Here is a 44,332-nt window from a genome sequence, read left to right on the forward strand (position 1 = left end):
AGAGGAGATACATCGATATGGACCTATATTGGACGTGGAAAAAAGAGAAGAAGAAAGCCGAACCCAAGTCATAAGTCCGGCAGATCATATCTAAAGGGAATTTACACATAAAAAAGGACTTGACCTTAAGCATAAGGATTTTATACGATAAAACAAACAAACAACCGCAATTGCAATGATCGGAATGCTACTTTGTACGAAATAACGTATAAGTTTACCGTTCCATCAATTGATCTTGAACATGACCTAGTACTTATCACTTTATCACATGCTACACCGGTTTTAACCCCCTGATTTTCACATTAATTGTCCTGTACCAACATTTAAAAAAGTTGGCAGGTAAATGTGTTCATTTCCAGCCAACTTTTTTTTGTTTTTGTTCTCCTGAGAAGCTAGTAAGTCTAATACCTACATCTGCTATTTGCAGCAGATTATCAGCTAAAACAACTGCCAGCTCTAATCGTCTAGTAATCCATCCTGTAACGATTTCCACACTAATTGCGCAAATTGACTGTTTGACCATGCAAACCAATCGCGCGTGTAATGAGCAGGATCATCCTTGTGGAATCCTTCATGCATAAATCCTGTATCGGCATCGGTAGCTTCCATCGTAGCGATTACTTGTTTGATCTCGACTGGATCAATTGCCGTTAATCCTTGCATCGAAAATGATAAGTGCCATATAAAATCTGGAGGCGTATGCGGGCTACCTAGTCCACTATACTTGTCTCCTTCATAGTAATACGGATTGTCTTTGCTAAAAATAAACTGTCTCGTGTTCAAATAAATCGGATCATCGGCTGTTGTATATCCAATATATGGAATAGACAATAAGCTTGGCGTTCCTGCATCGTCCATTAACATATGATTGCCGTAACCATCTGTTTCATAAGCGTACATTTTGCCATACTTCGGATGGTTTACGATGCCATATAGTTGAATACCATGTTCCACTTCTTCTGCCAACTGACTAATTTCTGCAACGAGCGCCATATCTCGATAGACATATTGGGCAATTTCTTTCATTTGCTTCAACGTTACAACGGCAAACATGTTCGAGGCAATATTATAGTGGAAATCGCAAGTATCATCACTTGGCCTAAATCCAGACCAGATCATTCCCGTATAATTCACTGGCATTCCGAGCCCAGCACGTCTTAAAGTATCGATCATAATCCCGTTATTTCTTTCGAATCTATACTCGGATAGTTCCTCGTGTTGCTGCTCAATTCGCCATACTTTTAACGTCGTTAACAATGCTTGTTTAAATTGCTCATCAAATATCGTTGATTTTCCAGTTGTCCGCCAATAATGGTAAGCTAATCGAAAGGAAAAGCATAACGAATCTAGCTCGAATTTACGCTCCCACACCCAAGGTGAATTGTCCGTCACATCGTCAGCATTCCAGTGCCAATCATTCGCTGTCTCATTGAATGCATTAGCATAAGGATCAATCTGAATGTAAAACATATGGCGTTTAATAACACCTTCCAAAATGCGTTGCAGCTGCTCATCATCTTTGGCAAAAGGAACATACTGAATCACTTGCTCTACAGAATCTCGTAACCACATCGCTGGAATATCGCCTGTTAATACAAAGGTAGACTCATCATCTAATAGTTTCGTCGTCGTTTCCAATGTATTGGGAAAACAGTTCAAAAATTGCTGCTGCAATTTAGGACGATGACCAAGTCGTTGTTCCGCCTCTTGCAATACTGCTTGAATAGAAGTAGGCAGATCAAATTTGGGGATATCGATAGTAGGCATTTGGTACTGTTTCATCGTTTACATCCTCTCCTGATACTGCAAGTAGAGCATATGTTTATATGCCCCACTTGCGTACTTTTTTAGTTATATTTATATAACATCGTAATTAACTTCCTTCTTTTACACGCCATGCTACTACGCCTTTGTTTTGTGCAAGGCAGTTATCCAAGGCTACTTGCGGATCTTTGTACTGCTCGCCCCAATTTACAAAATAACGGAATTCATAGAAACCACCTAACGTTGCTCGGAAGTTTGTTTCCCAATAATTACTCATCGTCCATGCGTATAGGTGAGCTGGCTCTTCGCTTACTCCCGGATCGTTATGCAGCTTACGGAATTCATAATTAAGTGAACCTAACTGAATCATCGGAGTATCTGGCAACGCTATCGCCACCCCACGTTTTCCATCGGTATATGCAATTCCTTCATCTATACAGTAGTAGTCTATTAAACTACCAGGTAATTGATCGATCCGTGGGCGAAGTGGTGCTGCTACTTTATCAACCCAAGGCTCTTGTACTCCTTCATCTACTGCCCCACCAAATGGAAGAGAAATATATAGATTTTCTGGGTCCCAAATACTGTCTTTATGAATACGAGCTGCCACATCGATACGTGGTGTTTGGGCATAACCCGTTAATAGTAACGAATAATGCGAACAACCATTCACTTCATAAGTAAGTCTTACTTCTGCATGAACATCGCCAGCTTTTAACGGCTCTACATTAACCAAAACTCCTTGCGATACTTTCGCATGTCCGCCTTTGCGATTTCGTCCCATTCTGCGGCGTACTCCACCCATATCTTGTACGTGCTCCGCTTTGGTTACATCATAAACCGGTGTAAATGCATCATGCTGTCTATCCGAACGAAGTAACTCTTCGCCTGTTTGTTTGTCTATCCAAGATACGATTCCTTCTCCTAACTTCCACTTTACAATCGCAAATGGTGTTTCAAGTGCATCATAGCTTACTCGAACAGCTGGTATATTTTCAATCGGTGCAATATCGATAATACCATCAGAGCATAACAGATCAGCACCGTACGCTGTAGATTGAGAGTGGTCAGGCTGCACCGGACGAATACGCAATGTCCGCTCTTCTTTCGGCTGTAGCGTAATTGGTACAGTGACGATTACTCCTCGTGATGCCGTCCGTAGTTGTGCCGGAAATTTTTCACCTGTTTGGTCATCTACCACTTCAAAACCATCTTTAATTTCATTGTGATGCCAAAATTCCATAATAAATTGCGCATAGTCTTCTTGTACAATCCACAACGGATTCGTTACTTTATAAAGCAATGGACGATTCGGAGCTAACAAAGCATCGCCTTTTGCTTCCAATATATCGTACAAAGCAGTATGAGCAAGTGTACTTGCATTTGCTGCAAAAGCATCTTTCCTTACACCTAATTCCTGCACAAACGGGTTCCAAGGCTCACCGATAGACGAATGATAACCCCATGTATGTTCTGCGAATAAGACTAGCTCATCCTCCATCTTAACAATCGTTTCTTGTGCAATAATTTGCTGATTAGGATCTAATAATTTCACTTTTTCATATACCCGTTGTGCTTCCCGGAACACTTGCACATGCATTGGTGTTGAGATCGTACCGTCTGTCCACCAATCTGGCCAATCACCGCGATACACTGGAATTTCTTCATCTGAAGCACGTAACTCAGCAAAGAAATCATCTAATGTCGCTGCTTGTATCCGAATTTCATCGCCATGCTTCTCATTCCACTTATTAATAAACTGCATCATCTCCACGTTCGGCGAACCATTATCCGTCGGCAAGCCAGATAACATAACCGGAACGAAACGATATGGATGACCATCTTGCTCCAAACGATTCAAGTAACGTGGAATACGAATTTCTGCTTCTTCGAATGAAACGCCATTTGTTAACGCTAATTCATCTTTAATCGTATATTTCCCACCAAGACCAGGCTGAATACCAAGGTCATTACCGAATACGTAATGCTCTCCGCTCCATACTAACAATTGATCGCCATTTGGTGTTTCCCACCAGAATGGTGTTTGTTTTTTGCGCAACGGAAACATAGAATGATGGGTATGAATACATGTGATAACATTTTTCACTCCCATATCAGCCAACACTTGACTATAGCCCCAACCAAAACCGGTAATATCTGCTGTCATAGCTGATTCTAAAGGCACATTTATAGATTGCGCATACTGTTGAATACGCGTTAATGTCGATGTTAACAATTCTTTTCCTACTAGCTCACTCATGTTTAAGTACGTAGCAGATAGTCCAATCACACCTTGCTGCACTGCTTCAGCAAAATCTTGTTTCTCTTCCTCTGTCGCTTTACTTAAAAATGCCTCGATGGGCCAATACGTTTCACAAACCCATTTGTATCCGACCCATTCCGGCTTATTACCTGATCTAATTTCGCGATAAATCTGAACAGCTTGTCTAATAAAATCAACATGATACTGTTTAATCTTTTCTTGTCTCTCCGTATACCCAACATCTGTATGAGAATGTTGAATAGCATAAATGGTCCAAGGTTTCTTCATCTATCCCCACTCCTAATCCGATTACATTTTTTATTTATAAATAACTACTCTTTCACACTTCCCATTACAAGCCCTTTTACAAAATACTTCTGTAAAAATGGATAAATAACTAGTATAGGAAGCGAGCCGACAATAATTTGGGCAGCTTTTGTTGTTCTATCCGATATTTCTGTCAAATGCTTTGCTTGCAGCATACTGATTTTGGACATGTCTGGTTGAATAATAATCGTTTGCAAATACGTCGTTAATGGATACTTGGCTGGGGAGTTCATCAGCATCAATCCATCAAACCAAGCGTTCCATTGACCTACAAAAGAGAATAACGTAATCGTTGCTAGTGATGGTAAGGAAATCGGTAAATAAATTCTCCATAATGTTGACCAATGCGATCCGCCATCAATAAACGACGATTCTTCTAATTCCTTGGGCAACCCTCTAAAAAAGTTAAGCATCAGCACCACATTAAAGACTTGTACCGCACTTGGTAACACCAATGCCCAGATCGTATCGATTAGTCCAAACATACGAATGGTCAAATACCACGGAATCAGACCACCGCTGAACAACATTGTAAAAACGAAAATCCAAGCGTATATCGTTCGAAAACGGAAATCTTTCACTTCTTTAGACAGCGGGTAGGCAAGTGTAATCGTTAGAAATAAACTTAAACTTACACCTAGTAATACACGTTGAATCGATACTAGAAAAGATGATATAAATTGTTTGCTCTCCAAAATAAATTGATATGAAGATAGCGTGAAATCTATCGGTAACAGCTTCACCAGTCCAGCAGTAGCTGCACTACTCGTACTTAATGAAAGTGCTAGAACGTGAACCATAGGAGCAAGACATAATAGTGCTAAAAATATTAAAAATAGATGATTAGCAATTGAAAATATACGATAGCTTACGGAAGTTTTTATATGCATCGTTCGTTCGCCCCTTTCTTAAAATATCCGGTAGCCGGCAAAGCGATATGCCAAGAAATAAGATACGGATATAAATATTAGCGACACGACCGATTTGAACAATCCAACAGCCGTAGCGACACTATATTGTGCATCAATAACGCCAATTCTATAAACGAGCGTGTCTAATATATCACCTGTTTCATAAACGGTTGAGTTATATAACGTAAATACTTGCTCGAACCCTGCATTAAGCACATTGCCTAAAGCTAAAGTTGTCATTAGTACAACAATCGGCACAATTCCCGGTAACGTAATGTGAATCGTTTGTTTCCAACGACCTGCTCCATCAATCGTCGACGCTTCATAGAGCATCGGATTAATGTTAGTCAAAGCAGCTAAATAAACAATGGTACTAAATCCAAACTCTTTCCATACGTCAGAGAATACAAGAACATATCTAAACCAGCGATTATCTGCTAAGAAAAAGATTGGTTCTATTCCAACCATTTGTAACAACTGATTAATAATTCCGGTACTCGGTGATAAAATATCAATCAGAATACCACCTAATATAATCCATGATAAAAAGTGTGGTAAATAAATTAATGTTTGAATGCCGCGTTTCACTAAAGAATGTCTAATTTCATTCAGTAACAAAGCAATTGTAATTGGGACAATTAGTCCGGCGACAATTTTCATCGAAGCGATAATGACCGTATTCCAAATGACCTGCATCGTACCCGGTAGCTGGAACACATAGATAAAGTTTTCAAAACCAATCCAATTGGAGCCGAAAAAACCTTTTGTTGCGGAATATTTTTGAAAAGCGATGACAATGCCCATCATTGGAATGTAGCTGAACATTACGACAAGTATAAGACTTGGCAGTACCAATAAGTGCAGTGGCATCTCTCTCTTCGTCTTATTACTAAATCCAAGACGCATTAGAACGCACCTTCTTCCTACTGTTTCTAGATGATGTTTGCCAAGAGAGGAAAGTAACGAATTACTTACCTCTCTCTATCTTATTTACTGTTCTGCATACCAATCATTGACTTCTTTTGTCATATCATCGCCACCAAGTTTATGCCAGTCCGCTACAAACTTATCAAACTCGTCAATCGATGCTGATCCCATAATAATTTTCGTAAATACTTCTTTTTCAATCTTATCGAGTGTTCCTTTTTTCGTTACCATTGATGGTGTGTTAGCACCGATAAATTCTGTCGTTTTCGCAATATCTTTGTACATTGTTAACGCTTCGAACGCAGAATCTTTCGGTCCAGATTGTCTGTCCACAGCCCAATGCGTGTCATCTCCACCCAAATAAGATGCAATTTTATCGTAATTATCTTTTTGCTCCTGATTTAAATTGGAAGCATCTTTCGTTTCGAATGCTTTTTTAATAGCTTCAAAATTATCGGGTATATTTTTATTTGGTGGAAACACTTGGAATACTGGGTACTGGAATATTTCTGTTCCATCTTCTGCTGTAGAATATTTCTTCCAATCAGCAGTTTCCCCGTAGAAGCGTTCGTGCTGTAAGTTCAACATCTTTACAATAACTTCTGGATTTTTGAACTGTTTTGCCGCAACATAAAACTCATATATTCCAAATGCTAACCCTGGACGTGCTGGCTGATCATCAATCGAAACGATTGGATATGGTTTCCAATCCATTCCTGGATTTTGTTTACGAGCATCATTCAACGGATAATAGGAATTCCAGTTTGCTCCGTATTGAATACCGACTTTATTTTGAGAAATAGACTCGATAACTTTACTGCCATCTTTTACAGCAAACTCTCGATCCAACAAGCCGGCTTTGTACATCTCTTGCAATTTGGCAAGTGCATTCTTCATTTCAGGTTGCACGTTACCGTAAGCTAGTTTACCTTCTGCATCTTTAATCCAAATGTTAGGATAAGCATGGTAGCCATTGAAAAAGCCAGTTAAGTTGGAAACTCCGCCATACAAATCTTTTGTAATCGCAATTCCAAATGTATCATCTTTACTATTTCCGTCTGGATCTTGCGTCTTAAACGCTTCTGCTATTTTGAAAACATCATCCATTGTCGTTGGCGGATCTAATTTTAATTTCTCCAACCAATCTGTTCGAATCCAAATAACGTCTGCTGCTTCAATATTGCCGGCAAATTTAGGAATAGCCATTAGCTTTCCGTCAAATGTTGCTGCTTTCAAAGCTAATCCACCATCTTGCATCCCTAGCTCTTTCAAATCTTCTGAAGCATATGTTTCATATACTGATGTTAAATCCTGAATTTGCTCGGACTCCACCAGCTGGCTTAATTGTTTAATACTAACGCCGAACACGTCTGGTAGATCATTCGATCCGATAGCAACGTTCAGCTTTTTATTAAACGCACTTTCATCTCCACCATTCGGATCAGCTAACCAATCATATACTAACTTAATACCTAATTCCTGCTCGTACTCTTGTGTCCATACGTTATTTTCCATCGTCTCTCCATTACGGAAACGATCATCCGGCAAGCTGCCACGTACAGAATGAATTTCAATTGGTGGGTCATATTTTGTAAATGGACCGTCATCTGGTTTATTAGCATCTGGTGTCTGTGATCCACTATTTCCTGTTGGCGAAGTTGCAGGGTCTTTCCCTTGCCCTCCCGAACAAGCGGTAAGTGCTAACATCAATACCATCAATACAAGGAAATACACATGAACTGTTTTCTTTTTACCCATACTAGAACACCCTCTATCGCTTTTTTTTAGTTTTACAACTTCATTATAAAAGCGCTTTAATGTAAAATATATTATCCGATATTGACTTACGACTAACAATTGTTTACTTCTGCATTTTCTCTCGAAATTCTTGTGGTGTTAATTGCGTCGCTTTGCGAAAAAATCGGTAGAAGGATTGTTCCGACAAAAAACCAACAGCTTTAGCAATTTCGCTTGTCTTCAACCTATTCTCCTGTAATAATTCCTTTATTTTATTGATCTTTATTTCAGAAATATGTTCCGATATAGAATTACCAGTAACGTTCTTGTACAAACGAGATAGATACGATGGATTATGACCTACTACTTCTGCAATTCGGTTTAAACTAACATCGCCAGCTATATTTTTTTGCACATAATGTTGCACCTGCGTAATTACATCTTGTTCTTGTGATCCTTGATTCGTTTCTCGTTCTGCAAATAGGAGCGTTGCCAGCTGATAAAAGTAATCTGTAACTTCCTGCCAATTGTTCGTGTAATCCAACATCGTAATTCGAGCCAGTGGAAACTGTTCCGCCAGCTGCTCTGTTGATTGCCAACGATTCAAATAAGACAAAAAGATCGATACCCAAGTAAAATATATTTCAGAGCGTACCCGTTCTTTATGCCCTGACACTGATCCGGCTAGATGCATTAGTTCTTCGTATGCTCCAAAAAACACAGCTTGCTGCCCATTTTCCAGCATTTCTTGCATAAATGGCATTTGCTTAATCGCTTTTCGCAACAAGTGGTGATCCACATCATAAGCCAATGACCAATCCGGCTGCTCCAAAAGTAACAATTCTTCTCCTAATCCTAAACCTCGTCCTAACATCAAATTAAGTAGCTCCGCTTGTTCCGGCAATTCACTCCACGGGCGAGATACGGTAGCAATGGCAAAAGAAATTTTAATATTTAACAACTTTTTCACTGCCATCTGAATCGTTTCTACTGCACCTTTAATAAAGGTTAACACTCTTTTCCAATCCGTTGTTTCTTCCACTCTATTGGTTTGCATATATTTATCTATTGGCTGCAATAGCCAAGCAATTTTACTTTTATCTGAAAAATCAAACGATTCGAAATGGGTATGCGTTTGAAAATAGTCACGAGCTATATTTTGAATAGCAAACAAAAATAATGACTTATCAAATGAATTGGTACTTTCCCGCCATTGATCAATTCTGCCAATGACCGTAATAACATGTTTACTAGCGTCAAGTGGAATATGAAGATCGGCAAACTGTTGCCCTAGTCCACTAGGCTTACTGTTATTACTTTGCATAAGTCCCCACAATAATTCCTTGCGCATAAACGGCTCTATTTGCAATGTTTGTTCTCGAGATCTCGCAATTAACTGCTCCACTTCAATCGCATTGTTCAAGTCTGCTATCGCTTTCTCTATTGCTTGGACAATGACTTCGTTTCCTTCCATTTTAAGCAAATAATCAACCGTACCATTACGAACTGCAGATTGAATATAAGAAAAATCATCATAGCCTGTTAAAAAAATAACACGGCACCACGGCCAAGAAGCAATAATTTGTTTGTGTAATTCTAACCCATTCATACCCGGCATTTGAATATCAGTTAAGACAATATCAATTTTCATTTCATCTAAAACTTGTAATGCAGCTGATGAAGAGAACACACCATATACTTCTAAATCCAGTGATTTTTTTTCAAATAAATCAAGCAAGCTTTCCACGATAATTGGCTCGTCATCTACGATGAGTAATCTATACATCTGTTTGAACCTCCATGGCTATACTTAGAATCACTTTTAATCCACCTAATGATGATTTTTGAATAAACACACCATGCTGATCTCCATATTTGATTTGTAATCTACGATGTACATTATATAGCCCTGTTCTTTCTTGTACTTTATCTTCACGTTGCAGCAATTGGTTCATTTCCCACAGCCTAGACTCATCCACAGACTCACCATTATCTTCAACGATGATCCACAATGTTTTTTCATCATACTGTTCTACACTAACGTGTAGCCTGCCATCTTCCACTTTAGCTTCAACACCATGTTCATAAGCATTTTCTATCATCGGCTGCACAATTAGTCTTGGAACAATCACTTGCTGCCACTGCTCAGGAATATCTGGCCACACTACTGCAATTCGATTAAAAAATCGCATATTTTGAATATCAGCATACGCTTTCGCATGGGCAAATTCTTGCGCTAAGGTCACTTCTCCACTACTCGTTTTCGTAATAAACATAAAATATTGACCTAAATGTGATAATAGTTTTTCCGCAGAATAGTGATCTTCCATCTGAACTAACCCTTTGGCAATATACAAACTGTTGTACAAAAAGTGAGGATTAATTTGCGATTGCAGTTGTTTCAATTCTGATTGCTGCACTTGAATTCGTTCCTCGTAAACTTCTTGAATCAACAATTGTAGCTTACTCACCATCGCATTAAACTGCAAATACAAATATTGAAACTCGTCTCTTTGTTTGCGCTCGATCGATACATTCAAATCACCTTTTTCAACCTTACGAAAGGCAACGACAAGCCCTTTTAGCGGTTGATGTAGTAAACGATATATCCAGCCTGCGAACAAAATCATTACAACAATCGCTATTCCCGTGAGAAACCATAAAAAATTACGATATTTGCTGAGCGGCCCTAATAGTTTTTCTTCTGGTACATATACTGCCAAATAACTATGAAGCGTTGGCGAATATTCGTAAGACAACAAGTAAGGTTGCTGCTGAATGTCAACTACAGTTTGTCCCGAATGTAAGCCACTTTCACTAGTTAGTTTGGCTAGCGTAGCTTTCACTTCTGGCATTATCCATTCGCTCTGTTCATCATTGTTAGCAAAATGCCACTTTTGATCTGCATGAATAATAGTTGCTCCAGCACCTTCCATGTCACTTAATTGTTCTAATGATAAACGTAATTGTGACCATGACATTTCTACTCCCAGTGCCAGAGTTGGCTTCACTTTTTCATTTGGCGCAGGATACACTTCACTAAGCAACAATTGCCCATTCCAATACGTTAAAGAACTTTCGTAGAATCTAGCTGACAATTCAATTGCTTCTAATTCTTCCCTTGGTATATGATTATCAAAACTATTAGCGAATATCCCCCGATCTAAGGAAGGTATATATACTTTCACATTTTCCACATAAGGGCTGGATGTTTTGAGCAAATCCAATTTTGTTTTTACCGCTAATATCGTCTGAGCACGAGTGAAGTCATCCATCGCATGTGCGATAGTCATGAGCTTTTGGAAATCGCTATCAAACATTAATTCTTGATTTAATCTAGTCAATCGATTGACTTCCGTTTCCAAAGAGCTAACATAAAATTGTAACTTGGATGCTACCGATCGAGACAACTGTTCACGCAAATTTTGTTCGGCAGATTGATTCATAAATAAACCAACGCCATAAATCGGTGTGACAACTAACAACATCGCAAAGATTATTTTCGGTAACGTATTGAACCTAATTTGATCGCGCATCGCTTTCATGCCTATTCCCCCTGCCGCCGGCTTGCAGTGTATAGATGTAGATTATATATAGCATGTCTGCGCTAAACACACAATAAATAATATTCTACCATGTATACCAAATTCTATAGCAGAGGCGCGTAACCGCTGACAATATGCACCATACAGCAGTAAAAGGAGCTTACAAAAACTTCGGATTCCCCGTCCAAGTTCTGTAAGCTCACCCGGGCATAATTGATGTCTATCTAAAATGTAATGAGTAATATAAACTTATCCTTGTTGATTCCAACGATCATATGCATCTTGATAGATAGCAACTAATCGCTCGCTTCCCATTTTTTTCAGTTGCTCCAAATATTTTTCCCAATTGCTTAATGGTTCTTGACCAGTAATAAATTTTGCTTCCATTTGCTCTACATACTTATCTAGATCAGATAGGATTTGCGATATTTCTTGTTGCTCTTCTTGTGTCAAAAACAGAATTGGATAAGGCACTTTAGCTATTGGTAAAATTTTCTCATTTACTTCTTGTTCTACCCACTCTTCTGTTTCATCTTTAAAACCAAGATCAACTTCTGGGATAGTAATTCCTGGTGAAGTGATACCATAATGCGGTGTTAAAGTTGCTCGATACTCTTCATGATCTGGACTAGTTGGTTCAATACCAGTTGGCGTTGTAATCATTTTTTTTATGAAATTTTCTTTGTCCGTATACTCCCAAATTTCTCCTTCTGGTCCTTTTTCAAACAACAAGGAACCGTCATAAGTAAAGAGATGATTAATCCAACGTATTGTCGCTTCTGGAGCTGGATTAGAACTACCTATCGCAAATGCACCTGTCGATAGACCAGGATGTTTGCCATAAACAGGAGTACCAGGGATTTCACTGCTCACTGGTTTCATCATTGGATGTTCTGTGCTCATCTCTCCACCTAACGTAAAGTGTGGACGATAGTCCGAGAACAAGCCAACTCTATTGTCTGCTCCTTTAGCTTTTTTCTGCTCATCTGTTTGTGAAAATACTTCATCATCCATCAATCCTTCTGTATACAAACGATTTAAAAAAGTCAAGTAACCAAGATAACCTTCATTTGCTGGTGCATAATGGACTTTGTCTTCCGCATCAACATAATGCTTTTCATTATACATTCCCCATGAGCCAAACAAAAACATTCGGATATCATCCAGTTTAACAGATGATAGTGGAATTTCATCAGGCTTACCGTTGCCATTTGGATCTTCTTCTTTCACTCGTTTTAAATATTCATATAATTCCTCTGTAGTTTCTGGCACTTTTTCAATACCTAGCGCTTGCAAAAACTTACCATTGTACACATAGGACCACGATATAAGATAGAGTTTATATCCATTCTTGGAATAGAGTAAATATGACCATCTGGTGTAGTAATGGATTTACGTATATCCGGATACTCGTCCAACACTTTCTTAATATCAGGTGCATACTCTTCAATCAAATCTTCCAGCGGTAATAACATTCCTTGCCCACCGTAGTTCACTTCGTCTGCCAAAGTAAGCGCCGCAGCATAGAAAATATGAGGCAAGTCTCCACTAGCAAACACTAAGTTTTTCTTTGTATCAAAACCATCTAATGGAGCATTACGAAATTCCAATTTAATATTGGTCAATTTCTCCATTTCTTCGAAGACAACCATACTTTCCCATGGTGCCATTCCCGCATCTGGTCCCATCATTGTTAACGTTATTGGTTCTTTGACAATCGGAAATCCTTCTTTGTTTACATTAGCCGCACTTTTACTTTCTTCTTTGTTTGCTGCACTACTATTGTTGCTGTTAGTTTTTGCGGCTGGTGAACCACAAGCTGCTAACAACGAAATGATAACAACAACAGATAGGGCAACAAACCATTGTTTGTGCAATTTCTTCATTTCCATCCCCCTCAAATAAAGTTTTTTGTTGCTATATAATAAATCAAAAGCGTAACGCTTTTGTTTATTATCCTTTGACCGAACCAATCATCACCCCTTGTACAAAGTAACGTTGTAGAAATGGGTATACTGCAATAATGGGTAAAGTAGAGACAATAATGACGGCGTATTTCATCAAAGAAGCAACCTCTGCTTTATTATTCATAGCGGCGGCGACGGAAGCATTGACAACCGCTCCTTTTCCTCCTGCTGCAGAAACTTCTTGCAACACTAGAATTTGCCGCAATATCATTTGTAATGGATACTTTGCTGCATCGTTCAAATAAATCATTGCCCCGAAGTAACTATTCCAATGGCCTACTCCATAGAACAAAGCCATAACTGCAATGATCGGTGCTGACAATGGAATTACAATTTTGATAAATAATTTCATATTGGTACAACCGTCGATCTGAGCGGCTTCTTGTAGTTCTGTCGGAATTGTCGAATGAAAGAAAGTGCGAGACACAATAATGTTATAGACAGAAGCGGCACCAGGCAGTATTAATGCCCACATCGTATTGACCATACCAAGCTCTTTTACTACTAAAAATGTAGGTACCAGCCCACCACCGATAAACATTGTAACCATGAACATGGCCATAAAAAAATTGCGACCAATAAAGTCTCGTCGACTTAAGGCATACGCTGCTGGTAATGTAACTAACAAGTTAATAATAGTTCCAACAACCGTGTAGATAATTGTATTTTTGTATCCCGTCCAAATGGAGTCGTTTGCAAACACTTTTTGATAACCTTCAAAAGTAATACCTTTAGGAAGCAACCACATATCTCCAGAATTGACCAGTTTAGGATCACTAATTGAAGCACTAACAATGTAGATTAACGGGTATGCTACGACAATAAGCGCTAATATTAAGAAAATAGAGTTGCCAATAACAAATATTCGGTCTCTTTTTGAATCTTTAATTCCAGTAACTGCTGCCATTATATGGTTCTCTCCTTTCTACCATAAGCTGTTTTCGCTAGTACGACGGGCAATTTGGTTGACCGTAATAAGTAATATTGCATTAATTACTGAGTTGAACAAACCGACAGCTGTAGAGAAACTATACTGCCCATCAACAAGACCAGCCCGATAGACGAACGTAGATATAACATCGGACGAATCCATATTTAGTGCGTTTTGCAATAGTAATATCTTCTCAAAACCAACTCCTAAAATACTTCCCATATTCAAAATTAATAAAATAGTAATCACTGGGATAATAGTTGGTATGTTAATATTCCATATTCTTTGCCAGCGTGTAGCTCCATCCGTAATCGCCGCTTCATGCAACTGAGGATCTACACCTGATAAAGCAGCTAAATAAATAATGGTCCCCCAACCGGTTCCTTGCCATACTCCTGACACAACGTACATCGTTTTAAACCAACGTGGGTCTGTTAGAAACTGTGGTGCATTAAAACCTAATCCTTCAATAATGTTAATAATGATTCCACTAGAAGGAGACAAAAACGTAATAATAATTCCTGCCATAACTACGACAGAAATAAAGTGTGGAGCGTAAGTAACCGTCTGCACTACTCTTTTGAATATTCCATCTTTTGCTTCATTAAAGGCTAATGCCAAAATAATGGGCAATGGAAACCCTAACGCTAACTCGTACAAACTAATGCCTAGCGTATTAAACAATAGATCCCAAAAATAATGGGAATTAAAAAAACGTTCGAAATGGTCAAATCCTACCCACGGACTGTTAAAGAAACCTAATGCAGGAACAAAGTTTTTAAACGCAATCTGTATACCGTACATAGGAAAATAATGAAAGATTAAAAAGTACAAAAATGCTGGAGCAATAAATAAGTATAACTCCCAAGTTTGCAACATTCTACGCAACAGAGATCTTCGCTTTTTTCTTGTTACGGGAACGTTTGCATCTAATGAATGTTTCATGTTGGATTGCATAACTTCGAATTCCCCCTTTCTCATGTTGGACAACTTCTTAATTTGATAACGCTTGCAATATAAGTCTATCCCTTGCCTTTAAACTTCGTAAATATGTGGTTTATTAGTGCAAATTCCACACTATATTTATAATGTCAGTATGTATTTTTTTTAATACAGTATGTCATTCTTTACTTATAAACTATCAAGTAACAAAAAACAGTCTGTTCGATATATCGAACAGACTGTTTCCTATGTAACACTTTTTAACTATTAACTATACATTTTGCGATATTGTCCTGGAGTATACCCGAGTTCTTTCTTAAATTTGCGAATAAAATTTGGTACATCCATATAGCCCACACGGTTAATAATATCTTTTAAAGGGTCATTACTACTAAGCAACTGTCGCTTTACTTCTTCCATTCTTAAATTCCACATTTGCTGTGAAAATGTTACACCTGTATTTTCTTTTATCGTCCTACTAAGATAAGAAACTGACACACGATATTTCTCCGCTAATCCCTCCAAACTCAGTCCATAATTACAAAAATTTTCATTAATATAAGCAACAACTTCATCTGTTAGAGATTGCATTTCTGTTTCTTCTTGATCTTCCACTTGACTACATATATAGATGGATAAAGAGCATAGCTTCACTTCTAATTGTTCTAACGTATCAAATTCAGAAGCAGTAGATATTTGTTGTATCGCATCGACTAATTTTAATTCTGAAGCAGTTTTCAAAATTATATTCAGCACGTCATAACACATACAACGCAACAGTGGTATACTAATATCTTTGCCATACAAATCTGCAAAAATAGCTTCTATTGTATCAACAGCTACAACAGCATTGCCTTGTTTCAAACTTTGACCAAGTTTAATTAACATATCTTTGGTGATCCAATAGTCTTCTTCTTGTTCTTGCGACAAACTGGAGAAATAGGTAATACTGCCTTGCCCATTAACCATCCGTGTCTCCAGTGCCGATACAGCTTCAATGTATGATTGGTTCAATTGCTCTGGTCGCTCATATATGCCACCAACCCCCATCGTTGGCAACATATTAAATCTTGTTTCTATTAAAGCATATAGATGTTCGACGATGAACTCGACCTGTTCTTTTGGCTCTTCTCGTTTTTTCATTCCAATAATTAAAGCAAGTTTATTAATGCTCGTTAATTCTACACCATAAACTGTAGCTTCTCCTTCTGGCAAACCAAGTTCCGTCAAATAATTACTCAATTCTTCCCATTGATAGATCGAATGCTCACTAGAAGCTTTGTATTCCCATGCTGTCAAAATGACAAACAGTTGTCTATCATATAAGTAAATACCAAATTGTTCCAACATACTTTGAACTTCCACTCGATCTGGCACACCATGTTTCAAAATAGTAAATAAGTATTGGTTACGTGCATATGGCTCTTGTACATCTACTTGTGTTTGATAGGATAACAGCGTTTCTCTAATTTGATCTAATTCCGTGTGCCCGTATCTTTGTCTAGATTGCTCTTTGCTCGTTGTTTTGTTTACTTTAGCAAACTCTAATAAATCTTTAATCGGATAATATTGCTTACGAGCTAGCAAGACAGCGAATATCGATCCGATAACTGTAGTCACTGCAAAAATCAAAATAATAATGGCTTTAACTTGCACAATTCGACTAAAAAATTGCTCCGAAGGCAATGCCGTTACATAATTCCAGCCGTTATAATCTGATTGTACAGATACAATTGACTGCTCTACATTGTCAAAATGCAACTTAGTTATGCCAAGTTCTATATTCGAAAGTAGCTTTTCATTTTCTGGACTAATTTCTTGGCCATGACTAGCTTTGGCAAGTACATTTCCATCGTGATCAAAAATATAGGAGTTACCTTTGAAATTACTTAATATAGACTCCATCATACTTTTTAACGTATTTTCTTCTATTACAAACATTAAAGTAGCATATTTCGTACTTTGACCTACAGGAAGCGGCTCTAAATAAGCGAAGACACGATTTTCTCGTGTTCGCTTCATGACGATAGATTCTGTAGGGCGGAGCGAGCTTACTTTAAGATTGCTCATATCATAAATAAATGAGTCTTTGTCCCATTCCGGAAACTTATAAGTATAGTCAAGCATTACTTCTACTGCCATTTTTCCTCTTGAAGAATAGAGTACATCTTGGTTATGAAAGTAAAGAAACACTTCATCAATAATGCCGCTATTGACGACATATTTATTAAGCGATTCAATCGCTTCTTTCCCGTAATAAGGATGATTTGTCATATAAGGCGTTAATGTGTTGTCTAAACTTATTTGAATGGCAATTTGCTCTAATTCTTTCATTCTACTATCAATGTTTTGCTTCGCTTGATCTAACTGATTAATACTTGATTGCTCTACTTCGAATTGCAGACTATGAATAGCATTGTAATATATAATGACTGTTACTGTAATTAAAGGAATCAAAAATATTAACAAGTAGGACAAAATGTATCTCACGAGTAGTTTTGACTTAAAGCGATTCCAACCCATTGTACGACCCCCTGAACACAAATGAAACAACACCACTTTTTCCCAAATATCTGTAAGCGCTTTTATTATTGTACCATATATTTACTTGATATGACAATTTAACACATGCTTGTTGAAATATCTTCATAAAGCGTGCCGACAAAAAGAAGTATACGGAAACGACCAGTATACTTCTCAGCGTAATATATAGTGTGAAGTGAACAGCAGATAAACTTTAGCAGCGTACATGTTTTCGTTTAAAGCCAATCTGCCCACGTGCTAATGCTTTATCAATATTTTCTTTGGCATTCAAAAATTTGCTTTTTCCTTTTGGCTGAGGTATTTCTAATGGACTTATTTTTACTGCTGTATTCGTCGCTTCCTCATGGAGAGGTACGTAAGAAACAGCGGTTGTAAATACAAAATTACTCATCGAATATTTCGTTCTCTCTGGAGCAGTAGCAATTTCTCGTTCCACTACTTGCAGCATACGCGCTAATTTTTCTGTTTTAAACTGATCATCCGCACGATTACCAAGCAACCAACAATAACAGCTCCAACCAGCAGACATTTTCAACTCATCACCACTAGCAATCCAACCATCTGCTACTTCTTGCGCAATATCCGATTCAGAAAGAGTAACTGCAACAACAAAATCAGAAATCATATAAAAATAAGCGGCATCAATCCAACGCTCATAATCATCCTTTGTCATCGCATTCGGATCAGCAATGACACCGGCAAAATACATCGCATCATAATTCCCTGTCGCATATAGCTGTTCAGCAAGTGGTTGATTGATTTTAATTTGCCGTCTCATCGGTTTCATTTCCCCAGTTGTCACACCAAAAAGCGGCTCTTGCGCCCCATTACTCATATATATCTTTTTCATCCGCTCTTTGCTCAACTGCTCCAATTGCTGCATGACTTCTTCAAATGTTAACATAGCAATCCCCTTCTCTGCTTGATACAAACATTTTACTATCCGCTCATCTATTCTACTATACTACAATAGTATCGTGAGGAATAATGGAGTAACAAGTGTTATTTTTTTCAAGCTCCCTGTACTACCTATCGCTGCCAAGTTACCTTTTGTCCCGTATCCCCATCGCTTAGTAGCATTTTATCCCATTATATTCCAAGTATTCTACTGAGTAAAGGGTATACGCTACACCTTTCCCCTCCAACGGGTTAACCGTTTCTCGAGAAGAACAATAAGCCCATAGACGACCATACTTAAACAAACAATGATCACTATGCCGATAAATACTCGATCCGCTCGAAAAGCTGATTTAGCGATAATCATGTAAGCACCGATACCGATATTGGAGCCTAGCCACTCTGCAATAAATGCAGCCATCACACTATATACAGCAGAAATTTTTAAGCCAGAAAATAAAAAAGGAACTGCATGGGGCAATTCTAATTTCCAAAACAACTGTTTTTTGTTAGCTCCCGACATTAACATATAGTTGTACAGCGTCGTATCTGTTTGGGCAAATCCATTTAAAGTCGATAACGTAATTGGAAAAAAACAAACGATGATGATCATAATCATTTTAGGTAATAAACCAAAACCAAACCATAACATCAACAATGGAGCGAGCGCAATGATCGGTACATTTTGACTAATAATTAGAAACGGGTACAGTGTTATTTTTACTAGTGGAAAAAAGTGTAGCAGTACCGCCAACATAATACCTACTGTCACGCCTGCTGCAAAACCAACAATGGTCGTTCGCACAGTCTCTACCGTATGACCCCATAGACGAGGAAAGCTATCATATGCTTCTGTAGCAATTTCGACAGGGCTTGGTAGCATCCATTTAGGGATGTGAAATATTAAGGTGGCTAATTGCCACAACACTAAAAATAGAATTGCCGCCCCTATGGGCAGCAACCAGTTTTTCCAGCTCCTAGCATTCGAATTCGATGCCATCGCTACATATACCTTTCCGTTAATCCGGCGATCGAAATACCTTTTGGATCGTAATGAATTTTAATTTGTGAAGAAATACTTACTCCAGCTCCTATCGTTCCTAATTCAATATTCACTTGTTTCACAATGTCCAGAAGCTGTGCTAAGTCCCCTTCCATCGTTGTATCCAATGGTCCTACGACATACTTAACGCCTGAACGTTCAATAATACCGACGACCCGATCAATGTAAGCTGATGAATCTTCCGTCCGAAATATCGTTTCCAAACTCATAATCGCATTAGACATTAGCAATGTTCTCCTCATCTCTAGCAAATAATGAAACGATCTATTATCGTTGCTTTGCTAACTTTTCAATCGTTAACCAGATTAATAATTAATTAGCTTTAGGTAAAAAGGCATTCGTAAACGCCGCCGCTGCATCAAATGTTCCATCTAGTAAATCATATTCTTGCAACCATTTCGCATAGTTTTCCCATACTTCTAATTTCTGAACACCCCACTGCTGCGCGTCATCTTGATAACGAGGGCTTAACCACTTTTGACTAGCCATAACTAATTCCTCATCTAGTTCGGGAACAGCATCTAGCAAAATACGAGCAGACTCATCGGGATGTGCAATAGCGTACTCATAACCTGCTGTTGTTGCTGCCATAAATGCTTTTACCAGTTCGGGCTTCTGTTCTATCGTCTGTTCATTAGAAATAATAACCGGTGTATAATAATCCAATTTGTGTGAATAATCTTTCAAAAAGATGGTGTCAATCTCTATCCCACGAAGCTCCGCTTCAATGCCTGCCCAACCATAATATATCCAAGAAAAATCAATATCTCGTTGTACCGAAGTGAAAAAATCTGCTTCGCCTACATTTAATATTTTCACATCGCTAGCATCTGCTACACCATCTGCCACCATCAATGCTTCAATGATTGCTGGTTCAGCAGCAGCACCGAATCCTCCGAAGGTTTTACCTGCAAAATCTTTTGGCGCTTTAATGTTTTTTTCTACAGGTGCTGCAAATACAGCCGTATTATGTTGAATGACAGCCGCTATCGAAACGACAGGTACTTCTTGCAATCTAGCATCTGTCACTCCTTCTTGAAAACTAACACCAAACTGCGCTTGCCCCGATCCAACAACTGCATTCGGACCACTTGAGCCTGGCAAAATGATATCAACATTTAAACCTTGCTCCGCATAAAAACCTTTATCCCGCGCCACATACAAACCAGTATGATTCGTATTAGGCGACCAGTTAAGTACAAGCGTAACATCCGTTAACTTCTCTTGTTTATTTCCATTTCCCGCTTGTTGCGCTTGATTGTTTCCCTTGTTTGCTTGATTTCCACCAGCACATGCGCTTAATACAACCATCATCGCCAACAACATCACGATCCACTTAGTTGAAACTTTGTTCATCATCTGTCTCCCCCTAGATTGTCTGAAAGTTTTTTTCACCAAAAAAATATACCAAAAAACGCCCCCAGATCTGCGAATGATCCAAGGACGTTGATAACTAAAGATTGTTAAGTGCATTACAAAAAAATGCAGTACAATACTACCAATAGCATGTCCCTCCGCTGGCATTATCCAGATCAGGTAAATGGGTCAGTGTCTTCTGTGGGACACAATCTCAGCCGGCCATATCCAGCACCCCTAGCTCTATTCAATTACGCCTATCATTATAGCCCAAGTGATTACTTTTTGTCTACTTGCAACTTTGCTGCTTTTTACATACACTTTGCATCAGATACTTTTTTAATAGAATAGGAGATTGATCAAACATGTTAGAGCAAACAGTCGTTGAGCAAATTAGAACCACTTCTCTAGAGCAAGAAGCAAGTCGGATATTTGATCCATTCGCACTAGACATCATTCTGGAACAACAGTGGTTCAAACTATTCGTTCCCAAAGCACTCGGCGGTAGCCAAACACCACTCCCAGAAGCTTTGAAACTATATGAATATACATCTTGGGTCGATGGCAGCTTCGGCTGGGCAACTACGATCGGATCTGGTGGTGGATATTTTGCTGGATACATGAAACCTGATGCGGCAAATCAAATATTCTCCCCTGCTAATGCGGTTATCGCTGGTAGCGGTTCTTCGATTGGAACAGCCATTCCTGTTGATGGTGGATACATCGTCAATGGATCGTGGCCCTATTGCAGTGGTTCCACCTATGCCACCACCTTTACCGCTAACTGTACGCTAACAAAAGAAAACCAAGACGATGCGCCATCACCCATTTTCACCATTACTTTAAAACCAGACCAAGTAGAAATTATACCAACATGGGCAGCTTTTGGTCTAAAAACAACGAATAGTCACACGATTGTTGCCCGTGATCAATTTGTACCAGTAGAGCGGACATTCCAGCTAGAAACACAAACGTTATTTTTGGATGACCCATTTTTCAGCTATCCTTTTGTTCCATTCGCTCAAGCTAGTTTTGCAGCAGTTGGTATCGGCATTGCCAAACATCTACTAGACGAAGCATCACAATTTGTGCTGGATCGTCAAGCAGCATGGGAAGCAGCTCATCCGGGTAGATTCTCCTTTGTTACGAGCCGAATAGAACAAGCAAAAATGACGCTGCATGATGCTGTATCTACCTTTTACGCAGTAACTACCGCTTCATGGGAAGCGCATGTTAACGGGGAAACGTTAAGTGAACAGTCGCTACAGCAAGTAACAGAAGTATGCCAACGAGCAGCTCGTATCGCACTCCATTGTGGACAACAGCTAATGCCTTACTTAGGCATGTCCGCAATTATGGAAAACAACGCGATTAATCAAATTTGGCGAGATTTGCAAACCGCTTGTCAACACAACATGTTGATTGCTTTTGAATAATAGTTAATTAACATTGGATGGAGGTATACCACATGCGATTTCTCATTGCACCCGACTCCTTCAAAGGCAGCTTAACAGCAAAGCAAGTAGCTACAACGATAAAACGAGCAATTGAAGATGTCTGGCCAGCAGCTTCCACTGTTCTAATGCCGATGGCTGACGGTGGCGAAGGTACAGTGGAAGCCATTGTAGACGCTATAGATGGACAATATATCTCCACTCAGGTGACAGGACCACTAGGGACGAAAGCGACGGCGACCTGGGGAATTATTGCCGAGCAGCAACCAACTGCTATCATCGAAGTAGCAAATATTTGTGGATTAACGATGGTACCACTAGAGGAACGAAACCCACTGCACACTACCTCTTATGGCGTAGGCGAAATCATTCTCGCAGCATTCGATCAAGGTATTCGTTCCTTCATTATTGGGCTTGGCGGCAGTGCAACTAACGATGGTGGTATCGGAATGCTGACTGCTTTGGGAGTCCAATTTTACGACAACAACAATAACTTGCTGCCCGGTTTTGGCCGAGATTTAGCACACATAGCAAAAGTCGATTATCGCCATCTCGATACTCGACTTCAGCATTGCCACTTTATCGCTGCCACCGATGTACAGAACACATTGCTTGGCAGCCAAGGAGCTACAACTATATTCGCTCCCCAAAAAGGAGCAACTCCAGCGGTAGTCCAAATGATGGAACTACAGATGAATAACTACGCTAATCTCGTCGAACAACATCTCGGACAACCGTACAAACAGTTGCCCGGTAGTGGCGCTGCCGGTGGGATAGCATTTGCCCTATTAACGATAGGCGCAACCATTTCCGCTGGAGCAAACGTAGTAGCCGAAACGATGAAACTCGACGAGCAATTTCCATTAGTCGATTGGGTCATTACAGGCGAAGGATTGAGCGACGAGCAAACACTGTACGGAAAACTTCCTATCTATATCGCCACAAAAGCGAAACAACATCACAAAAAATGTCTCCTCATCTCGGGAAGTTTGGGTAACAATACGGAGGCACTATCCGAACATTTTGCCGCTTGCTTTGCAACTATATCACGTCCAGTCGATCTAATTACATGCTTACAAGAAGCAGAACATAACCTCTGGCAAACAACGAAACAAATTATCCAATTGATAAAAAATGTGCACGCCGAGTAACAGTACAATAGAACAAGTAAACTATGTATCTCTCTGCTTATAGTAAAAGCTACAATTGGTAAATTCTAGCGAAAAGCGGATAGAAGAATTTCACTTGATCTAACTGCGATTCCGACAGTTTTTTCACCTCTTTTAGAGGTTTATACAATAACTTGATCAGCAATGCCGGGGTTACTAAGAAGAAGTGCAGAAAGTTATTACGGTTAGCTAAAACCGATAAACCGCGCATTTCAAACTAATTTTTTTCAGGAGGGCAAATCATTAATTCCAATCGTTCCAACCATTATAATATCCACTTAAAGCGCTCTTGTTGTAAAGCTTTTCCGCCATTTCAACTGCCTCGGCTCTATTTTTCGCTGGGGCAGATATAATAATGCCGTTTTCATAATCGATGAGACCTTCGCTGCTAACGACTATCATTAATTCTTTCAAATATGCATCACTGTGAATGACTCCTAAACGCTTCGACTCTGTCAAATTTGCCGTAAAGTACTGTATTGAACCACCTTGTGGAATTAAAAATATATCCGTGTAGTACTTTTCATCAAAAGTAAAATCATAGCCCTCCACCGAAAATTCCCCCCAAAAAGAATCCACTTTGTTCCCAAACAAAAATTGCTCATATGTCCCCTTGATGGTGATCTCCTTTTCTTCAAAATATCCGCTGGGGTCGTTGTTTCTGAACTGTATTCCCGTAGTGGTAATATCGATCTTTTTCACAAACGGATTATAATAAAAGTACCATCCAACGATTGCGGCGATAATTATTAAAATAATTATTATTTTTATAATATTTTTCCTTATAGTCATATATAGCCTCAGTTCATCCAATGATCAATTCCATCCGGCCCAATCTTTCCAAAGTCCATTTAAAGCACTCTTGTTGAAAAGATTCTCTGCTATTTCCACTGCTTCGGCTCTATTTTTCGCTGGGGCAGATATAACAAAGCCATTAGCGTAATTGTTGTAATTGTTGGGTTCTTCACTTCTAATGGCTATCATAATTTCTTTCAAATATACATCACTGTGAATGTATCCTAAAAGCTTCGATTCTGTCAAATTTGCCGTAAAGTACAGTATGTGTCCGCCTTGCGGAGCTAATAATATATGCGGAGAAGAATACTTTTCATCAAAAGTAAAATCATAGCCCTCCACCGAAAATTGCCCAGAAAAAATATCATCTTTGTTCCCAAACAAAAATTGCTTGTATGTCCCCTTTATCGTGATCTCCTTTTCTTCAAAATACCCGCTTGGGTCGTTGTTTCTGAACTGTATTCCCGTAGTGGTAATATCAATCTTTTTCTCAATCGGATTATAATAAAAGTACCATCCAACAATTGCGGCGATAATTATTATAATAATTAATATTTTTATCATTATTTTCCTTGCATTCATATTACACCTTCCTCCGTTAACAATTAGTTGGAAATTGTTGAAGTTTACTAAGAAGAAGGTAAGAAGATATGATCTCCTTACCTTCTTTGCTAGTTTTGCATTAATTGAGTTGTTGAGGAGTATTAGCAGCTTTCATGTTGATAGAATAAGCTTGTTTATCTCCTACTCCTGTAATATTATATCGTTTTATTTGTGATATATACGGCCTTCCAGTTTCCCACTTTCTACCAAATGCATAACTTGCATTGTTATAATGTTCTGCGGATACAGTACCTGTATAAGTAACATCATCATTAGCAGGTATATTACCATTTAATATCATAAGTGTGTTATCTTGAGTATAATTAATTTTTGAATATAATCCACCTGGAACAATCGGGTATGTTGTGTGGCTTTGCAATTTAAAGTACATAAACACGTTTATTTCAGCAATATTTGAAAGATAATGAACATCTACATTGTTGACTTTTGTTGTAGGACTCATAAAGTTACCCATCTCTCTATAAGCATCATATACGGTTTTAACATAACTATACGGGGGAGAAAGTAATTCTCCAGCAACTGATGAAACCGTAATACCAAGAAATTTCATAGTTATCGCATCAGTAGATTTTGTACTAGTGACTGACGTAGAAACCCTATGAGATAAGCTAGAACCTAAGTTACCATTGGGAGAAGCGGTTACCCGCCAAACATCATACCACTGGCTATTAATAGGATTCCACAAGGTAGTATAATAATTTTCAAAAGTCGTTTCTGTATTCGCCCTCATGATCGACTTCTCTACATCAATTCGATCTATACTACTCTGGGAAGATGTAAATGATAGATTAGAATAGTCCTCAACAAATGAAGCCTCTCTTATGGCTTCCATGGTAAAATCTTCTTCGTTGCTTGTCAATGCGACGACGTCATCATAAGAAATCTTTCTTACGCCCATCTGCATTAATTTTTCATCTAATTCATAATATCTTTCCATGGAACCTGCAAGTAAAGCTTGTGCTCTTTCATCCATTACCTTATCTATGTCTTCAACTGTAACAGGTGAATAACCGCTTCTAGCACGTGAATAATCGCTACTGGCATCATCTTTATATATAATTTGGCCGGTTTCAATGTCCCTTACAACTTCCATATTTTGATTATGGCTATTTTCGCTAAGAAAATTGTTTGCCGCATAAGCATTGGTTGAGGTGGAAAACAAAACAGTAATAGTAATAATAAAGGATAATGACTTTAATCTTTTTTTCATAATTTTTTACCTCTTTTCTAATTTTTAATTAACTGCGCGTGCTCTGTCATCGATGTTGGCAATAAGTTCGATATTTATGTATACTCCGCTCTCAAAACGAATCCATCCCTAAAGCTATATTCACCCCTTTTTTATGATTTTTGATATTTATCACAAATAACATTTGACATCGTAGTAATTTCCTATTTTGTCAATTTTAGTATACAGTGAAATAGTATGTTGTGATGTTAATGTTTTGTAAACTTAAGTAAATCAATTAATTCCATCTATTTTAATCGAAATTATATATTGCAAGACAGTGAGCTGCTAGCGAAAGCAATTTTGCATTCGATAATCTAATAAAACTATATTTGTAGAAGTGACACTATATTCAATATAAAGCCTTATTTCTAGATGAACACAAAAGAAGCCCACTGGAGAAATTCTCTAATGAACTAATTTTGATAGTTAAATAAAAATAATAACCCTTAGGAGCGCTCGAAGATGAGAAGGGAGCCCCTCTCAAGGATATTTATGAAAATATCTCATTGATTCTTTCACGGTCATAATCTAATATCCAATGATTATATTGCTCGTAAACCTTCTTTAATACCTTCGTATTCTCAGCTACGATATCTAAACCTCTGTCGTCATAAAAATGAAAAATTGTTCTATTCGTCTCATTAATCAAATAAATGTCACCCGAAACAGTCGGTTCCAAGCCAAGTGTTCGATTTGCAATTGCTCCAATGAGACTATTCACATCCACATCTTGAACTTTCACTTTGGCACAGTATCGAATGGTTACTGTATCATCAATTTCATCTGCTTCTTTGTGTCGAAACTCCTGTTCTTTCATACATATTTTGTCTAGATCTATTCTTTTAACGTAATTAACGAACACCTTAAAGACATCCTTTTCAAAAGCCTTAATCGGATGCTCATTCCAACTATCCATAAATAACACAAAATAAATATTATCATCGCTCTGATTAATAGCGTCAAATAAGGTAATAGCCCTCTCTTTTACCTGCTCTGCTCTTTCTTCGAATGCAACAATGTTTCCACCCAGTTCAAATCTAATGCCAATTGGCACATTATAAAATAGAGGACTTTTCAGATGAACTCCTGTAAATATACGTAAAAGAAAATCATCCAAATGTTGATTGTGTTCCATATCATTGCCCCCCTTTTCTAACACCTTAAATGCTGAGCCACTGTGTTCAGTCATATCTTTTGCCCACCAATATCCCCTCTTCGTATTATTCTAATAAGCAGTGATCTTCTTACCGTTAAAATTATAACTTACTGTTGCCTGTGCATTCGTTTTTATATCCCATTTAGTTGTTTTATTTGGGATTACACCAAAGAATTTTCGTCCCTTTTTAGTTACTTTACCTATTTTTCCCTGCTGTATAACTTCAAGGGCGACATAACCAAGCGCAACTAATTGATCTAATGTATATGGATTATCCATTGAAATTTCGTAGCAATTCTTTAATGTCGATAACGTACCCAATGATCAATAATCAACAACTGACTCCCAAGAGGAATGTACCTCTTTTAAGTACTCCCAAGTTTCACCAGCTTCACCCTATACCCAACTCCAAGCTGCTTGATTGTTTTTTTCCAAGAAACTCATTAAAACAATGTCCGTTTGGGTCAACATAACGTAAAGGAATGTTAGCAGTGTAGACATAAAGATTAAACGTCAGTGGATTAATAATCTCCCCTTCATACGTATTCTCATTTATAAACCGCCCGATACTCGAATCATACCAACGCACACGTAAATATTGCAGGTTCGTCTCTTCATCCCAGTATTCGCCAGAATAGCGGAAAGATTGCTCTATCGTTTCGGAATGCTCCAGTGGTTTGCCCCAGATATCGTACGTGTACTCATTGATTAGCTCGCCTTCAGTATCCGTAATACCAGTCACGTCACCATGACCGTTTACCATATAATAACCTTTTTCCCCTGCCGCTGTCTCTAACATCGCAAGGTTATTCCCAAGCAAGTAACTTACATTTTCATGAACCATAAATTAGCAAATATATAATTATTCCATACCGATCGAGGTTCAGAATTTGATAATCAGTTGATGATGGAAACAACAGAAGCATTCGGGATAAAACGTTTCTTGAGCGCAAAAGGATGCCCCTATTATAATGCCGCAGCTGAAGCAAAATTTAAAAGCTTTAAAAGCGAATTTGTCTATCAGAAAACCTTTCATACGGTGGTATTTGATAATTTTAAGGTTCTGGCGATGGTGGAGGATTATCATAAAAGGGTATATTATTCAACTCTTGTTTATGTGTATATAACCAAATCAGGAGAATATCATAGGGGCTAATGAAGGTTAAGTTCGTTTAGACCTCGCCACTGGGTCGGATCTATTAGTTAGGGTTCAAAAAGAATCCACATGGAGTTGTTACACTCGCATGTGGATCTCCTTCTTCATATTAGAGTTTTTCAATCTTTAATATGTGCACGTTTCATTATACTAATTATTCTTGTTAACCAATTAGCTTCTAAATACAATGGATTTATATCCGAAACTTCACTTACAAATTGATTAATGACTCTATAAACCTCTCGTGAAAAACATTCCCTCTCTATACAAATGTTTTTCCATAAACCATATTCAAAATAATCCAAAGGTTTTAGGCCGATAACACCAATCTCATCTTTTGAATTGCTAACAATGTGACTTATTTCCAGCAGTGATTCATTATATTTTTTAATCTCAATTAATGAATTAATTGAATCAATATCATTAATTAAAATGTAATCCTTATTGTGGATCAGACAATATACTTCGGTCAACTGCTCAAACCAAATAGATAATAACTCTGAACCAACCAAGCCAATGCCGTTCTCAGGACAATAACCATATAGATTGCCAGCAATATTAATTTGAAAAAAACCATAGACATTATCGATTTCAGTTGTCAGCGTTTCATCTTTACAAATTAAATAATCGACCTTTATATTCACTTCATTTTACCTCCCAAAATAACTTGCATCGAGTATATGTTGACCGTATGCTGTTGATAACATACCATCTTTACTTATAAAAACTGTTATTTGCTCGCCTATATACTTATGGGAGTAACTAGCGTTATTTACACCAGCCTTTAACCCTGCTTCGTAGGCTTGCTCCACACCATCAGAAATTTGACTAGTAGACCACATAGGGTTGAAAAACGATTTTTTGCTTAGTCTCATTTCTAAAACACTTAATGGAAGTCTATCTACTTGACTTGCAAACGTCGAAGCATGGTGATTATGATTGTTCTATACGTATTCTTCCCCTGCCGCTGTCTCTAACATCGCAAGGTTATTCCCAAGCAAGTAACTTATTTTTTCACGTACCGTTCCATCTGGATCCACCCATGCTTCGGATATGATTTGTTGACTGTCATAGTAATAACGGATCGTCGTATCTTCATCGCTTCGTTCTACGAGTAAGTTGTCACCATTATAACGATAATTGACTTCCTTTCCTTCTTCCGTCGTTACTTTGGTTAAACGATCCCATTCATCATGGGTAGGAAATGACCAACCTATGTGAAGACGACGGAGCTCCATGTAGCTGAAAATAGGATGGCTCGCAACTTTAAGGCTTCATCTCTGAATGAAAAATGGTGCACCGATGTAACGGAGCCAAAGTATGGGAACCGGCGCAAAGCTTACTTAAGTAGCATTATCGATGTATACGATATTGCTATTGTATCGTGGGTATTAAGTCATTCCAACAACAACACGCTTGTGATGGACACGCTTAAGAAGGCTTACAAGAAAAACCCTGTTGTAAAGCCACTGCTTCAAAGTGATCGAGGCTACCAGTATACATCTCATGAGTATAATCGACTCCATATAAAGTACGGATTTATAAAAAGCATGTCCCGCGTCAGTCGATGTTTGGACAACCAACCGATTGAAAGGTTTTGGGGTACGTATAAATCAGAAAGTTACTACCTTGCCAGATTTCAAACTTATAAAGATGTCCTGAGAGTTGTTAGAAAATATATATTACTACAATAACGATCGCTACACAGAATGTTTGGATGGCTTGTCGCCTAACGAATACCGACAAGCCGTATAAAAACCTCAGCTCGGTTACTCACCCAAGCTGAGGTTTTTATACTACTTCTTTTGTTTTTTACACTTTACACTTGACAGGGAGTAGTTCACTATCACTATACTCACATGTGGCTATTAACTTTTAGAGTATTGTATAATCTTGTAATTTAATAAGTATATTTTGTGCAATTACAGAAGCACAGTTATAATGATCCTCTTCCAATTCACAATATACAATTTCCTCTAGCTCATTATCTACTTGGAATAAATATTTTTTTAGTTCAAAAAAGTTGTCTGGTAATACTAATGTTATTAACCTAGATTGAAACTCTTTAATATCAATTTTTCCATCAATTAACAAATTACATGCATCAACTAAATTTGAAATTGATTGCATTTAGCCCTCCACTACTTTGTAATAATTGTCCCAAATTCATTTACTATAACTTGAAGTGTGTCCGAAATATAAGACAAATTACCATTCGGCTGCAATTTGCCACTTAAATTTTGCAGTACATATTCCATAAAAGATGGTGGTACTCCTCTACCATAATCACCACCTGCTTGTACTATACGAGACCCATATTTATTGGCAGAAGGTTGCATTCTATTAACTGCATGTTTTGTGTATAATCCATTACCTACTACTCCAAATTCTTCCTCACCTACTATAACCTTAGCATAATCATCCCAACTACCCCAAAATATTTTTCCTGAAGTAGCTTTAATTGAATTTTTAGCTACTTGTTTTGAGATTACTTTAGTGGATCCTTGTTTAATAAAACCTCCAAATCCTGTTAGAAACCACATTGGATCATCTAGATAACTAACAGCAGTTGTATTACCAATCTGTAAGATCTTTCACTCTCGCAGATAATGAAACAGATCACTTATTCATAAAACAGATGGAGTAATTATTTTCGTTTGTGATTATGAGGCAAGTTAACTCAAATTTTTTTAACTAATTGAATACTTTGAATCCAATCTTGCCATGCTGCAGAGTCCATCGTTTCTTCATCTGCAATTAAACGCATACCACCAAGCAATGCTCCAACATCGTCTGAGCCTGTTCTTTCATAAAAACCTTCTAGAAAATGACACATTGCCAAATACGCTTCTTTATTAGTTAAATTCATTTTTTTCCTCCTGGCCTTACAGAACTTGATAATCCTGTATCTTTATCAAATGCTTTTGGACTATTATTTAGCCCCCCATTTCTAATTTCTTTCCCTCTTGTTTGTACCCATATTTGAGAACCATCAGACCTCCTTTGACCATACCAACTATTACGTATTTATCTGTTCCCATATAATTTTTTAGTTTGAAGCCGTATCTAATAGTAACCTTCTATTTGTCATGGTATCTTTATCGAAATGCCCATATGCTTTTCTAAAAACCTAGTTTATCATTAGAAATCCAGTTCAATTGTCCAGTTTGCAGCTCGTTCGGTTGCCCAATTCCCACTCGAGTCAGTAAACCTAAGCGGATTATTATGCACATAGGTATAGAGGTTTAATGATAACGGGTTACCCATTTCCCCTTCATACGTATCCTAGTTTATAAACCGTTCAATCTACAATAAAATGGACGGTGACTGTTTTTGTACAATCGCCGTCCTGTTAGGATGATTATATCATTCCACTTCATCACTGGATACCACTGGAATCTTGTATACTGACTTGATTTTCATCAGATAATAGATAACGTTGACGAGTTTCCGTATAATGCAGACAATCGTTTTTTGTTTGATCTTCCCTGCCGCCATTCTTTGCTAATAGTACGCATGGAAGTAAGGATTTCTTGGCTCTTTCTGTTAATTGCGAACAAAATCAAAATGCTTCAAGTTTGCCTTCCTTACTATGAATTGTTTGTATGTGACCATAATGAACCTGTTAAATGTAACGCTTTCATGTAGTAAAAAAATTATATATTTAAAGCTTTTACTATGTCAGAAACCTTGTCGCTAATCTCATCTTCAGTAGTGTAGACTCTAGGATGGTTCATATGGTCCTCAATGCTTCCCGAAAATCTAGCAGCGCTTCTAGCAAGGTCTTCAAATAACTTGTTCTCTTCACTTGTCAATTCATCGTAATCTGTATCATGATCGAAAGTAACATGAAATTCATTACAAAAATTATCCATATCTATTTGTCTACTTCCAAACAACTGCAAGAGCCAGTACAAGCGTTCTTTTGGTGTATGTTCTTTCATTCCAAACCTCCTTACTAATTTGAAGTAGCAGGAATATCACCTATTCCTTTTCGAGTATACTCCAAGTGAAGCACTTGGTTGGTCGTAACGTCATAAAGAACCTCAAGGTTGTACCTTGATCCTTTTCTAAACATTAAAGTACAAAGCATTGTAGCTGAATTAGTGTATCCAGATTTTCTTGCTTATGATCTTATTTTTTCTGCTTCGTTAGTCCAATGATCCTCTCCTCTTAAGTCACTGCAACCGATCACATATTGGTATATTCATTAATGATATAATTAAATCTGAGTTTTTCATTCCAACGTCCATTAGCTTGAAGCGTTCTTTCATTATTCTGTATTCGTCATTTGCTGTCAGCTCATTTTATTTTTATGACTACCTTCCCTTTGGCACTTCCACCCTCCAAATATTTCATCGCTTGTGGTGCTTCATCAAATTTAAACAATTTATCAATAACGGGCTTGATACGACCTTCTTCCATCCATTCCTTAATGATATTCAGTTGCGCTCCGCTCGGTTTCATAAACAGGAAATGATAAGTATAGGGGAGCGGACAAAATCCTGTACTTTAGAAAAGGAGATTGTCCATGTATACTAAAGAAATGAAGCCAATTCTCCATTTGCATCAAACTCAGACTTAACAAGAATCTTATCACCTACGTCTGTTAAAACCTTTGTATCCTCTATGAAACAATTGCAACCACTGGCCTTACCTATCTTCGCTACTTTTCCTACAGTAGCCAACCTTCCAAAATTAACTGACGTAACATCTGCTACGAAGTATTCCAGTGCCATACCTTTCTTAAACGTTTCGGAATATGTAGCGTGTTTTAATATTAGCTTTAGGTCTTCAGGAGCATTCCAGTAAACAGAGTCATCATAGTTTGTCCAGTCATTGTATACATTTCCCATTTATTATTAACTTTTTAGTCAGGACTCCAAGTTGATGTTGAGCTATTACGATCGCCTGAATGCGAGTATAGAGGATTACGATTTGAATCTTTAGCAGCAGATTCACACCAATGTCCAGTTTGATCAAAAAGAACTGTTTGTAGCTACTCATCAGACTTGCTAGTTAAATGAAGCGGTTGACCACTGCTATCCACACTGAAAGTTACCTGCTCTCCAACAAGAAATTCATTCCATTCATTTTCATTGAATTGAATAACTTCTTCTCCTATCTGATCAAATTGAAAAACAACATAAAAGTTCTCGTCATCTTGGATTAAGGATGTTACATTCCCTGTTAGATTATCATAAACCAACTTTTTATTTACAGATACTACATATTTTCTACATCCTTATCATGATTTATTGTAATATAATCTCCCAATTCTATTCGAGCCCACACTTCCTCATCTTGGAATTTTGTTTTTGTCACCTTTTTTTTACTAGCATTATTTTCTGTTGCGATATAATGTTCTCCATTTTTATCAATATACTTATCCATAACGATAGAGCTTGATTCTACTAACATCCCTTTGTTCGAACTTTGAATTCCCTGGCATGCAGTTAGAAACAAGGTTGCCATAACTATACAATAAATTATTTTACTTAAATTTTTCATCATGCGTTTACCCCCATACTAATTCGTAAATACTCGGGACTACAAGAATGATTCCAATCCCCCTATAAATCGCAATACTATACTTTCTTGGGGGAGCTTTTGAATATTCTCTATAGTGTTGATTGGTATGGGAACCTAAAAAATATGTCCCAAACTTCCATATGAACTTAGGAAATAAAAAATACAATAATCCAATAAAAATAAAAATTCCATATACTACTCTTTCAATAATAAACCCACCTTTTAATAGAGGGAGTATGTCTATAAATAAAAATGCTCCCTCTGATGCTTATTTTATATTTGAGGGTTTTCTCTGGTCAAATAACCCGTGAGTTCCCCAAGGAGTAAAAGCAACAACCGCTCTATTGTATGTTACAAAACTTGCCAAATAATTAGTCCTAAATTGACTTATGCTCGCAATGATTGTTGTTTGATCCTGCGGAGGAACAGGTAATTCTCCCAAAACAGTTACTACTAAATTAGATATAGAACTAATTGAAAATTTCCCTAATTCATCTCCAGATAAACCCCTTTATCCAATAATTGTGCTTGCGATTTCCCCATGCTTTTTATTAAACTTACTTTGAACATACACCTGCTCTCCATTAGAAATAGAGTTAGTAGGCAATGCAACTTAGTGTAGCCGATCCATAATGAGAATAAAGTTCCTTTTGGTACTATCACCCGATTCATTCAGCACTAGGTAAAGAACAAGAAAGACCTCAAGAAGCATTCTACCTTGAGATTTAATTTCGTTATGAAAATTGTTTTAAAAAACCTTGCAACCAGTCAATGTTGGAACCATACTCTCTTTGAGAGTACTCCCAATAATCAACAAATTTTTGTTTGCAAGATACATACTCGGGAGATAGACTCTGAACCTGTTCTATCAACTCTGTACTACCACCCAACACAGCGTGCCCTTCATGAGAAATAATGGCTCCCCAATTGCCACCAGTCGAATAAACTGCATTTTCTACTACAATCGGAATATCTGTGTAATCCTCGAATGTAGATGAAATTGCGCCCACCCAGTGACCATGTTCGTATGATCCACTGGAGAGGGGTTCTGAAAAGCAGTTACCTTCAATTTCGGATATAAAGAAAACATCTTCCCCAATATGACTAATCGCTTGACGAAGAACATTAAACTGTTCTTCCTGAAAGTAATACCCTTCAGTAGGAAACAAGAGTATTTTAGCTTGGATATTATCAGCAAAGCAATTATCAAAAGGGTCTTTATTCTTGAATACCTTAATGAAATTGCCCTCAAGATTTTTTATGGCTTCAATTTCAGTTATCTTTTTCATATCACTTCTCCAAAAACTTGATTTTCCGAACTCCACTTATTCCGTTCACATCGATTGTTGGAGAGGTGGATTTAGAATATACACGATAGATATAAGTAACACCTTAAGCAGACAATCACTACCATACCGAAATAACAACGCTGTAAATGAAACCACTTATAAGATCATAAAAACAGAGTTTGTGAACCAAATGACTTTTCAGTATCGTGATCACTTGAATTTGAAATGATTACGTTAACAGTTAAAGCTTAATCCATAATTCTTGGATATTGTCTACTTTATTCTTCTCCATAAAAACAACGGTTTGTGATTCTATTGCTTCTATTAAATTTAGCCACTCTTCTTTATTGACCTTAAACTGAACAGCAGTAAACTCTTTAGTAATCTCATTCCAAGCTGTTATCAATTGACTTGAAACTTCAATTTCAGTTTGTGCTTTTACATCCAAGGTTTGATTCTGTACATCTGTATGGAAGTAATGATATAACCTCGCTAGTTTATATGCGTTAAATGAACTGATATCTTAGTTAAAAGAGTCATTTCGCTTATTGATTGCTACAGCCAAGTCTCTATATTCGCGAATGATATTGCTAATCTCCTCGTTCTGAGACATTAATATTCTAGATTGTTCTTTTGTGAGTTGATTAGTAGAGAAAATAAGATTGTATGAGTTATTCATTTCGTCTATCATACCAATTAATTTATGCAGATCGTTGTTCATCATATTGGAAACATATTTTTCATACTTCACTTTTTCACTATACTGTGTAATAAATAGAATCGAAAAACTAAGTAAAACAATGAACAGCAATCCATACTTAGAAAACTTCCGAAATTTCATTTGAATCGCCTCCTTTTTAGTAGTCAATTGAAAAGGACGCTTAACAAACCAGTGTGATATGCTCCGATCATAGTAGACAGTAGAAAAAACAAAAATTCTATTACTATAGATGGGAGGTTCATATGTCTAAAAGAAGTCCAACTTCTTTAGAAGTAAAGTTAGACGTTGTACAGCGTTGTCTGAAAAACCAGTCAAATCCAAACTATGAAGCGAAAAAGCTAGGATTAAGCCCACATACCGTGAAGAAAATATGATGCAAATGGTTTGGATGAGTTAAAGGAATCGAACATATGGAAAACATACTCACCGGAATTGAGACTTGCGGCTATTCAAGATGTGCTAGCTGGTCAGTGCACAGTACTAGTAGCGCTTAAAAAGTTCAAGACATTCAAGAACTGCATAAAAACAATGGATATGCCATTAAGAAGTTATGTGCATTAGTAAAAGTTGCTCGATCTGCCTACTATAAGTGGTTACATTGGACACCCTCGCCAAGGAACTAGAAACGCATGCGCTAGCTAAAGAAGTACGACAGCACTTTGGCAAACAAAAAGGAATAGTGAGTTACCATCAAATGCGTTTACAGCTCATTCGAAAACTTAGCGAGAAGTACAACAAGGAGCGCTATTACCGCATCATGAAGACGCTTGGGCTTAAAGCGGTCATTCGTAGGAAATGACCAACCTATGTGAAAACGACGGAGCTCCACTACACTCACATGTGGCTATTAACTTTTAGAGTATTATATAATCTTGTAATTTAATAAGTATATTTTGTGCAATTACAGAAGCACGGTTATAATGATCCTTCACAAGATACAATTTCCTCTAGCTCATTATCTACTTGGAATAAATATTTTTTTAGTTCAAAAAAGTTGTCTGGTAGTACTACTGTTATTAACCTAGATTGAAACTCTTTAATACCAATTTTTCCATCGATTAATAAATTACATACATCAACTAAATTTGAAATTGATTGCATTTAGCCCTCCACTACTTTGTAATAATTGTAACAATTGCCCCAAATTCATTTACTATAACTTGAAGTCTTGGATCGTACCAACGTGCACGTAAATATTGTAGATTCGTCTCTTCATCCCAGTGTTCTCCAGAATAGCGGAAAGATTGTTCTATCGTTTTGTTAGACTCAAGTGGTTTACCCCATATGTCATAGGTGTACTCATTTAATAGCTCACCCTCAGCATCTGTAATACCAGTCACATCGCCATGACCGTTAACTACATAGTAACCTTTTTCCCTTGTTGCTGTCTCGAGCATCGCAAGGTTATTCCCTCGAAAATAACTCATTTTTTCACAAATAGTACCATCTGCTTCCATCCACGTTTCGGAGATAATATGCTGACCGTCATACTAATAGCGGATCGTCGTATCTTCATCACTTCGTTCTACGAGTAAGTTGTCACCATTATATCGATAAGTGACTTCCTTTCCTTCTTCCGTCGTTACTTTAGTTAAACGATCCCATTCATCGTAGGCATAGTCACTATTTAAGCTATCCAGTGGCGTTGCTTCCGTCGCTAACGTCTGACGATTACCACGTTTATCATACGTATAACTTTCGTCAATCAATGTAGATGTCGCTATACGGTTTAACGCATCATAAGTAAAAGTGTTATCTTCCATTACTTCGCTTTGTTTGGTTGCTTGACGATTTGTTATATTACTAATTTCCATGCCTAATGTAGCAGATATTTCATATGCTAAAATTACATTCGTTTCAGCGTCTTTGATGGTGGATATATAAGCAAGTTTACTGCATTTATACATTAAATACGTAATATCAGTTAATAATACTTTTCTGGCTTCTCCTTGTTGAAACGACCACCTGCTAAAGCAGGTGGATTTGGACATAAAATGTCGACGACTAAAGTCGTTGATTATGACTGAGGTCCTCTTAAAGTCCTATTGCTTAAGCAAAATTAACTTTGACTAAACTCATTCTTCAATACTAAATATGTCGTTCTTTTCTTCATTAAACTGATTTGCAATATAATTTCTAATCATATCAAAAACCGCGTGGCTATTCTTTTGGTATCTGTCCATACTTTTCATCCCACATTTAGTATGGAAAACAAAAAATAAGGCTAAAAACGTATACTATCCAAAGACGGTAGAGTTGAACCACGCATTTGGAGATTAAAGGATTACAGGAGCTATGAGGAATTGGAAACGGATATAGATAAATACATGAAATTTTATAATGAAGGAACGCTATCAAGAAAAGTTAAACAGCCTAGCACCGTTAGAATTTCGGCACCAGGCTGCGGCATAATTCTTTTGTTTTTTTCACTGTGATATTTAATCCTGATAACCTTCATAGCTTCACCTCATTTATACAACTTTTTAAGTATATCGATTACAATCTCCTTTCTTTTTGGGATGAATCGACGGATTAGCCCATTCTGTCGTTCATTAGTTCCCCGTTCGGAAGCACTGTAGGGACGGCAAAATAGATGCCTGTGGACGCTTTAGATACGTAGGAGACAAGATCGCTGAACTCCGTACCGTTGTAAGAAGAGATGCTCTTCCATACGCGATGAATTCTATAGATATCGTAGATTTATCTTTCTTTCCCAATCTCGTCGGTGATGGCCTGTAAAGTCCAGCCTTCTTTCTTTAGGGCACTGATCTTTCCACGATCAAAGGCTGTAAGATGTGTAAAGGTACGTTTAGTTGTGATAGGATTAGTTTCGGCCATAGATAAAATCTCCGTATCGATTGTGTTGTCGTATGCTTAATCATACACGGTTTATCTATGGTTTTCATATTTCTAGCTGTTCCATTTCAATTTACAACTAAGCCATTAAAAATAGGTATTCCATCGAGTAGCCTGTATCTCCTTTTTGAATCAAGGTGTAGATAGTTGATAAAGTTATCGCAGATAGTAATGCCATGCTAATCCCCCCCCCCATATTTTTAAGAAGGGAACGTCAAATTTCATATACGGCACGTTTTTCCTATCGGGAATTTCTCATCGAGCGTTTTCCAATTGACTTTGTTCTACGCAGTTTGATTGAGACTATCAAATCTGGCTGCGTTTAGAACGTAAACAATATTATGTTTGTCTTATATTAATATCTTTATCTAGAAAAGTTACCTTTATAGTCGCACCTGATGAAAACAGAATCTCATGAGATAGCATTCTATCATTAACAGGAAGTAATTCATGGTATCCCCATTCTTCAAACCCATTACTACGACCATTAAAATCTTCGTAAATATGAATGCTCAAACTAATAACCTTCCTGTACTCAATAATCCAATCTTCATCACCAAACTCTACTACAATAGCAAAGCTGGATGAGTACGGGAATTGGATGTCTCCTTGAGTTATTTTACATTCGATAACCCTACAATCATGAAATTTATTATCATTCAGTGCATTAAATGTTTTTTCATTCAATCTTGTACTCATCAACCTGTCATATTGCTCCCAGTAAACTTCAGCACTGGCTTCCCACTTATCTTTAGCACGCTTGCTTTTCTCGATATCCAAAGAATTAATATCATCCCATAAATCATTTCTAAAATATTTCAATAACATCTCCTACTTTCTCATATAATCTATACTTACTACCACAAGGAGTATTCTTACATTCAATCTTTATTACGTTACTTTTTATTGGAAGATGTTTTTCAATTATTGTTTACTTAAACAACCACCTGCTGAGCAGGTGGTCGTTTAAGAGGATTGTTGTGAACTTACGTATAAAGATTCAAACTAAGCGGATTATTCAATTCTCCCTCATACGTATCCTCATTTAAAAATCACCTGAGACTTGGATCATACCAACGTGCACGTAAATATTGTAGATTCGTCTCTCCATCCCAGTATTCGCCAGAATAGCGGAAAGATTGCTCTATCGTTTCGGAATGCTCCAGTGGTTTGCCCCAGATATCGTACGTGTACTCATTGAGTAGCTCGCCTTCAGTATCCGTAATACCAGTCACGTCACCATGACCGTTTACCATATAATAACCTTTTTCCCCTGCCACTGTCTCTAACATCGCAAGGTTATTCCCAAGCAAGTAACTTATTTTTTCACGTACCGTTCCATCTGGATCCACCCATGCTTCGGATATGATCTGTTGACCGTCATAGTAATAGCGGATCGTCGTATCTTCCTCACTTCGTTCCACGAGTAAGTTGTCACCATTATAACGATAAGTGACTTCCTTTCCTTCTTCCGTCGTTACTTTGGTTAAACGATCCCATTCATCGTAAGCATAGTTACTATTTAAGCTATCCAGTGGAGTTGCTTCCGTAGCTAAATTTTGTTTTCAAAAAAGAAACCACATAGAGTTTTTACACTCGCATGTGGTAAATTAACTATTTACAATATATCAAGCTGTCATCTATAACTTCACCACTTAAGGTCACCAAATAACTATACTCAGCAAATCTCACATTATTTCCAAGTACACTTAAAAGTATCTGTAAATATTCTACTGGCTCATCGAATTGATAGTTTATAACCATTTGCACCTTATACAAATTGATTATAATATCATCAAATTCATCTAAACCATCGAAATCATCAATATATCTATAAAATGATACTCTAGATTGCTCAATTAATTGATGTTTCTCAATAAAAATCTTCATTTCATTCGTATTAAGCACTTAATTTCTCCCTTCTAGTGAAGTCCTTTATCAAAATGTATTAAGTCAGTAAACAGAATTTCAGTTCTGTTGCGATTTCTATTTCTTCTTCAACATCTACCTTTCGAGTAGATCGAGCTATTTTAGTAGCTCATTCTCTGCTTGTAATAATTGATTTTTCGCCTCTAACCGTGCAATTTTTTCTTCCAATGTTAATTCGCGTTTCAATAGACGACCTGAATTGGTTTTACGTGTATCTTGTAAACCTTTCATACCTCCTTGACAATACGAAGCACGCCAACGTTTCCCGGAAGAACGGATACGCTCCAAACCAATTAAATCAACATCTAAACCAGCTTCTTCAAAAATTTCTCGTGGCAGTTTACCTTGTCCATTTTCTGCAATAAAGTGGCGTTTAAATTCATTTGTGTATGTAATCGACTTTGCACTAACAGCGATGACATTGGGATTTCGTTTCAGTTTTCTTGCTCTTTATTAGTCAGTAATCTTTTAGTCATAATATTTTCGCTCCAACATCTTTTTTCTCAATATAATTAAAATACCCTACAAGATGGACTTTTTTCAAAGTGTCTATCTTATAGGGTAAAGTTTATTGTTACACTCGCATGTGGTTACACTTAGTACTACTCCCAAGGTTTAAATATGGCAAGGAATACTATAAAAAGTATTATTAATAGCTGAATCAAAGAAAATAATAAAATTTTCTTTCGTTGCACTTCATCATGCTTCACCTTTTGATATGCGCCTACCATTATAAATGGAATAGTAAATAATACAAATGGAATTGGAATAGCACCAAACCAATGTAAATACTTCTCATAAAGCCGATATTCTATAAATACCCGGACCACTGCTGCTGAAAATGCTGTGAGACATAAAAACACCATTCCTACTAAAAAGGTAGTTGGATATTCAGATTTCTTTTTATGAAAGTATAACAAAATTAGAATAGGAACTATCACTGTAATTCCAATAAACAATGGAAACGGTAAATTATCATAAAAAATACTCATCTAGGACTCCTTAATCAAACCATTGATCTTTTAACAATTGACCCCAATGTTAACACCTGCTCCGATCGCAGCTCCTGCACCAATGGCCAGAACTATAGGAGTACCAACCGCACTAATACCGGCTACTATAACAACAGTTCCAACTGTCCCAGTTACTGTCATAGCAGATGCGTACCACCTATCTTTACCACTGTACTTTTCAAAATCCTTATATACTTCCACTCCCGTAAGCACAACTGTTACGGGACCCGCCATTTTGGATACTCCAGCTAAAAGTTTACTTGTTTCAGAGGGAAATCTGACTCCTGAACCCCCCGCTGCAGGTCCAAGCCCAGGCAACTTTGAATACAACGGCTTACTTTTTAACAATTGATTTGATAGAGCATTACCAAGAACAGCATCAGCGGTTCCTGTTACTAATCCATTAGTCGTTTCTTCCCAAAAATTATATTCTTTTTTCTGAAATGGACCACTCTTTCCAACGTATCCAGTTATGACTCCTTTCTCAATTGTAGGACTACCATAGTAAGTATCATCATCACCGAGATACACACTCGAATCTGATTTACAACTTCCACTATGAGCCCATTTCCCATCTTGTGAAACGCAGTAATTACCACTTGGGTCAATATACCTTAATGGATTATTATGCACATACGTATAAAGATTCAAACTAAGCGGATTACTCAATTCCCCCTCATACGTATCCTCATTTATAAACCGTCCAATACTTGGATCATACCAACGTGCACGTAAATATTGTAGATTCGTCTCTTCATCCCAGTATTCACCCGAGTAGCGGAAAGATTGTTCTATCGTTTCGGAATGCTCCAGTGGTTTGCCCCAGATATCGTACGTATACTCATTGATTAGCTCGCCTGCAGTATCCGTAATACCTGTCACGTCACCATGACCGTTTACCATATAATAACCTTTTTCCCCTGTCGCTGTCTCTAACATAGCTAGACTATTTCCACGTAAATAACTTACTTTTTCACGTATGGTTCCATCTGGATCCACCCATGCTTCGGATAGGATCTGTTGACCGTCATAGTAATAACGAATCGTCGTATCTTCATCACTTCGTTCCACCATTAAGTTGTCACCATTATAACGATAAGTGACTTCTTTTCCTTCTTCCGTCGTTACTTTCGTTAAACGATCCCATTCATCGTAGGCATAGTTACATTTAAGCTATCCAGTGGAGTTGCTTCCGTCGATAACGTCTGACGATTACCACGTTTATCATACGTATAACTTTCGTCGAACAAGGTAGAAGTCGCTATACGGCTAAGTGCATCATACGTAAAGGTGTTATCTTCCATGACGATGCTTTGCTTCGTTGCTTGACGATTCGTGATATTACCAATTAGATCATAATCATATTGATAATGTTGACCTAATGTGGTTGCTTCATTTTCGTATTGTAACGTAGCTAATTTAAACTGATCGTAGGTTCTTTCTACATTCACTCCGTTACGTTGTTCTTCTTTCCTTGCTTGTCCATTTAAATAGTACTTGTAATCGGCTTCTACAATACTATTCCACGTTAATTGCTGCAGCTGATTTACAGACGTATAGGAATAGCCGATTTCATCGTCAAATGGCGTCTTTAGTTTTACTCGTTGACCTAGCTTATTATACGTATAAGCCATCGTTTTTCCATCAGCAAACGTCATCGAAGTGAGATCGCCAGTATACGGATCATATTGATAACTCGTTGTTCCTGTCGTATCTGTCATCGAAGCACGAGAACCATCGTTAAAATAACGATAGGCTATCTCTTCGGAAGGTCCTTGCTTGGATAGCAATCTATTTCTGTTGTCATAGGCGTACGTAAATTGCTGTTTACGCTTATCAATTAACTTGATTTTATTTCCATTTTTATCGTAATAAAATTTCTCTGCTGCACCTAATGCATCCACATTTTTTATTAATCTACCAGCTTGGTCATAATCTTTGCTTGTTGCCTTACCATCAGGATAAGTCGTTTTAATATGTTGTCCTAATTGATCGTAATGATAAGTTGTCGTTTCTCCTAGTGCATTTTTAACAGATGTCAGCTGCCCGAATAAATCATAAGCGTAGATCGTTGCTTGTTCGTTGGCATCCACTTGTTTTTCCAACAAACCATTGATCCTGTTATACTGCATTTGCGAAACCGTGCTTCTATTATTGTTGTCCAGCTCATAAAGGCTTACTACTCGGCCAAATTGGTCGTATTTCTCCATCGTTGCGTTACCTATGGCATCTT

48 protein-coding genes, 5 pseudogenes and 1 riboswitch are annotated in these 44,332 nt (G+C 37.6%); of the genes and pseudogenes, 6 read left to right on the forward strand and 47 right to left on the reverse strand.

Annotation, left to right across the window (positions count from 1 at the left end):
* Nucleotides 1–456: 456 nt before the first annotated feature.
* The 15 genes and pseudogenes from ACFSTH_RS06860 to ACFSTH_RS06930 form a co-directional block, all read right to left on the reverse strand.
* On the reverse strand, nucleotides 457–1,782 hold the full coding sequence (locus ACFSTH_RS06860; protein ID WP_377770269.1) for a glycoside hydrolase family 125 protein: 1,326 nt from the start codon (nucleotides 1,780–1,782) through the stop codon (nucleotides 457–459).
* Between the two features lie 91 nt (nucleotides 1,783–1,873).
* Nucleotides 1,874–4,315, reverse strand: a complete 2,442-nt coding sequence (locus ACFSTH_RS06865) for a glycoside hydrolase family 38 N-terminal domain-containing protein (protein WP_377770270.1) — start codon at nucleotides 4,313–4,315, stop codon at nucleotides 1,874–1,876.
* A gap of 44 nt (nucleotides 4,316–4,359) precedes the next feature.
* The gene (locus ACFSTH_RS06870; RefSeq protein ID WP_377770271.1) at nucleotides 4,360–5,244 is read right to left on the reverse strand and encodes a carbohydrate ABC transporter permease; all 885 of its coding nucleotides are present in this window, start codon (nucleotides 5,242–5,244) and stop codon (nucleotides 4,360–4,362) included.
* Nucleotides 5,245–5,262: 18 nt separating this feature from the next.
* On the reverse strand, nucleotides 5,263–6,171 hold the full coding sequence (locus ACFSTH_RS06875) for an ABC transporter permease (RefSeq protein ID WP_377770272.1): 909 nt from the start codon (nucleotides 6,169–6,171) through the stop codon (nucleotides 5,263–5,265).
* Nucleotides 6,172–6,255: 84 nt separating this feature from the next.
* Nucleotides 6,256–7,950 carry an extracellular solute-binding protein gene (locus tag ACFSTH_RS06880; RefSeq protein WP_377770273.1) on the reverse strand — a complete coding sequence of 565 codons (1,695 nt, stop codon included), beginning with the start codon at nucleotides 7,948–7,950 and terminating at the stop codon, nucleotides 6,256–6,258.
* Nucleotides 7,951–8,053: 103 nt separating this feature from the next.
* Nucleotides 8,054–9,715, reverse strand: a complete 1,662-nt coding sequence (locus tag ACFSTH_RS06885) for a response regulator transcription factor (RefSeq protein ID WP_377770274.1) — start codon at nucleotides 9,713–9,715, stop codon at nucleotides 8,054–8,056.
* Nucleotides 9,708–11,474: a sensor histidine kinase gene (locus ACFSTH_RS06890; protein ID WP_377770275.1), complete on the reverse strand. Its 1,767-nt coding sequence runs from the start codon at nucleotides 11,472–11,474 to the stop codon at nucleotides 9,708–9,710. Before ACFSTH_RS06890 ends, ACFSTH_RS06885 begins: the two co-directional genes overlap by 8 nt.
* Nucleotides 11,475–11,723: 249 nt before the next feature.
* A pseudogene (locus tag ACFSTH_RS06895) lies at nucleotides 11,724–13,360 on the reverse strand (extracellular solute-binding protein).
* A gap of 67 nt (nucleotides 13,361–13,427) precedes the next feature.
* Nucleotides 13,428–14,348, reverse strand: a complete 921-nt coding sequence (locus ACFSTH_RS06900) for a carbohydrate ABC transporter permease (protein ID WP_377770276.1) — start codon at nucleotides 14,346–14,348, stop codon at nucleotides 13,428–13,430.
* A gap of 18 nt (nucleotides 14,349–14,366) precedes the next feature.
* The gene (locus ACFSTH_RS06905) at nucleotides 14,367–15,329 is read right to left on the reverse strand and encodes an ABC transporter permease (RefSeq protein WP_377770277.1); all 963 of its coding nucleotides are present in this window, start codon (nucleotides 15,327–15,329) and stop codon (nucleotides 14,367–14,369) included.
* 252 nt (nucleotides 15,330–15,581) lie between these two features.
* Nucleotides 15,582–17,837, reverse strand: a complete 2,256-nt coding sequence (locus ACFSTH_RS06910) for a helix-turn-helix domain-containing protein (protein WP_377770278.1) — start codon at nucleotides 17,835–17,837, stop codon at nucleotides 15,582–15,584.
* 214 nt (nucleotides 17,838–18,051) lie between these two features.
* On the reverse strand, nucleotides 18,052–18,762 hold the full coding sequence (locus tag ACFSTH_RS06915; RefSeq protein WP_377770279.1) for a DNA alkylation repair protein: 711 nt from the start codon (nucleotides 18,760–18,762) through the stop codon (nucleotides 18,052–18,054).
* Nucleotides 18,763–18,984: 222 nt separating this feature from the next.
* A complete protein-coding gene (locus ACFSTH_RS06920) occupies nucleotides 18,985–19,755 on the reverse strand; it encodes an ABC transporter permease (RefSeq protein WP_377770280.1) in 771 nt (256 codons plus the stop codon).
* Nucleotides 19,756–19,757: 2 nt separating this feature from the next.
* Nucleotides 19,758–20,042, reverse strand: a complete 285-nt coding sequence (locus ACFSTH_RS06925; protein ID WP_377770281.1) for a thiamine-binding protein — start codon at nucleotides 20,040–20,042, stop codon at nucleotides 19,758–19,760.
* 88 nt (nucleotides 20,043–20,130) lie between these two features.
* Nucleotides 20,131–21,177 carry an ABC transporter substrate-binding protein gene (locus ACFSTH_RS06930; protein WP_377770282.1) on the reverse strand — a complete coding sequence of 349 codons (1,047 nt, stop codon included), beginning with the start codon at nucleotides 21,175–21,177 and terminating at the stop codon, nucleotides 20,131–20,133.
* A 133-nt stretch (nucleotides 21,178–21,310) separates the two neighbouring features.
* Nucleotides 21,311–21,423: riboswitch (TPP riboswitch) on the reverse strand.
* 116 nt (nucleotides 21,424–21,539) lie between these two features.
* Here ACFSTH_RS06930 and ACFSTH_RS06935 point away from each other — a divergent pair.
* Nucleotides 21,540–22,610 carry an acyl-CoA dehydrogenase gene (locus ACFSTH_RS06935; RefSeq protein WP_377770283.1) on the forward strand — a complete coding sequence of 357 codons (1,071 nt, stop codon included), beginning with the start codon at nucleotides 21,540–21,542 and terminating at the stop codon, nucleotides 22,608–22,610.
* A gap of 32 nt (nucleotides 22,611–22,642) precedes the next feature.
* Nucleotides 22,643–23,779: a glycerate kinase gene (locus tag ACFSTH_RS06940; RefSeq protein ID WP_377770284.1), complete on the forward strand. Its 1,137-nt coding sequence runs from the start codon at nucleotides 22,643–22,645 to the stop codon at nucleotides 23,777–23,779.
* A 261-nt stretch (nucleotides 23,780–24,040) separates the two neighbouring features.
* Here ACFSTH_RS06940 and ACFSTH_RS06945 read toward each other — a convergent pair whose 3' ends face one another.
* The 6 genes from ACFSTH_RS06945 to ACFSTH_RS06970 all read right to left on the reverse strand — a co-directional run bounded on the left by ACFSTH_RS06945 (nucleotide 24,041) and on the right by ACFSTH_RS06970 (nucleotide 28,402).
* The gene (locus ACFSTH_RS06945) at nucleotides 24,041–24,589 is read right to left on the reverse strand and encodes a hypothetical protein (protein WP_377770285.1); all 549 of its coding nucleotides are present in this window, start codon (nucleotides 24,587–24,589) and stop codon (nucleotides 24,041–24,043) included.
* A 24-nt stretch (nucleotides 24,590–24,613) separates the two neighbouring features.
* Nucleotides 24,614–25,174: a hypothetical protein gene (locus ACFSTH_RS06950; RefSeq protein ID WP_377770286.1), complete on the reverse strand. Its 561-nt coding sequence runs from the start codon at nucleotides 25,172–25,174 to the stop codon at nucleotides 24,614–24,616.
* A gap of 100 nt (nucleotides 25,175–25,274) precedes the next feature.
* Nucleotides 25,275–26,426, reverse strand: coding sequence for a hypothetical protein (locus ACFSTH_RS06955; protein ID WP_377770287.1), 1,152 nt, complete (start codon nucleotides 26,424–26,426; stop codon nucleotides 25,275–25,277).
* Nucleotides 26,427–26,937: 511 nt separating this feature from the next.
* Nucleotides 26,938–27,582, reverse strand: coding sequence for a DUF3885 domain-containing protein (locus ACFSTH_RS06960; protein WP_377793628.1), 645 nt, complete (start codon nucleotides 27,580–27,582; stop codon nucleotides 26,938–26,940).
* Nucleotides 27,583–27,672: 90 nt separating this feature from the next.
* Nucleotides 27,673–27,882: a hypothetical protein gene (locus tag ACFSTH_RS06965; RefSeq protein ID WP_377770289.1), complete on the reverse strand. Its 210-nt coding sequence runs from the start codon at nucleotides 27,880–27,882 to the stop codon at nucleotides 27,673–27,675.
* A 112-nt stretch (nucleotides 27,883–27,994) separates the two neighbouring features.
* Nucleotides 27,995–28,402: an RHS repeat domain-containing protein gene (locus ACFSTH_RS06970; protein WP_377770290.1), complete on the reverse strand. Its 408-nt coding sequence runs from the start codon at nucleotides 28,400–28,402 to the stop codon at nucleotides 27,995–27,997.
* Between the two features lie 63 nt (nucleotides 28,403–28,465).
* On the opposite strand from ACFSTH_RS06970, the pseudogene ACFSTH_RS06975 reads away from it, so the two are divergent.
* Nucleotides 28,466–28,636: pseudogene (locus ACFSTH_RS06975) on the forward strand (IS3 family transposase); the annotation flags it as partial.
* A 242-nt stretch (nucleotides 28,637–28,878) separates the two neighbouring features.
* Here ACFSTH_RS06975 and ACFSTH_RS06980 read toward each other — a convergent pair.
* The 3 genes from ACFSTH_RS06980 to ACFSTH_RS06990 form a co-directional block, all read right to left on the reverse strand.
* Entirely contained in the window at nucleotides 28,879–29,403 is a 525-nt protein-coding gene (locus tag ACFSTH_RS06980) for a hypothetical protein (RefSeq protein WP_377770291.1), read from the reverse strand.
* Between the two features lie 6 nt (nucleotides 29,404–29,409).
* Nucleotides 29,410–29,634, reverse strand: a complete 225-nt coding sequence (locus ACFSTH_RS06985; RefSeq protein WP_377770292.1) for a hypothetical protein — start codon at nucleotides 29,632–29,634, stop codon at nucleotides 29,410–29,412.
* A gap of 69 nt (nucleotides 29,635–29,703) precedes the next feature.
* Nucleotides 29,704–29,997 carry an RHS repeat domain-containing protein gene (locus tag ACFSTH_RS06990; RefSeq protein WP_377770293.1) on the reverse strand — a complete coding sequence of 98 codons (294 nt, stop codon included), beginning with the start codon at nucleotides 29,995–29,997 and terminating at the stop codon, nucleotides 29,704–29,706.
* 15 nt (nucleotides 29,998–30,012) lie between these two features.
* Here ACFSTH_RS06990 and ACFSTH_RS06995 point away from each other — a divergent pair, with 15 nt between their 5' ends.
* Nucleotides 30,013–30,453 (forward strand): transposase, encoded by a 441-nt coding sequence (locus ACFSTH_RS06995; protein ID WP_377770294.1) that lies wholly within the window; start codon nucleotides 30,013–30,015, stop codon nucleotides 30,451–30,453.
* On the forward strand, nucleotides 30,425–30,514 hold the full coding sequence (locus tag ACFSTH_RS07000; protein ID WP_377770295.1) for an IS3 family transposase: 90 nt from the start codon (nucleotides 30,425–30,427) through the stop codon (nucleotides 30,512–30,514). The genes ACFSTH_RS06995 and ACFSTH_RS07000 overlap by 29 nt, the downstream gene beginning before the upstream one ends.
* A 120-nt stretch (nucleotides 30,515–30,634) precedes the next feature.
* Here the strand turns inward: ACFSTH_RS07000 and ACFSTH_RS07005 are convergent, their stop codons facing one another.
* The 11 genes and pseudogenes from ACFSTH_RS07005 to ACFSTH_RS07055 all read right to left on the reverse strand — a co-directional run bounded on the left by ACFSTH_RS07005 (nucleotide 30,635) and on the right by ACFSTH_RS07055 (nucleotide 36,421).
* On the reverse strand, nucleotides 30,635–30,889 hold the full coding sequence (locus tag ACFSTH_RS07005; protein WP_377770296.1) for a hypothetical protein: 255 nt from the start codon (nucleotides 30,887–30,889) through the stop codon (nucleotides 30,635–30,637).
* An 11-nt stretch (nucleotides 30,890–30,900) separates the two neighbouring features.
* The gene (locus tag ACFSTH_RS07010; protein ID WP_377770297.1) at nucleotides 30,901–31,302 is read right to left on the reverse strand and encodes a hypothetical protein; all 402 of its coding nucleotides are present in this window, start codon (nucleotides 31,300–31,302) and stop codon (nucleotides 30,901–30,903) included.
* A 137-nt stretch (nucleotides 31,303–31,439) separates the two neighbouring features.
* Nucleotides 31,440–31,628: a hypothetical protein gene (locus ACFSTH_RS07015; RefSeq protein WP_377770298.1), complete on the reverse strand. Its 189-nt coding sequence runs from the start codon at nucleotides 31,626–31,628 to the stop codon at nucleotides 31,440–31,442.
* 787 nt (nucleotides 31,629–32,415) lie between these two features.
* On the reverse strand, nucleotides 32,416–32,703 hold the full coding sequence (locus tag ACFSTH_RS07020; RefSeq protein WP_377770299.1) for a magnesium and cobalt transport protein CorA: 288 nt from the start codon (nucleotides 32,701–32,703) through the stop codon (nucleotides 32,416–32,418).
* Nucleotides 32,704–33,061: 358 nt separating this feature from the next.
* Nucleotides 33,062–33,235 (reverse strand): annotated as a pseudogene (locus ACFSTH_RS07025) (zinc-binding dehydrogenase); the annotation flags it as partial.
* A gap of 62 nt (nucleotides 33,236–33,297) precedes the next feature.
* Nucleotides 33,298–33,615: a hypothetical protein gene (locus ACFSTH_RS07030; protein WP_377770300.1), complete on the reverse strand. Its 318-nt coding sequence runs from the start codon at nucleotides 33,613–33,615 to the stop codon at nucleotides 33,298–33,300.
* A gap of 143 nt (nucleotides 33,616–33,758) precedes the next feature.
* Nucleotides 33,759–33,968: a hypothetical protein gene (locus ACFSTH_RS07035; protein WP_377770301.1), complete on the reverse strand. Its 210-nt coding sequence runs from the start codon at nucleotides 33,966–33,968 to the stop codon at nucleotides 33,759–33,761.
* A gap of 17 nt (nucleotides 33,969–33,985) precedes the next feature.
* Nucleotides 33,986–34,273 carry a hypothetical protein gene (locus ACFSTH_RS07040; protein ID WP_377770302.1) on the reverse strand — a complete coding sequence of 96 codons (288 nt, stop codon included), beginning with the start codon at nucleotides 34,271–34,273 and terminating at the stop codon, nucleotides 33,986–33,988.
* A 752-nt stretch (nucleotides 34,274–35,025) separates the two neighbouring features.
* Complete coding sequence (locus ACFSTH_RS07045; protein ID WP_377770303.1) at nucleotides 35,026–35,580, reverse strand: hypothetical protein; 555 nt, start codon at nucleotides 35,578–35,580, stop codon at nucleotides 35,026–35,028.
* A gap of 241 nt (nucleotides 35,581–35,821) precedes the next feature.
* On the reverse strand, nucleotides 35,822–36,028 hold the full coding sequence (locus tag ACFSTH_RS07050) for a hypothetical protein (protein WP_377770304.1): 207 nt from the start codon (nucleotides 36,026–36,028) through the stop codon (nucleotides 35,822–35,824).
* Between the two features lie 75 nt (nucleotides 36,029–36,103).
* On the reverse strand, nucleotides 36,104–36,421 hold the full coding sequence (locus ACFSTH_RS07055; protein ID WP_377770305.1) for a hypothetical protein: 318 nt from the start codon (nucleotides 36,419–36,421) through the stop codon (nucleotides 36,104–36,106).
* Nucleotides 36,422–36,543: 122 nt separating this feature from the next.
* Here ACFSTH_RS07055 and ACFSTH_RS07060 point away from each other — a divergent pair, with 122 nt between their 5' ends.
* Nucleotides 36,544–36,675, forward strand: coding sequence for a hypothetical protein (locus tag ACFSTH_RS07060; protein WP_377770306.1), 132 nt, complete (start codon nucleotides 36,544–36,546; stop codon nucleotides 36,673–36,675).
* Nucleotides 36,676–37,216: 541 nt separating this feature from the next.
* Here ACFSTH_RS07060 and ACFSTH_RS07065 read toward each other — a convergent pair.
* The 12 genes and pseudogenes from ACFSTH_RS07065 to ACFSTH_RS07120 all read right to left on the reverse strand — a co-directional run.
* The gene (locus tag ACFSTH_RS07065) at nucleotides 37,217–37,402 is read right to left on the reverse strand and encodes a hypothetical protein (protein ID WP_377770307.1); all 186 of its coding nucleotides are present in this window, start codon (nucleotides 37,400–37,402) and stop codon (nucleotides 37,217–37,219) included.
* 11 nt (nucleotides 37,403–37,413) lie between these two features.
* Nucleotides 37,414–37,698 carry an RHS repeat-associated core domain-containing protein gene (locus tag ACFSTH_RS07070; protein ID WP_377770308.1) on the reverse strand — a complete coding sequence of 95 codons (285 nt, stop codon included), beginning with the start codon at nucleotides 37,696–37,698 and terminating at the stop codon, nucleotides 37,414–37,416.
* Nucleotides 37,699–37,791: 93 nt separating this feature from the next.
* Nucleotides 37,792–38,292 (reverse strand): hypothetical protein, encoded by a 501-nt coding sequence (locus ACFSTH_RS21090; protein ID WP_417629410.1) that lies wholly within the window; start codon nucleotides 38,290–38,292, stop codon nucleotides 37,792–37,794.
* Nucleotides 38,293–38,636: 344 nt separating this feature from the next.
* Entirely contained in the window at nucleotides 38,637–38,759 is a 123-nt protein-coding gene (locus ACFSTH_RS07080) for a hypothetical protein (protein WP_377770309.1), read from the reverse strand.
* 242 nt (nucleotides 38,760–39,001) lie between these two features.
* A complete protein-coding gene (locus ACFSTH_RS07085; protein ID WP_377770310.1) occupies nucleotides 39,002–39,139 on the reverse strand; it encodes a hypothetical protein in 138 nt (45 codons plus the stop codon).
* A gap of 357 nt (nucleotides 39,140–39,496) precedes the next feature.
* Complete coding sequence (locus ACFSTH_RS07090; RefSeq protein ID WP_377770311.1) at nucleotides 39,497–39,979, reverse strand: hypothetical protein; 483 nt, start codon at nucleotides 39,977–39,979, stop codon at nucleotides 39,497–39,499.
* A gap of 230 nt (nucleotides 39,980–40,209) precedes the next feature.
* A complete protein-coding gene (locus tag ACFSTH_RS07095; protein WP_417629409.1) occupies nucleotides 40,210–40,581 on the reverse strand; it encodes an RHS repeat-associated core domain-containing protein in 372 nt (123 codons plus the stop codon).
* Nucleotides 40,582–40,771: 190 nt separating this feature from the next.
* Nucleotides 40,772–41,065, reverse strand: coding sequence for a hypothetical protein (locus ACFSTH_RS07100; RefSeq protein ID WP_377770312.1), 294 nt, complete (start codon nucleotides 41,063–41,065; stop codon nucleotides 40,772–40,774).
* 120 nt (nucleotides 41,066–41,185) lie between these two features.
* Nucleotides 41,186–41,562, reverse strand: a pseudogene (locus tag ACFSTH_RS07105) (HTH domain-containing protein); the annotation flags it as partial.
* Between the two features lie 126 nt (nucleotides 41,563–41,688).
* Nucleotides 41,689–42,078, reverse strand: coding sequence for a hypothetical protein (locus ACFSTH_RS07110; RefSeq protein WP_377770313.1), 390 nt, complete (start codon nucleotides 42,076–42,078; stop codon nucleotides 41,689–41,691).
* Nucleotides 42,079–42,108: 30 nt separating this feature from the next.
* Nucleotides 42,109–43,173: an RHS repeat-associated core domain-containing protein gene (locus ACFSTH_RS07115; protein ID WP_377770314.1), complete on the reverse strand. Its 1,065-nt coding sequence runs from the start codon at nucleotides 43,171–43,173 to the stop codon at nucleotides 42,109–42,111.
* 59 nt (nucleotides 43,174–43,232) lie between these two features.
* Nucleotides 43,233–44,332, reverse strand: a pseudogene (locus tag ACFSTH_RS07120) (hypothetical protein); the annotation flags it as partial.

It is taken from the genome of Paenibacillus yanchengensis (genome assembly GCF_042684845.1).
Lineage (GTDB): Bacteria > Bacillota > Bacilli > Paenibacillales > Paenibacillaceae > Pristimantibacillus > Pristimantibacillus yanchengensis.

Coding starts and splice junctions, on each gene's coding strand:
- ACFSTH_RS07065 (WP_377770307.1), bottom strand. CDS start 37,402: ATGCAATCAATTTCAAATTTAGTTGATGTATGTAATTTATTAATCGAT.
- ACFSTH_RS07070 (WP_377770308.1), bottom strand. CDS start 37,698: ATGCTCGAGACAGCAACAAGGGAAAAAGGTTACTATGTAGTTAACGGT.
- ACFSTH_RS06875 (WP_377770272.1), bottom strand. CDS start 6,171: ATGCGTCTTGGATTTAGTAATAAGACGAAGAGAGAGATGCCACTGCAC.
- ACFSTH_RS07115 (WP_377770314.1), bottom strand. CDS start 43,173: ATGGTGGAACGAAGTGATGAAGATACGACGATTCGTTATTACTATGAC.
- ACFSTH_RS06990 (WP_377770293.1), bottom strand. CDS start 29,997: ATGGAGCTCCGTCGTCTTCACATAGGTTGGTCATTTCCTACCCATGAT.
- ACFSTH_RS06925 (WP_377770281.1), bottom strand. CDS start 20,042: ATGTCTAATGCGATTATGAGTTTGGAAACGATATTTCGGACGGAAGAT.
- ACFSTH_RS06955 (WP_377770287.1), bottom strand. CDS start 26,426: ATGAAAAAAAGATTAAAGTCATTATCCTTTATTATTACTATTACTGTT.
- ACFSTH_RS06870 (WP_377770271.1), bottom strand. CDS start 5,244: ATGCATATAAAAACTTCCGTAAGCTATCGTATATTTTCAATTGCTAAT.
- ACFSTH_RS06910 (WP_377770278.1), bottom strand. CDS start 17,837: ATGGGTTGGAATCGCTTTAAGTCAAAACTACTCGTGAGATACATTTTG.
- ACFSTH_RS06920 (WP_377770280.1), bottom strand. CDS start 19,755: ATGGCATCGAATTCGAATGCTAGGAGCTGGAAAAACTGGTTGCTGCCC.
- ACFSTH_RS07020 (WP_377770299.1), bottom strand. CDS start 32,703: ATGAAAGAACATACACCAAAAGAACGCTTGTACTGGCTCTTGCAGTTG.
- ACFSTH_RS06970 (WP_377770290.1), bottom strand. CDS start 28,402: ATGTTAGAGACAGCGGCAGGGGAAAAAGGTTATTATATGGTAAACGGT.
- ACFSTH_RS06865 (WP_377770270.1), bottom strand. CDS start 4,315: ATGAAGAAACCTTGGACCATTTATGCTATTCAACATTCTCATACAGAT.
- ACFSTH_RS06900 (WP_377770276.1), bottom strand. CDS start 14,348: ATGGCAGCAGTTACTGGAATTAAAGATTCAAAAAGAGACCGAATATTT.
- ACFSTH_RS07060 (WP_377770306.1), top strand. CDS start 36,544: ATGTCTAAAAGAAGTCCAACTTCTTTAGAAGTAAAGTTAGACGTTGTA.
- ACFSTH_RS07085 (WP_377770310.1), bottom strand. CDS start 39,139: ATGGCCGAAACTAATCCTATCACAACTAAACGTACCTTTACACATCTT.
- ACFSTH_RS07005 (WP_377770296.1), bottom strand. CDS start 30,889: ATGCAATCAATTTCAAATTTAGTTGATGCATGTAATTTGTTAATTGAT.
- ACFSTH_RS06960 (WP_377793628.1), bottom strand. CDS start 27,582: ATGGAACACAATCAACATTTGGATGATTTTCTTTTACGTATATTTACA.
- ACFSTH_RS07045 (WP_377770303.1), bottom strand. CDS start 35,580: ATGAAAAAGATAACTGAAATTGAAGCCATAAAAAATCTTGAGGGCAAT.
- ACFSTH_RS07030 (WP_377770300.1), bottom strand. CDS start 33,615: ATGGGAAATGTATACAATGACTGGACAAACTATGATGACTCTGTTTAC.
- ACFSTH_RS06985 (WP_377770292.1), bottom strand. CDS start 29,634: ATGAGACTAAGCAAAAAATCGTTTTTCAACCCTATGTGGTCTACTAGT.
- ACFSTH_RS21090 (WP_417629410.1), bottom strand. CDS start 38,292: ATGTCCAAATCCACCTGCTTTAGCAGGTGGTCGTTTCAACAAGGAGAA.
- ACFSTH_RS06965 (WP_377770289.1), bottom strand. CDS start 27,882: ATGGATAATCCATATACATTAGATCAATTAGTTGCGCTTGGTTATGTC.
- ACFSTH_RS06930 (WP_377770282.1), bottom strand. CDS start 21,177: ATGATGAACAAAGTTTCAACTAAGTGGATCGTGATGTTGTTGGCGATG.
- ACFSTH_RS06880 (WP_377770273.1), bottom strand. CDS start 7,950: ATGGGTAAAAAGAAAACAGTTCATGTGTATTTCCTTGTATTGATGGTA.
- ACFSTH_RS06915 (WP_377770279.1), bottom strand. CDS start 18,762: ATGTTAACATTTGAAGAAGTCATGCAGCAATTGGAGCAGTTGAGCAAA.
- ACFSTH_RS07110 (WP_377770313.1), bottom strand. CDS start 42,078: ATGAGTATTTTTTATGATAATTTACCGTTTCCATTGTTTATTGGAATT.
- ACFSTH_RS07040 (WP_377770302.1), bottom strand. CDS start 34,273: ATGATGAAAAATTTAAGTAAAATAATTTATTGTATAGTTATGGCAACC.
- ACFSTH_RS06940 (WP_377770284.1), top strand. CDS start 22,643: ATGCGATTTCTCATTGCACCCGACTCCTTCAAAGGCAGCTTAACAGCA.
- ACFSTH_RS06905 (WP_377770277.1), bottom strand. CDS start 15,329: ATGCAATCCAACATGAAACATTCATTAGATGCAAACGTTCCCGTAACA.
- ACFSTH_RS07010 (WP_377770297.1), bottom strand. CDS start 31,302: ATGTGGTTTCTAACAGGATTTGGAGGTTTTATTAAACAAGGATCCACT.
- ACFSTH_RS06945 (WP_377770285.1), bottom strand. CDS start 24,589: ATGACTATAAGGAAAAATATTATAAAAATAATAATTATTTTAATAATT.
- ACFSTH_RS06995 (WP_377770294.1), top strand. CDS start 30,013: ATGGCTCGCAACTTTAAGGCTTCATCTCTGAATGAAAAATGGTGCACC.
- ACFSTH_RS06950 (WP_377770286.1), bottom strand. CDS start 25,174: ATGAATGCAAGGAAAATAATGATAAAAATATTAATTATTATAATAATT.
- ACFSTH_RS07015 (WP_377770298.1), bottom strand. CDS start 31,628: ATGAATTTAACTAATAAAGAAGCGTATTTGGCAATGTGTCATTTTCTA.
- ACFSTH_RS07055 (WP_377770305.1), bottom strand. CDS start 36,421: ATGAAATTTCGGAAGTTTTCTAAGTATGGATTGCTGTTCATTGTTTTA.
- ACFSTH_RS06885 (WP_377770274.1), bottom strand. CDS start 9,715: ATGTATAGATTACTCATCGTAGATGACGAGCCAATTATCGTGGAAAGC.
- ACFSTH_RS07080 (WP_377770309.1), bottom strand. CDS start 38,759: ATGAAGGTTATCAGGATTAAATATCACAGTGAAAAAAACAAAAGAATT.
- ACFSTH_RS06935 (WP_377770283.1), top strand. CDS start 21,540: ATGTTAGAGCAAACAGTCGTTGAGCAAATTAGAACCACTTCTCTAGAG.
- ACFSTH_RS06860 (WP_377770269.1), bottom strand. CDS start 1,782: ATGAAACAGTACCAAATGCCTACTATCGATATCCCCAAATTTGATCTG.
- ACFSTH_RS06890 (WP_377770275.1), bottom strand. CDS start 11,474: ATGAAAGCGATGCGCGATCAAATTAGGTTCAATACGTTACCGAAAATA.